The organism is Allobosea sp. Root483D1, from assembly GCF_001429505.1.
Taxonomy (GTDB): Bacteria; Pseudomonadota; Alphaproteobacteria; order Rhizobiales; family Beijerinckiaceae; genus Allobosea.
In genome coordinates this window covers 367,737-424,308 of sequence record NZ_LMJW01000023.1, presented here as the reverse complement: position 1 = coordinate 424,308, position 56,572 = coordinate 367,737, and the positions used below count along the sequence as shown (strand labels likewise).

Below are 56,572 nucleotides of genomic sequence, written 5' to 3'. Positions count from 1 at the left end.
CGCCCAGCGCGGGCTTCAGTCGCGAGCCCTTCAGATCAGCGGCCAAATCGCGGAAGCACGGTGGTTGCGAACTGAAACCGAAGCGGGAGGATTTCCTGGCGCGTTCCTTGCGATTCTTGTGTTCTGGCTTGCTCTGCTCTTCGCGTCCTTCGGACTATTGGCGCCAGGCAATGCAACAGTCGTTGGAACACTGTTCGTTTGTGCGCTCTCGGTTACGGGAGCGTTGGTGCTGATCATCGATATGGACCACCCCCATCTTGGCTTTATCCGAGTTTCAGACACACCACTAAGGCTGGCTCTGGAACGCCTTGGGCAGCGGTGACTACTAGGGAAAAAGCATGACGTTCAGCCCTTGACGCTTGATCCGCAAAGCAATGCCGAGGCTAAAAGAGCTCATCAATGTCGCGTTCGATCTCAGAGGAGAGCGCGCGGTACTCTTCCGCACGCGCCCGAGCTTCTGGCGAACTCGATTTCGCCCAGTAGTCAGCTGCCTCGCAAGCGGTCTCGTACGCTTCGGATAGTTCGAGGAATCGCGTATCCTGGCCGCATCTGGCTCTGAGTTCCGTCCGACGCTGCGGCCAGCGGAGCATGAGTCGGGCTAGTCCGCGCCTCTGCGCCTGGTTCATTTACAATCTCTTGCCGCCGGGGTGGCGCACGAAGTCAAGTGTCGGAAGTCGACATGAACCAGAGCCGAACGATTTGGAGCAGGCGGGTGGCAGCGCTCTAAGGAGGCCTTCGGAATCTCAGCTGTGGGTCGGCTTCGGTCATCCTGCCGCCGCGGTCTCAAGGTCCGCTTTCAGCCAAAGAACCAGAGTCCGGTTGTGGCGTAGCGCGAATATGCAGCCAACCCTCTGGGGTCGAGCGTTTCAAATCGGCGACGAAACGCCTTTTCGGCCAATATTTATTTCGATTCTGTCGGGTTAGGCGCGATGTATATCGCAAATGGTCTCTGCGTATCGGTCGATAACGAATTCACTGCGAAGCAGTACGCGACGCTAGAACTGGACCTTGCCTTTATCCCATTTCTCCCAGGGGCCACTTATCGATATGTCGTATTCTCAAGACATGAGAATGAGAAGGCACTGAAGTATCTGAATATTGTTAGAGATAGCTTCAGGAGAGAATATTTCTGAATTCGCTATGATTGGGGCGTAGATTCACCGAATATCCCACGGACGCAACGCCTTAGACTGCCTCAGCCTCTCCGCAGGAACTTCAGGCCTTTCGGCGTCAGATAGCGATCGGCCTGGGCAGCTCAAAGCGATCCCGATCAGATGTTTCGATGCGGCAGCGTCTTTCCAACCGCAGGAGAAAGGTCGTACGTCGATACGCCCCACTGCTCCGCCGGTCCCGCAAGGCTGATTTCGACATCGCCTGACCGTCCGAGCAGAACCACCTCGTCGCCGACTTCAGCGTCTAGGATGTCCGGCAAGGCGGTCGAAAACCTCGTACGCGCTGCGCCCGAACCGCGGCGCGTCGACATCTGCCCCTTCGCCGCGGCGAGCGGTTACAGCGCCTGCAGTGCCGCGCTCGGTGAGCGGCTGCTGCTTGCGCTCGATGCCGAGTCCCGCTCGGACGATCGCGTTTTGCGCGCGCGGCCTTTGGAGATCCGCAGGCCCGCCCGGGCAATGCGCAGCCGTTGGCACCGAGGTAACGACTCGCGGCCGCTTAGCCAGAGATCGTGAGGGCCAGAGCTGGATGGAGCTCGAATTCCGCCGCGGCGATGCCGTGCTGGCGACAACGGGGCGTAACCGCATTCCGGTCGAGAGGCTGGACTGTGACCCGGCTGTCCGGCCCTTCCTCGAACACGTCGCCGCCACGGCCGGCTCGGACAGGGCGCTCCTCGCCTTGCTGCCAGCGGCCTCGCCCTTCGCGAGGGAAGGCGGCTCGATATCCGCATCGAGGGCAAGGCCGGGACGCGGCTCTCCTGCTGGGTGCTGGCACCGGACGGCACCGCCTCCGTGGTGCTGCCGGTCCGGGGCGAGGAGGGCCGGAGCGTGCTGCGCGCCGGCGGCCAGTCCTATCCTTACGATTTCGGGCTGAACGACATCGTGCTCGACGCTGCCTTCGAGAACCTGTCCGCCTGCTTCGGAACGGATGCCGAGCTGCCGGGGGCGCTGCGTTAGCGCTGGCCCAAGGCTGCTCCGAGCATAGGCAAGGATGCGGCGACGCTGCAGCCGAACGAGGTCCTAGACCTGATGGAGAGGCTGCGGGCCGTGCCGGGCGTGGTCGAAGCCACGGCGCCGCTCGTCGTACGCTAGCAAGGCGAGCGGATGGCCCGCACGGCCGACGGCTTAGTCCGTTTGAGAATGCTCACGGATGGACGATACGCCGAAGCATGAGGCTTCCGAGGGCGACGTGGATCATGGCTTCGGAGACGTCGAGGCGCTGTTCGTAGTCGCGGACGAGGCGCTTCAAGACGGCAACCTTTGCACACAGCAAAGTTCACGCGTTGACCCGCCGTCAAGGTCCGCGGGAGCTGGAGCTGGTCCCGCGCGTAGGGACGACCCCGCTGAATGTCCGGTTCGCGACCACAGGCCGATGTCCGGACGTGGCGCGATGCAGATTCGAACGTTGCTGACTTAGGCTTCCAGTCCGTCCCTGCTCGGCGCCCACAAAATTTGCCGTATCGCGGACTGAGGGTTGGGTTGGCCTTTCCTCTCATCGCGGTTGGCCTCGGATGACCCCGTTTTCTCGCGTCCGGTCTGAGGCTACCCACTGCATGGCGAACTTTGGTTCATCGCGGCTGGCCGCCAGCTAAAATCGGTGACCCGGACCACTTGACAACGAAATCACATGGTGAAACGTTTCCAGAGACAAAGGAAACGTTTCCACAAGGGAGATCGCCATGGCTTCTGCCTCTCTCAATCGTCGTGTTTTTCTCCAGGCTGGAGCAGTCACCATCGGAGGGCTCGGTCATTCGGTCGCGGCGCGAGCGGCCGATGAGCGCTCCCTGGTCGTAGCGATCCCGTCGAACCCCTCAACCTTCGACCCGATCAACCAGGGCAATCACGATGCCATGGTGGTCAATCAGTTGATTTTCGAGAACCTGATCGAGATCGATGGCGAAGGTCACCGTCGGCCCATGCTCGCCAAGGCAATGCCGACGATCTCCGCCGACCGGACCGAATATGTCTTCGAGCTACGCGACGACGTCACCTTCCAGAACGGCCAGCCGTTCTCTGCCGAGGACGTGAAGTACAGCTACGACTATATGCTCGATCCGGCTCATAAAGCGCTGCGGCGCTCGGTCTGGACGAACATCGAATCCGTCGATGTCCTGGATCGTTACAAGGTACGCTTCAAGCTGAAGACGCCTTTCCGGCCCTTCCTTGACTACATGACCAAGTATATGGGGATATTTCCGGCAGGGAGCCGCGAGAAATACGGTAACGAGGTTTTCCAGCAGAAGCCCGAGGGGCTTGGAACGGGGCCCGGCATCTTCGTCTCGGCGCGTTCCAACGATGTCGTCGAGTTCCGCCGTAATCCGAATTACTGGCGCAAGGACAGTATGGCCTGGGACCGGCTGCGCGTGCGGATCGTCTCCGAGGAGGCTGCCCGGATCGCTGCGCTGCTGTCGAAGTCAGTGCACATCATCGGCGCGCCGCCGGTCCGGGATTATGTCCGCCTGCGGCAGGCCAAGGCGCAGGGCATCACCGGGGGCAGCCGCCCGGCGCTCGGCAGCCTGATGCTGATGATCCACAACACCCGCAAGCCGCCGTTCGACGACCCCAATTTCCGCAAGGCGGTCTCGCTGGCGACCGATCGCAAGACCATCGCCGAGAAGATCTTCAACGGCCTGGTCGAGCCTTCGGCGGTGCCGGCACCGGCCTCGGCCTGGTGGTACAACGCCAAGGCGGCCGAAGGGCTGGCTTTCAATCTCGACCAGGCAAAGGCCTATCTCGCCAAATCCCGCTACGCCTCCGGCGCCGAGTTCGAGCTGCTCTATTCCTCGCAAGGCTATCTGCTGGATGTCGGCGATGCGGCCTTGTTCATCCAGGCCTCGCTGGCGCGGCTGGGGATCAAGGTGAAGCTCCAGCCGCTCGAGACCGGTCAGCTCATCGAGCAGGTCTTTGCCGGCAACCAGACCTCGGTGCTCATGGCGGTGATCGGCCCATCCGACCCGACCTTCATCATCCAGGGCATCTACACGCCGAACCAGGTGATGACGCGCAGCTCCGGCTACAGCAGCGAGCGGCTCAACACCCTCCTGGCCGACAGCTTCCGCGTCGACGACGAGCCATCGCTCGGACCGATCCTCGCCGACATGCAGGCGATCCTGGCAGAGGATTCGCCCTCGACCTGGATCGGCGCGATCCACAGCTTCAACCTCTGGCGGACCAATGTGCAGGGGTTCGAGCCCAATACCGGGATCACGCTTCGCCTGACCGACGTCGCCCCGATCGACGCGCGCTGAGGCAAGGACCATGTGGTTTGCAGGTCGGATAGCCAGCAGCCTTGGGGTGCTCATCGTGGTCAGCGCGGTGCTTTTCGCGCTGACGCGGCTGACCCCGTTGTCGCCGGCGCGGATCGTGCTCGGCGCCGATGCCACGGCCGAGCAGATCCAGGCATTCGAGCATGATCGCGGTCTCGATCGCAGCCTGCCGGCGCAGTATTCGGCCTGGGTTGCGCAGCTTCCCCGGTCAGGGTTCGGGCAGTCCTACATCACCGGCCGCTCCATCGATCTCGAGCTCCTGGAGAGCCTGCCCGTGACGGTTGAGCTGGTGGTGGTCACCTTTCTGCTGACGCTCGCCGGCGCGATTCCGCTCGGCCTCATCGCTGCGCTGACCGAAGACCGCTGGCCGGATCATCTGATCCGCATGCTGTCCCTGATGGCCGTGTCGGTTCCGGGATTCTGGCTTGCCCTGATCCTGGTCCGCATCTTCGCCGTCAAGCTGGGCTGGGTGCCACCTATCGGGATCACGCCGCTCGCCGAGGGCTGGCACGCCCATCTCGCCTCCCTGCTGCTGCCCGCCCTGTCGATCGCTCTCTACTATATCGGTGCGCTGAGCCGCCTGATGCGCGCCGCCGTCATCGAAGTCCTGGGGCAGGACTATGTCCGTACCGCGCATTCGCTCGGCTTGAGCCGGGGCCTGGTGGCCCGCTACGTGATCAAGAATGCGCTGCCGCCCTTCGTCAGCGTCGCCGGCATGTCGTTCGGCTACATGTTCGGCTGGGCGATCATCATCGAGCTGGTCTTCAACATACCCGGCCTATCGCGGGCCCTGCTGACGGCGATCACGCAGCGCGACTACCCGATGATCCAGGCCACCGTCCTGGTCGTCACGGCGATGTTCATCGTCTCGAACCTCGTCGCCGATCTCATCCAGAGGCTGATCAACCCGAGGCTGCGACATGCTTGACGTCGTGCGCTCCACGGAAACCGCGCCCGCGGCCAAGGCTCCCGGAGCCAGGCGTGCACGTCCGCTCTCCGGGCTTGCCAGCCTCATGCGCCGCCTTGCCGGAACCCGGATCGGCCTGGTGGGCCTGGTGATCGTCGGCTTGCTCTGCCTGGCGGCGTTGTCGGCGCCCTGGCTCCCGCTGCACGATCCGCTCGACCTGATGATGGAGCATCGGCTGGAGCCTCCGGGCGCGTCGTTCCTCCTGGGCACGGACGAGATGGGGCGCGACATCTTCGCCAGGCTCGTATGGGGCGCGCGAGGCTCCCTGATGATCGGCGTGCTGACCGTCGCCATCGGGCTCTCGGGCGGCCTCCTGGTCGGAACCCTGTCCGGCTATTACAGCGGGACGCTGGTCGAGAGTGTCCTGCTCGGCCTCATGGACATCTTCGCGGCGATTCCGCTGCTGGTCTGGGCGATTGCGATCGTCGGCATCTTCGGCACCGGGCCGGTGCAACTGGGTCCGCTCCTGCTCCCGAATGAAGCCAAGATCGTCCTGCTCGTCGGGCTACTCTTCATTCCCGGACTGGCGCGCGTCGCCCACGGCCTGGCCCTGGTTGAGGCCAAGGCGGACTATGTCGCGGCGCGGCGCCTGCAGGGCGCCGGGGCGTGGTCGATCATGGCCAGCGACATCCTGCCCAACATCCTCTCGCCGATCTTCGTGCAGGCGAGTGTGCTGATCGGCATCGGCATCATCATCGAGGCGTCGCTGAGCTTCATCGGCCTCGGCGTGCAGCCGCCGACACCGAGCTGGGGCGGGATGCTGGCTGATGCGCGCTCGCTCGCCTTCTCGGACGAATGGTGGGTCGCGACCTGGCCGGGCCTGGCCATCTTCCTGGCCGTGATCGGCTTCAATCTGGTCGGCGATGCGCTCCGCACGGTGCTCGATCCTCGGCGGCGCGACGGAGGGCCGGCGCTATGACCGCTCCCGCACTGTCCCTCACCGACCTCTCGATCGCCTTCGGTCCCGAGATCGCGGCCCGGAAGGTCGTCCACGGAGTGACGCTTCATGTCATGGCCGGCGAGAAGCTGGCGATCGTCGGCGAGTCCGGTTCGGGCAAGAGCGTCACGGCGCTCGCCGTCATGCACCAGCTCGGACGCGCCGGTCGCATCGTGGGCGGCGCGATGCGCCTCGACGGCCAGGACATCACCAGCCTGCCCGAAAGCGCCTGCCGCGAGCTGCGCGGCCGCAAGGTGGCGATGATCTTCCAAGACCCGATGACCGCCCTCAATCCCGCCTTCACAGTCGGGCGACAACTCGTGGACGCCATCCGCAGCCATGACGACCCCGGCCGCAAGGCGGCACAACAGCAAGCCGAAGAACTCCTCGCCAAGGTCGGCATAGACGACCCACGCCGGCGCAGCGGCCAATATCCCCACGAACTCAGCGGCGGCATGCGCCAGCGTGTCCTGATCGCGATGGCCATCGCCTGCCGGCCACGACTGCTGATCGCGGACGAGCCCACGACGGCGCTCGACGTCACCGTTCAGGCACAGGTGGTCGCGCTGTTGCGCGATATCTGCGCCAGCTCCGGGATCGCCCTGCTGTTCATCTCGCATAATCTCGATCTCGTCGCGGAGTTCTGCGACCGGATCGCGGTGATGTATCGCGGCCGGATCGTCGAATCCGGCAGCGCCGAGGCGATCTTCGGCGCGCCGCGCCATCCCTATACACGCCTGCTGCTGGACGCCGTGCCGCGACCCGGCCGTCCCTTGCGAGCGGCTGCCCCGGCCCCCCTGGCCGAGAGCCCAGGGGAGGGCGCCTGCGACTACTTCTCCCGCTGTCGTCTGGCGGACGTGGATTGCCATGTGCGGCCTGCCCTGCGGGGCGCGGGGACGCATTTGAGCGCCTGCTGGCGGAGCCTGACATGACGCACGCACAGGGATCCGCAGCAACACTTCTGGCCACCGTGAGCGCCGGCCGACGTTATCCGCTTGCGCATTCGCCGTTGGCGCGCCTGTTCGACCGGCGCACGACGCCTGCCTTGCTGGGAGCGAGCTTGGAGGTCCAGGCTGGCGATGTCCTCGGGATCGTCGGCGAGAGTGGCAGTGGCAAGTCGACGCTCGCGCGGCTCCTTGTGGGTCTAGACCGCCCGAGCAGTGGCCGTGTTCTGTTCGAGGGGCGCGATCTGTCCTCGTTCACGGCCGCGGACTGGCAGCGTTTCCGAAACCGCGTCCAGTTCGTCTTTCAGGGGGCGCACACGGCGCTGAACCCTCGCAAAACCGTGGCGTGCAGCTTGAGCGAAGCCTTTCCGGCGCAGCCTACGCCCGGCGCGCTCAATGCCTTGCTGGCGCAGGTCAGCCTCGGGCCGGAACTGCTCGACCGGCTGCCGCATCAATTGTCAGGCGGACAGAAGCAGCGGATCGGGATCGCCCGCGCCTTGGCCCGGCAGCCTGAGGTGTTGATCGCTGACGAGCCGACATCGGCTCTCGATGTCTCGGTGCAGAGCGAGATCATAGCGCTGCTTCAACAGCTGCATCGCGAACGGCGGCTGACGCTGGTGATCATCAGCCACGATCTCGGTCTCGTCGGGGCTTTCTGCGACCGCGTGCTGGTCATGTATGCCGGACGCATCGTCGAGACTGGGCCTGCCGCGCAGATTCTGGCGGAACCGACGCACCCCTATACCGAGCGCCTGGTGGCAGCCATTCCGCGGGGGCTCGCCGGCCGCAATCGCCCGGCCGATCCGCCGCTCTCCGAGGCCGCCCGTCATGGCGGCTGTCCTTTCGAACCCCGTTGCAGCAACCGGATTCCGATCTGCGCGCAAGATGAACCGCCCGAGATCCTCCTCGGCGACCGGCTCGTCGCCTGCCACCTCGCGCCATCTCGGGCCATCATCGCGGAGACCAACTCATGACAACGCGCTCGTTTCGCGTGGGCGCCGATATCGGCGGCACGTTCACCGACATCACATTCCTGGAAAACGGGGAAACGGTTCACTCCTTCAAGCACCCGTCGACGCCGGACGACTACAGCCGCGGGATCGTCGACGGCATCCTGGCGCTGCTCGAACGCATCGGCGGCAAGGCGAGCGAAATCGAGGAGGTCGTGCACGCCACGACCGTGGCGACCAACGCCATCCTGGAAGGCAAGGGCGCCAAGACTGCGCTGCTGACGACACGCGGGTTCCGGGACGTCCTCGAGCTCGGCCGGCTGCGCATGCCCGAGCTCTACAACCTCAACTACGAGAAACCGACGCCGCTCGTGCCACGCCACAGGCGCTACGAAATCCCCGAGCGCATCGGTGCGCACGGCGAGGTCGTCTTGCCGCTGGACGAGAAGGCGGTGGCCGAGGTGGCGCGCCGCATCGCTGCCGACGACACGCGCGCAGTCGCGGTGAGTTTCCTGCACGCCTATGCCAGTCCGCAGCACGAGCGGCGGACCTGCGAGATCCTGACCGAGATCCTCGGCCCGGATGTCTTCGTCTGCTGCTCCAGCGATGTCCTGCCGGAGATCCGCGAATACGAGCGAACCAGCACGGTGGTGGTCAACGCCTATCTCGGGCCGGTCGTGCGCTCATATCTGCGGGCGTTGACGACCCGGCTGCGCGAGGCCGGCATTCACGCCCCGCTGCAGGTTATGCAGTCGAGCGGCGGCGTGATGAGCGCGCTGGCGGCGAGCGAGAAGCCGGCTTGCATCATCGAGTCCGGTCCCGCGGCCGGGGTCATCGCGGCGGCTCGCATCGGCGCGGCCGGCAGCTCCAGCGACATCATCACCATCGACATGGGCGGCACCACCGCCAAGGCCGCGATCATCGAGCAGGGCCAGCCCGCACGCACCACGGAGTACGAGGTCGGGGCCGGGATCAACATTTCGAGCAAGCTGGTCAAGGGCGGCGGACATGCTGTGAAGCTGCCGTTCATCGACGTCTCCGAGATCGGGGCCGGCGGCGGTAGCATCATCAGGGTCGATGCCGGCGGCCTGATCCAGGTCGGCCCAGACAGCGCCGGCGCCGTTCCGGGCCCGGCCTGCTATGGCACGGGCGGATCTCGGCCTACGCTGACCGACGCGCTCGTCATGCTGGGCTATATCAATCCGGAATACATCGCCGGCGGCGCCGTACGCCTCGACGCTGAGCGCTCCCGGCGAGCGCTCAGCGAGCAGGTCTGTGCGCCGACCGGCCTAGACCTCCAGGCTGCGGCGCATGGCGTCTACGCCATCGCGGCATCGACGATGATGCGCGCCGTCAAGGCCGTTTCGACCTATCGCGGACGCGACCCGCGCGACTTCACTCTATTTGCATTCGGCGGCAACGGTCCGGCCGTGGCGGCCGAGATTGCGCGCCTCCTCGACATGAAGCGCGTCGTCGTCCCGTCCCATCCCGGTGTCTTCAGCGCGCTCGGGCTGCTCTATTCGACGACTGAGCGCGACCTGATGCAAACCTATTTCTGCGCTCTGGACGACGTCGACTCCGACGATCTCGACATTGCCTACCGCAAGCTCGAGACGAGTATGGTCAACGGCCTGGAGATGGACGGGTTCGCGAAGGAAGACGTCGAGATCGATCGGCTCGCAGACCTGCGTTACGCCGGGCAGGCCTATGAGCTGACGATCGGAGTCGCCCGTCATCCGGACGGCACGATGGACATCGAGGCCACGAGCGAGGCATTCCATCGCGAGCACGAGCTGACCTATGGCCATGCCTCGGCGAACGATCCACTCGAAATCGTCAACATCCGCATCACCGGACGCTCTCATAGCGAGAGTGCCACGGCCTACCGGCCATCGGCCCCTCAGGCGCAGACGGCATCGTCCGGTACGCAACCGGCGCGGATCTGCTGGTTCGGCGCGGAATGGGGCCACTTGCCGACACCGGTCATCACGCGCTGGGACCTCGCGGCCGGCGACCGGGAAAGTCCGCTGATCGTCGAGGAATACGACGCTACCTGCGTCGTGCCGCCCGGCTGGACCGCGGGCTTGGACGAATTGGGCAACCTCGTGCTCACAGCCTCCGAAAGGTAACGCCATGCTTGCCACGAATTCTGTTCCCGATCGGACGCGCTCCGATCCGGTGACACTGGAGATCGTCAAGAACGCCCTTGCTTCGATCGCCGACGAGATGGCGCTCGTGATCCTGCGCAGCGCCTATTCGCCGATCGTCCGGGACTCGATGGATTATTCGACGGCGCTTTGCGACCGGGACGGACTCATCATCGCACAGGGCCTCACCAATCCCGTGCATCTCGGCTCGTTTCCCAGCGTGATGGCAAATATTCTCAAGCGCTTCGGCGGGAAGATGCAGCCGGGCGACGGCTATATCACCAATGACCCCTATGGCGCCGGCGGCATGCATCTGCCGGATGTCTACCTGGTCAAACCGGTCTTCCATGACGGCCAGGTCGAGGGCTTCGTCGCCAGCCTCGTCCATCACACCGACCTCGGTGGCATGGCCCCCGGCAGCATGGCGCTCCATGCGACGGAAATCTTCCAGGAAGGTCTGCGGATTCCGCTGATCAAGGCCATGCATGACGACCGGATGGACGAGAACCTGCTTGCCTTTCTGGAGGTAAATTCGCGCATGCCGGAGCAGGTTCTCGGCGATCTCCGGGCTCAGGTCGCCGCTTGCGCCGCGGCGGAGCGTGGCTTCGGCAAGGTGCTCGCGAAATATGGCGCGATGGCGATGCGCGGCATGCTGGCCGAACTGCACGACTATGCGGAGCGGCTCGTCCGCGATGAAATCCGCGCCATGCCAGACGGCGTCTATGAGGCCGAGGATTTCATCGATGGCCTCGGCGAGGTTGGTGGGCCGATCCGCTTCAAGGTCGCGATCACTGTCGCCGGCGACGAGATCGAGATCGACTGGACTGGAACGAGCGGGGAGGTGCCGGGCGCGATCAACGGGCCCGTCGCGATCACCTATTCGGTCGCCTATGCCGCGTTGCGTTGTGCCGTTCAGGCGGCTGTGCCGAACTTCGAGGGCTATGCCCGCCCGGTCCGGGTCGTGGCGCCGCTCGGCACCATCGTCAATCCGCGTCCGCCGGCTGCCTGCGCTGCGCGCGGCGTCATGGCTTATCGGATGCTCGATGTGCTGTTCAACGCATTCGCCCAGATCGTGCCCGACCGGATGCCGGCTGCCGGCGAGGGAGGCCCTTCCGCCATTTCGTTGAGCGGCGTTCATGATGGCAAGGCCTGGCTGATCACGGACGGAATTCTTGGAAGCTGGGGCGGCCGTGCCACCAAGGACGGCGTCGACGGGATCGCCAACCCCGGCGCCAACCTCTCGAACATGCCCGTGGAGCTGATCGAGGCGCGCTATCCGCTACGGATCGAGAGCTACGGCCTGGTTGCCAATTCAGGAGGTGCGGGGCGGCGCCGCGGCGGCATGGCGATCACGCGCTCGTATCGTATCCTTGGGAAAACTGCTGCCCTCACCGTCCGTTCGGACCGCCGCGCGCATCTGCCGCCGGGGCTGTTCGGCGGGTGCCCGGGGTCGCCGTCTCTCAATATTCTCGATCACGACGGCAAGGCCGAGCTTCTGCCGGTAATGCCGATGCGAACGCTTGCGCTTCACGAGGGCGATCTCTTCACGCATGTCGCTCCCGGCGGCGGAGGCAATGGCGATCCGCTGGAGCGCGATCCGATGCAGGTGGCGGCCGATGTACGTGATGGGCGCTTCACCGAGGTGTTTGCGCGCGACGTCTATGGGGTGGTGATCGACGCGGATGGTCACGCGGATCCCACCGCAACGAAGGCCCGCCGCGAGCGCCTGGCGACCGATCCCTCCGGGCTGGCCGCCGCCCAGCTTCGTCTTTTCATGGCGCGCAATCGCGGCTGGGCGCTGAGCGCGGAATGCGAAGGAGAAGCGGCATGACGGCGCACGCAGCGGTTCCTGATCTCACTTCGAGCCTCGCGCGGACTGATTGCCGGCGGCATGATCGCGCTCGCTTGCTGCGTCCAAGCTGGGCGGAGCTCGATTTCGGCGCACTGAGCCGGAATGTCGCAGCAACGCGCAAACGCGTCGGCCCGGATGTCCGCATCTATTTCGTCTGCAAGGGCGATGGTTTCGGCTTCGGAGCGGCTGCGGTCGCGAAGGCCGCGGAACGGGCGGGCGTCAATGGCTTCTGCGCCGGCAGCCCGGATGAGGTCGTTTCGATCCGCAGCACCGGCACGACGCTCCCGGTCCTGCTGTTCGCCTCCACCATCCCGGCCGACCTGCCGGCTGCCGCGCGGCTCGGTGCCACGGTGACGGTGCAGAGCATCGCCGATGCGGAGGCGGTGATCGCCGCGGGCGAGGCGATCGAGGTCTTCGTCGAGGTCGATTGCGGTCTCGGCCGCTATGGCTTGCGTCGTGAGCAATGGCCCGGCGTGCTGCAGCGCCTTCGTGCCGCTGGTCACGTCACGGTTCGGGGCCTGTATTCGCATTTGAGCACGCCGGACGATCCTGCAACGAGTCAGGATCAGGCCGCACTCTTCCGACAAGCGGCAGCCGATGCTGCCGCGGCCGGACATGCCGACCTCACCCTTATACTGGCATCGAGCCGCGTGGTGTTGGCCTATCCCGACATGCTCTTCAACGCGGTCGATCCCGGGCGGCTGATCTATGGCGGAGGGCTCGACGAGAACTGGATGGAGATCGGTGCCCTCTCGCCTTTGCTCAAGGCCGTGAAGTCCCGGATCATCCAGATCCAGGAGCATCCTCCCGGCACCGTGCTGGGAATCGGCTATGGCGCGCCGATCGCCATCGCACACGGCATGCGCACAGCGGTCGCGCCGATCGGCTTCTGGGACGGGCTGAACCACATCCCGCCGCTGGGCGAAGTCCTGATCCGCGGCCGGCGCTGCCCTGTGCTCGGACGCCGGACCTTCCAGCATTCAGTTATCGATGTGACCGCGCTGGGCGATGTCGTGCTGGGCGACGAGGTCGTCGTCCTCGGCTCCCAGGGAAGCGACGAGATCTCGATCCACGATCTCGCCAGGGCGATCGGCATTCCCGTCATCGAGTTGGTTCCCCGGCTCGCACGGTGCCTGCCGCATGTGTATGTCGGCCAGGCGCAGGAAGAGGGCGGTTCGTGTGAGTGAGGAAAGGACGGGGCAAGCGACCAGCGAGGCCAAGGCTGTCACGATCAAGGATGTCGCCAGCCGGGCAGGTGTCGGCCTCGGTACCGTTTCGCGCGTACTCAACGGAAACGAGAATGTCGCGCCGCAGTTGCGCGACCAGGTCTTCAGAGCCGTTCAGGAGCTCGGCTATCATCCCAATTCGGTCGCGCGATCCATGCGGCTCGGCAAGAGCCACGCCGTCGGCTGCCTCGTCACCGATATCAGGCAGCCGATTGCGGCCGAAATGATCGCCGCGGCGGAGACGACGCTCGGCCGGGCCGGCTACACGCTGATCGTCGCGAGCACCCATTTCGACAATCGCCGAGAGGCCGAGCTTCTGTCGTTGATGCAGAACCGCGTCGTCGACGGCATGCTCCTGACGGTCAATCGCGACAACGACCCGGGCGTCACGCAACTGCTCGCCGCGATCAACATCCCCATGGTGCTGTGGGAACGCAGCCCGGGCGGGGCCTTCGACACCGTTCTGACCGAGCATCGGCACGGCGCCCGTAGTGCGGCCGCACATCTGCTGGAACTTGGGCACCGTGAGATAGCGCTCGTTGCCGGTCACCTCGACACCTGGGTCGGCCGGGAGCAGAAGGCGGGCCTTGATGCCGCGTTCGCACACCGCGGGCTGGAGCAGGCGGCAGGTCTCGTCTTCGAGGTTGGCGCGTTCAAGGCGCGCGAGCTGGAGGCGTTATGCCGCCGGGAACGGCCGATCACGGCCATCATCGCCAATATCGACGAAATTCCTGGCATCCTGCGCTTCTGCGCGAAGCGCGGCCTGGTTCTGCCGCGCGACCTGTCGATCGTTTCGATCGGTGACGCCAGCATTCTGGAGGTCATGACACCTTCGATCACGGCCGTGCGCGGTAATGGCACGAAAGTGGCCCAGCTCGCGGCCAATCTTCTGCTGAAGAAAATGTCCGACAAGCAGCCCGAGATCGCGCCGGAGCGCCTAACTGTCGGGATGCAGCTCAAGATCCGGCGTTCCACCGCACCTTTGAACAAGGGTGACGGGCACGGCTTGGGCAGCCGGGACCGTGCCTGAACTTCGATCGCTCATGATGGGAAGGCCATGATGTCCCTCCATGTCAGAACGCCTGCCTATTACTCATCGGCTCTCTCCCGCGCGAGCCGGTGCAAGGTCTGGCTGAAGCTCGAATCTCTCCAGCCGACGGGATCGTTCAAGCTCCGCGGCATCGGCCTTGCGTGCCAGCACTATGCACGGAGCGGCGCCGAGCGTTTCGTCAGCTCATCCGGCGGCAACGCCGGGATCGCCGCCGCCTATGTCGGGCGTGAGCTTGGCATCCCGGTGACGGTGGTCGTCCCCGAGACGACACCGGCAAGGGCGCGTCGCCTTATCTCCGATATGGGTGCCGACATCCTGATCCACGGCGCGTCCTGGCACGAGGCGAACGAGCACGCACTTGCGATGCTGACGGGCAGCGATGCGTTCATCCACCCTTTCGACGATCCAGTGGTCTGGAACGGACATTCGACGATCATCGACGAGGTGGTCGAGGCGGGATTGCAGCCCGACCTCGTCGTCCTGTCCGTCGGCGGAGGGGGGTTGCTCAGCGGCGTCGTCGAAGGCTTGCGGCGTCACAATCTGGCGATACCTGTTCTTGCTGTGGGGACGACGGGTGCCTCCTGCCTTGCGCAATCGGCTGCCCGGAACGAACGCATCGTCCTGCCGGCGATCGACAGCATCGCCACCTCGCTCGGCGCCCGCCAGGTGGCGGAGCATGCTTTCGCTCTGTTGTCGAAGCATCGCATCGGCTGCGCCGTGGTGTCGGATCTTCAGGCAGTCAACGCTTGCCTGCGCTTCCTCGACGATCATCGAATTCTGGTCGAGCCAGCCTGTGGGGCGAGCATCGCCACGATCTACGAGCAGGTGGCGGAACTCGCCGATTTCCAGAACATCCTGCTCATCGTCTGCGGCGGGGCGATAGCGACCGCGGAGCAGCTGACCGCATGGCGTCGCAGTCTCGCGTCAGCGAGCGCTTCCTGAGCCCAGGTCGAAGTTCGCGTACGAACCACAAGGCCTGGTCCTTTCTAACGCGAGGTGATTCCGATGACGGTCGAGTTCGAAGGCAGCTTCGTCGAGAGGGCGGCCCTCGTCGTCATGCACTATCAGGTCGATGTGTTCGACATTCTGTTCGGCGAGCAACCATCGCCGTTGCTGGATCGCTGCAACGCCTTGATCCGGCGTTGGCGCTCCACCGGCCGGCCGGTGCTCTTCCCGAATTTCTCGTTGGGCGAAGGCTATGAGCATGCGCCGCCGGCGAGCAACCGCCAGATCACACCTTATCTCCCGAGCGGGCGATTTCGGACCGGGCTGCCTGTCACAGGGTTGGCCGTGGAGACAGGAGATCTCTTCTACGCATGTCCGCGCGCCAGCGTCTTTCATGGCACGTCACTCGACGCCGATCTCAGGACGCGGGGAGTAAGCACCCTCGTCATGGCCGGGATAAGCACGACCGGCGTCGTTCTTTCGAGTGTCGCCTGGGCCTGCGATGCGGATTACGATGTGCGCCTGGTGGAAGACTGCTGCTACGATCCTGACCAGGACGCGCATGAGGCCCTGTTTCGCTCAAATTTTGGAGGGCGCGTGCAGGTGGTGAGCGGGGTGCGTTGAAAGCTGACTCGGTTGATCTGAACAGTTTCGGGGCTCTTGCTAAGCGGGTTTCGGCCTTGGTTATGCCGCAGCGGCGATTGGCAGCAACGCGTTGAAGTAAGTTGGTCCGGTGTTTCCCGGGCCAAGCCCTGGTGCCGCTTCAGGGGCGGCGCCGTACTGTCAGTGCGTGCCCTGAATGTCTACTTCCGGGCGATCGCCAAGAGTCGGCTATTGGCGCGTTTCTACCAAGTTTCGACTGTAAACAGCCCTAGCCTTAGGATTGGCCTGCCTCTCAATCGACATTTCGGCCGCTCATCACCCTAGCCGGCAAAAACTCCAACTTCCGTCGGTCCAGCACACGGGCTCGGATCAGTGCGGCGATCTAACCCGACGAGAGCGTCATGGTCTTCGCAAGCTCTTCGAAGAGCACGCTATTGCGCGCGGCGAGCATGCGGCTCACCTCGAAATGGTTCTGTCTCGGTGCGAGCAGTAGGGCGCTCGACTTTCCGACCTTCCGCAGTGCTTCGTGGAAGGTGCTGGCGTGGCGCCGATACTCGTCGGTCTCGGCCTCGCCATAAGCGATGAGGACGGGGCAATCGCACCTTGCGGCATGTCGAATGGGACTGAAGGCGTCTATCTCGGTCGCGGTCAGGCTGAGATAAGCCCCTCGCGCGCTGAGCATCGGCCCCTCGAGGTCATATGCGCCGCTCGCGCAGAGGGCGCCCGCCACCATGCCGGCCTCTATCCGATGCGGCGTGTCGGCCGTGAGTGCCGCCGAAACGAGATGGGCGCCCGAGGAGTGGCCGATCACGAACAGGCGGTCGGAATCGAAGCCGAGCTCATCGGCATGGCGGGCGAGCCAGCCGATGCCGCGCTGGACCTGCATCACCATCTCGGGCAGCCGGGCGGCAGGAATGCTGGCGAAATCCAGCACGGCGAAGTTCAGGCTGGCGCCGACGAAGGCTTCCGCCGCGAAGGCGCTGTCCATCCGGTTAAGCATGCGCCATGCGCCACCGTGGACATACACGACGAGGGGAGCCCGGGGGGCGGCCGCCGGAAACAGATCGATCCGCTCGGCCGGGCCCCCGCCATAGGCGAGATGGCGGCAGGCGAGCCTCCGATGCGCCTCCAGGCTGGCGTCGCGGTACCAGGCAATGATCTCCTGGGCATTGGGCGCCCAGGCAGCTTGATTGTAGTTCAGGTCGAGCCGCGTCTGGTCGTAGTCGAGATAGACGGCGTTCTTCGTCATCGCCGGCCTCCATCTTCCAACCGATAGACGACGCGCCCGTCGACGATGGTGAGCTCGGCCTCTATCCGGGCCAGTTCGTCGGGCGCGCAGGACAGCGGATCGGCCGAGAGCACGGCGAGGTCAGCGAGCTTGCCGACGCCGATACTGCCCTTCTTGCCATCCTCGAAGGTCAGCTTCGCTCCGCCGAGCGTGGCGCATTCGAGCGCTTCCTCGCGCGTCAGGGCCTGCTCCGGCGAGATGACCGCGCCCTTGCGGTCGCGCCGGTGGACCGCAAGGGAGAGCGACTGGAACAGGCTGAGCGGCGCGTTGTCGCTGCCGAAGGAGATCGGCACGCCGGCCTCGCGCAGCGAGCGCAGCGGCACGATCTCGCCGGCCCGTTCGCGTCCGAGCTTGTCGACCAGCTCGCTGCCGCGCTTGTAAATATAGGCGGTCAGGTGGGTGGTGACCGCCAGACCGAGATCGGCAACCTGCTTCACCTGATCCGGCGTCAGGCTGACGACATGGCCGAGAACCCAGCGCTGGCCCGCGATCGGGGCGATCTTGTCCACCTCGGCGAAGAGATCGAGCATGTTCGGGAGGATGCCGACCGCGCGGATGCCGTTGCGCGCGGCCTCGACCAGAACGTCCTTCAAAGCCTCGCGCGGCAGCGACGAATTGTAGTGGAAGCCGGCCCAGCCCGTCTGCGGAAAGGCGGTGCTGCGCAAGTCCCGCTCGATGGAATCGTCGATCTCGCCATAGATGCCGGCCATCCCGAGCCAGGCGTCGCCGATGCCTTTGCCCGCGAGCCAATGCCCCCAGGAATTGAGCAGGGCGCGGCAATCCTGCGCCGAGGTCGAGGGCCAGGCCGGGCTGAAGATCATCGAAGCGCGGACGGTCTGGCGACCCTCGGATCGAACCTGCCGATAGGCGTCCAGCACCTCGGCGGCGATGCCGTGGCCTTCGAACACGCTTGTCGTGCCAGCGCGGTTGTAGAGCTGCATCGAGGCGGCGAGCGCGCCGGCCCGCTCGCTAGCGGAGAAATGCGGCGCCCGGCGCATCAGGCTGTGCTCGACCACCGGCATCTTGTTGGTCTCGACGAAGATCCCATTCGGCTCGCCATTGGCGGCGCGGCAGATCTCGATCGAGGGGGCTGGCGGCACCGTCGACGCGTCGATCCCCGCCAGGCGCAGGGCCCGGCTGTTGGCAATCGAGACCAGCGGCAGGCTCGAGCGCCAATAGCCCCAGATCGAGCGGATATAGACCGGGTTGTCGGGGGCGGCGCGATCGAGGTCGTGGCGGTCCGGGAAACGGTGCTCGGCGATGCCGGCGAGCACGTCCTCATAGCTCGGCGGAATGCCGATCGGCATGGTGATGATCCATTCGCCCGGCTTCTTGGTGCGGGCGATCGCGGCGATGCGCGCGACGATGTCGTCGATCGAGCGACAATCGGCGAGCGAGGGCAGCACGCTCTTGAGACCTTCGCGATCGAGATGGGCATGGCCATCGATCAGCCCGGGAATGACAGTCCGGCCGGCGAGATCGACGATCTCGCATCCGGTGGGGGCGCGAGCGGCGATCTCCGCCGATGAGCCGAGGGCGGCGATGTGGTTGCCGGATATCGCCAGCGCCTCGCAGATCCCGTGCTCGCCGAGAACCTTTCCGTTGACCAGCGTGAGCGAGGGACCGGCATCGGAAAAGGCGGAAGGCATGGGAAGTCCTCATCAGCTTGCGGATCGCGGCCGTAGCGAGCGGCCTTCGGAAGTATCGGGGACGAGCGGTAGATCAGGCCGTCCTGCTGGGCGCCCCATCGAGATCGGTGGCGAGGAAGACCTTACGGGTGAACTCGATATGCTCGCCCAGCAGCCTGACGGCGCGGTCGGCATCGCGATCCAGCGCAGCGTTCATCAGGGCGGTATGCGGTTCGAGCGCCAGCGCATCGCGCAGTGCTGCGAAACCTGGGCTGTCCTGCCATCTCGCACCGGAACGCGCATGCGACAGGGCCGGCGCGATCGAGAGCACGCGGTGGTGGCGCCGCAGCTGGTCCTTGATCTGGACATAGAAGCGCATCAGCCAGGGCGAGGTGTTGGCGGCGAGCAGAGCGGTGTGGAAAGCTTCGTGCCGCTCTTCCCAGTCGGTCAGGGCGAGCTCCTCCGGGTTCTCCACCGGTGGCGTGCAGCGCGACAGCCGGTAATGGGCGGCGACGAGCGCCGTCTCCCAGGCTTCGTCCCCCTTTGCGATCGTTTCCGCCAGCATCGGCAATTCGACCAGGCGCCGCGCCCGGGTCAGGTCGCTGAGCTCCTCCAGCGAGACCGGTGCGACGGCATAGCCCTTGTTGGCGCTCAGGATGACAAGCCGCTCGGCTTCGAGGCGGGAGAGCGCCTCGCGTAACGGCGTCCAGCCTATGCCATAGGCCTCCCGCATCGCGCCGAGCTTGAGCGGTGCACCGGGCCGCAGCCGGGTCTCCAGAATGTCCTGGCGCAATGTTCGATAGGCGAACTCGCTCTTCGTGGCGACGTCAGCTTCGTCCATGGGGTCCTCGCGCGGTTCGCTTCATTATATATAATATGATGCTGTAGGCAAAATTATATATATCTATTGACACCTTCGATAATCGTCGAAATGATCCCACCCGACTAGCCGCAGGACGGCCATAAAAATCATGGGTGGAGGCAAGATGAGCTTGGCATCGCTGGGCAGTGCGGGCGGCATGTCGGAAGGGGCGCGCCGCGACGCGGCCGATCCGCTGCGGCATCTGCGGGCGCGCTTCCATCTGCCGGAGAGCACGATCTATCTCGCCGGCAATTCGCTCGGTCCGGCGCCGGTCGCAGCCTTCGGCGACATGGAAACCGCGCTGCGCCGCGAATGGGCGGAAGGGCTGGTGCGGAGCTGGAACGATGCCGGCTGGTTCGCGCTCGTCGGCACCCTCGGCGATCGCCTTGGCCGCCTGATCGGCGCCGGTCCCGACCAGACGGTGGTCTGCGATTCCGTCTCGGTGAACGTCTACAAGGCGCTTCACGCCGCGCTGGGGCTGCGGCCAGGCCGCACTGTGATCGTCGCCGAGGGCGGCAGCTTCCCGACCGATCTCTATGTGGCCGAGGGCGTGGCGGCCGGCCGGCCCGACATCGAGCTGAAACTCGAGGGCGTCGATGCCGCCAGGATCGAGGACCTGATCGACGAGCGCACGGCAGTCGTGCTGGTCAACCATGTCGACTACAAGACCGGCGAATTGCGCGACATGGCAGCGCTCAACCGGCTGATCCACGCCAAGGGCGCGATCGCGGTCTGGGATCTCTGTCACAGCGCGGGCGTCGTGCCGGTCGATCTCGACGGGGCGGGCGCCGATCTCGCGATTGGCTGCACCTACAAATACTTGAACTGCGGCCCGGGCGCGCCGGCTTTCATCTATGCGGCCTCGCGCCACCATGAGGCCTTGTCGCAGCCACTCTCCGGCTGGTGGGGCCATGCCGCGCCTTTCGCCTTCGAGCGCGGCTATCGGCCGGCGGGCGGCATCCAGCGCCTGCTCTGCGGCACACAGCCGATCTTGTCCATGCGCGTCGTCAATGCCGGTCTGGCCGCGATCGAAGATGTCGAGATGAGCGCGCTCAGGGCCAAGAGCCTCGCCCTGACCGATCTGTTCATGGACCTCGTCGAACCGGTCTGCCGGATGCATGGCGCGAGCATCGTCACGCCGCGCGATCATGCTGCGCGTGGCAGCCAGGTCTCGATCACCTTCGAGCACGGCTTTGCCGTGGTCCAGGCCCTGATCGCACGCGGCGTGGTCGGCGATTTCCGGGCGCCGGACATGATGCGCTTCGGCTTCGCGCCCGCCTATCTCGGCTATGCCGACGCCCAGGCCGCGGCGGACGCCTTCAACGATGTGATGACGTCGGGACTCTGGCGCAACGAACGCTTCACGAAGCGCCGCGCCGTCACCTGACGGCGCCTCGGCGGACCGACCACAAGAGCGCGAGCGGCAAAGAGCCCGAGCCCGCGTCGATCGGGAAACACAAGCCCAACGCGTCTTGTGGCGTAGAACGGGTGTTCCAGGGGAGGAGCTCATGAGGATTCCATTCAAGCAGGGATTCGCCGCCGCTGCGCTCGCGGTCGCCGCAAGCTTTTCCGCCCCGGCTGAGGCCGGGCCGACGCTCGACGCCGTCCGCAAGCGCGGCGAGGTCGTCTGCGGCGTCAGCACCGGCATCGGCGGCTTCTCGATCGCCGACAGCTCCGGCCGCTGGACCGGGCTGACCACGGATTTCTGCCGGGCCGTGTCGGCGGCGGTGCTGGGAGAGGCCGCGAAGGAGAAATTCGTCCCGCTCAGCCCGCAGCAGCGTTTCACCGCCCTGCAATCGGGCGAGATCGACATTCTGACCACCGTCGCGACCTGGACGCTGACACGCGACGCCTCCCTTGGCCTGCTGTATGCCGGCGTCTATTTCTATGACGGTCAGGGCTTCCTCGTGCCGAAATCGCTCGGCCTCAAGAGCGCGCTGGAGCTGGACGGCGCCAGCATCTGCACGGCCACCGGCACGACGAGCGAACTCAACCTCGCCGATTACTTCCGCGCCAACGGCAAGGCTTTCAAGCCGGTCGTGTTCGAAGCCCAGAACGAGGCGCGCGCCGCCTTCTTCAGCGGCCGCTGCCAGGCCTTCTCGGCCGACATGTCCTATCTCTCCTCGGTCCGCGCCTCGGACGCACCGAACCCCGACGAATGGCAGATCCTGCCGGAAATGATCTCGAAGGAGCCGCTCGGCCCGGTCGTCGCCCGCAACGACCTCGATTGGTACACCATCGCGAAATGGGTGCTGCTGGCGCTGATCGAGGCCGAGGAGAAGGGCATCACCGCCGCCAACATCGATCAGATGAAGGACAGCGCCAACCCCGAGATCAAGCGGTTGCTCGGCACGGCCGGCGACCTGGGCCAAAGGCTCGGGCTCGATCCGGGCTGGGCCTATCGCGCGATCAAGCGGGTCGGCAATTACGGCGAGATCTTCGAGCGTAATGTCGGCCCCAAGACGCCGCTGCGGATGGAGCGCAACTCCAACGCGTTGTGGACGCGAGGCGGGCTGATGTACGCCATGCCCGTCCGCTGAGATGAGCGCCGCCGCGCTCCTGCCGACCAGATCGGCGAGAGGCTGGTCCGATCCGGGCTTCCGCGCTCTCGCCACGCAGGTGATCGCGCTGGCCGTGCTGGCCGGCACCGTCGCCTTCCTGGCGACGAACCTCGTCGGTAATCTCGAAGCGCGCTCGATCCGCACGGGCTTCGGCTTCCTTTGGCAGGCGGCCGGCTTCGAGATCGGCCAGAGCTTCATCGCCTGGAGCCCGAGCGCGAGCTTCGGCAGGGCGCTATTGGTCGGCCTGCTCAACACGCTCGTGGTCGCCTCGCTCGGCATCGTGCTGTCGACGCTCGCCGGCTTCGTCGTCGGCATCGCCAGCCTGTCGCGCAACCCGCTGGTCAGCCCCCTGGCACGGCTCTATGTCGAGCTCATCCGCAACACGCCGCTGCTGCTGCAGCTCTATCTCTGGTATGCGGTTCTGACCCAGATGCTGCCGGCGGCCTCGGCCGCGCCGCAGCTCCTTCCGGGTGTCTACCTCGCCAAGAGCGGCTTGCATTTCCCGGTGCTGCAGCATGGTGCCGGGCCGCTACTGCTGGCGGCGCTCGTCGGCGTCCTCGCCTTCGCCTGCCATGGCCTCTGGGCCCGCCGCAGGGCCGAGCGGAGCGGCGTGCCGGCGAAGCTCTGGCCCGGTCTGCTGCTGCTCCTGCTGCCAATCGTCGCCGTCGCACTCGAGCGCGCCGTGACGGCGTCCTTCGACGTGCCGCGGCCGACCCGCTTCGGCTTCTCCGGCGGCGGGATGATCACGCCTGAGCTGACGGCGCTTTTGATCGGGCTGTCGCTCTACAACGCCGCCTTCATCGGCGAGATCCTGCGTGCCGGCATCCTCTCGGTCGGCCGCGGCCAGCTGGAGGCCGCCGCCGCGCTCGGCTTGAGCCGGGGCCAAGCCTTGCGCCTCGTGGTGATCCCGCAGGCGATGAAGGTCGCGGTGCCGCCGCTCGCAAGCCAATATCTCAACCTGGCCAAGAACAGCTCGCTCGCCGTCGCGATCGGCTATCCCGACCTGATGTCGATCGGGAACACGATCATCAACCAGACCGGCCAGGCGGTCGAGGTGATCGCGATCCTGATGAGCATCTACCTGACGCTGAGCCTTACGATCTCGGCCTTCATGAACTGGTACAATGCCCGCGTCGCGCTCAAGGGGGCGTCATGACCGCAGCGGCCCTTTCTCTGCGGGCGCGCCTGTTCGGCAGCGTGGGCAATACGCTCCTGACCATCGCGATGCTCGGCCTGTTCGCCGTCTATCTGCCCGCGCTGTTGCGCTGGGCTGTTTTCGACGCGACCTGGTGGGCAGCGTCCCCCGCCGCCTGCCGCGCGGCGGGCGGGGCCTGCTGGGCCTTCATCCACGAGAAGTTCCGACTGGTCCTGTTCGGCCGTTATCCGTTCGAGGAGCAGTGGCGCCCTCTCTTGGCCTTGCTGCTGACCATCGCGCTGGTGCTGGCGGGCTGTTCGCTGCGCTTCGGCTGGCGCGTCGTCGTCGCCGGCGGGCTGGCGGGTATCCTCGCCGTGATCGTGCTGATGCGTGGCGGCGTGCTCGGCCTCGGATATGTGCCGACCGATCTGTGGGGCGGGCTTCCGCTGACGGTCTTCCTCGCCGTTGGCGGCATCATCGGCGCCTTCCCGCTTGCGATCGGGCTGGCACTCGGCCGGCGCTCCGAGCTCGGCGTTATCCGAGGCATCTGCGTCGTCTTCATCGAGATGGTGCGAGGCGTGCCGCTGGTCAGCGTCCTGTTCATGGCTTCGTTCATGATCCCGCTCTTCCTGCCCGGCAAGCTGCAGGTCGATGCGCTGCTGCGCGCGCTCATTGCGATCACTCTGTTCAGCGCGGCCTATCTGGCGGAAGCCATTCGCGGGGGCCTGCAGGCCGTCCCGGCCGGACAGGAGCAGGCGGCCAAGGCGCTCGGGCTCGGCTACTGGCAGACATCGCTGCTGATCGTCGTGCCGCAGGCGTTGCGGCTCGCCATTCCCTCGATCGCCAATCTGTGCATCGGCCTGTTCAAGGACACATCTCTGGTGGGCATCGTCGGCCTGACCGATCTCCTGCTGGCGACCAAGCAGGCGCTCGGCGATCCGCAATGGCGCAGCTTTTCGCTCGAAGGCTACCTCTTTGTCGCCTTGCTCTATGTCGCGTTCTGCTCGTTCATCTCGCATTACAGCCGGACGCTGGAGCGGCGTTTGCGATCCAATGTCTGAGTTCAACGATCTGACCGCGGTTGGATGAGCTCGTGGAAAGGACGAATCCATTTGACGCTTGTCTTGGCTGAATGATGTTTGGCGGTCGAAGGCTGAGCCACCGCTGTCGCTCCACGATCGCTCCCGTGTCCATAACCAGCGTATCCTCCACAGGACCGCCCAGGTGCTTCGGAGCGGCTGCCGTTGGTGCACAGCTGAAGGCACGCGGCCTTTCGTCAATCAGGCAGGACACGCGTTGGCGTCGACCAGGGCTTCTGCACGGCCACACCCACATTCTCTAAAATGGCGTCGTGAGGAGTGCTCTAAGCAATGAGCTAGGCGGGGGCGCATGTCCGTTTCCTGGCAATGAGCCAATGTCCGCTGCTGGCGCTGCGCGACCGTGACCCTTTGCAGCGGGAGTTTTCAGGCCGGCCGTCCGGCGCTCCATTGCGCTTGAGACTATTGGCAAGTCACGTCATCTGCCGGGGCGTCCTTCGCTCTCGGTCCGCTTGGCCGTGACGCCCCTCTCCTGATTGGAGCGGAGGTAGCACAGGCCTCTCTATGACCTGACGGAGCGCAAAGCTTGATTGGATCCGCGCAACGTGCGGCAGTCGGGACAATTGCGTCTTGTGAACATGCTCAAAGTCCTCGACGTCTCGGGCGACGACAGTGAGCAAATAATCGTCCTCTCCCGACATTAAGAAGCACCTCAAAACCGAGGGGCATTTGGCGACGGCCTTTTCGAATGCGGAAAGGGCGTCTTCACTCTGGCTGTTCAGAGCCAGCCTGATGATGACGGTTACCCCTAGACCAAGCACCTTCTGGCTCAATCGCGCGTGATAGCCGACGATCACGCCCTCCTCCTCCAAGGCGCGTTGTCGCCGGGCTACTGCTGTGGCCGACAAGCCGATGCGCTCGGCGAGCTTGATATGGCTTGCACGGCCATCTTCCACGAGTTCGGACAAAAGGATGCGCGACAGATTATCTAGCGCCATGTTGTGTTCCTGCGACCACGGCCCACTTTACGCATGATACCAGCGCCATATCCACAATTATCGCTCGAATCCGATGAAACTGGCGACAACTCCACTGCACTTCGTCGAAATTCGTTCCAGCTCCTGCGCTACTATCGCCGCTCCAAACTCGGGAGGATCAAATGCGCGTAGGCGTTCCCAAGGAAATCAAAGTTCATGAATACCGGGTTGGCCTAACGCCGGAAGCCGCGCGAGAGTATGTGTCTGCCGGGCACGAGGTGCTTGTCGAGACGAATGCCGGTGCTGGAATCTCCGCCTCGGATCAGGCTTACGAAGCTGCCGGCGTACGCATCGTGGCAACCGCGGCCGAGATTTTTGCCAAGGCTGAGATGATCGTAAAGGTCAAAGAGCCTCAGCCCTCGGAATGGACCCAGCTTCGCGAAGGGCAAATTCTCTTCACGTACCTGCACTTGGCTCCGGATCCGGAACAGACGGCCGGTCTGCTGAATTCCGGCGTAACCGCGGTCGCCTATGAAACGGTGACGGATCGTTTTGGCGGCCTCCCTCTGCTCGCTCCCATGAGTGAAGTTGCGGGTCGACTTTCGATCGAAGCAGCGGGATTGTGCCTGCAGCGGCACTCAGGTGGCCGAGGGATGCTGATCGGAGGCGTGCCGGGCGTAGCGCCTGCGCGCGTTGCCATCATTGGCGGTGGGGTGGTTGGGACACAAGCTGCCCGGATGGCGGCTGGGCTTGGAGCTGACATTGTCATTCTCGATCGGTCTCTCGCCCGCCTCAGGCAACTGGACGAGCATTTCAGTGGTCGCGTAAAAACGCGCTTTTCCACCCAACAGGCCATCGAGGAAGAGGTGCTTGCGGCCGACGTGGTGATCGGGGCCGTCCTCATTCCGGGGGCCGCAGCCCCCCGTCTCGTTTCCCGCGAACAACTCTCGAGGATGAAACGCGGAGCGGTGCTCGTCGATGTTGCGATCGATCAAGGAGGCTGTTTCGAAACATCCCGACCGACGACGCATGCTTCACCCACCTTCGAGATTGAAGGGATCATTCATTACTGCGTCGCCAACATGCCCGGAGCTGTCCCGCTCACATCGAGTTATGCCTTGAACAACGCCACGCTGCCGTTCGGTCTGGCATTGGCGGCACGTGGCCTGAAGGCGATTGAAGAAGATCCGCACCTCGCCGCCGGCCTGAATGTGCACCGAGGCCAAATCACAAATCCACAGGTCGCCGAGAGCCTCAACAAGCCATACGAGCCGGTTCAAAAGGCGATTGCCGCCTGATGATCGAGCTCCAGCTTCAAAGGACGACAGGGCCGGAAGCGCACTGTGATCCTGCCCCCTCCCGTGCCCTCACAAGGTCTGAAACGCTCCTTCCAGACCGACTGGAGCATGGGAACACAAGCCGAATGTCCGCACCGGCCCCTATCGGAGAGAAAAGTATGTTCACTCACGTCATGTTAGGCAGCAACGACTTGGAGCGGGCCAGAATTTTCTACGACGCCACGTTCGCTGCGTTAGGAGGCGAGCCGGGCAAGCTGGATGCCAGGGGCAGGTTGATCTATGGCCACAATGACGATCGGCTGATGATCACGAAGCCAATCGACGGCAATCCAGCGACCGCGGCCAACGGTGGGACTATCGGTATCGCCGCTGCGAGCCGTGACCATGTTCTCGCGTGGCATAACGCGGGCACAGCGCATGGTGGGACGGCGATCGAGAGCCCACCCAGCGAGCGCCCGAACGGAGCGTTCGTCGCCTACCTTCGCGATCCGGACGGAAACAAGCTCACCGCGCGCTCTCGGCCGACAAAGTAACACAATCGGCAGCAGCCGCGCCGAAGATCATCCCGAATTTCTGGAAATCCGGCGGCAAGCGGACGGTCCGATCCTACCCGTAGGCGGCTCGATTGGGCCGGGCCGCAACGATCTCTGCGTCGTCATTCCCATAGATCTCGACCGAGTCGCTGGTCTCGTGATCCGAGGGCAGATCAACTACCGCATGCCCCACAGGCGCTGAACGATCTGGCAGGAGCTCCCGGACGTGCGCGTACCGCCATTGCCTCCTTGAGATCGGCGGAGCCGGAATGCGGATCGTGCGTTCCGCCCACAGTTCCTTATTGTACCCCAGAGACCACCTGGCCCGTTGGCACCTGCCGGCGGGGCCTTTTGTGTACTAGGGCCCCAGCGTCGGGGCCTCCAGGATGACGCAGCAGGCCATCACGACAGCGGCGAGCGCGATGAGGTAAAGCCAACCGAAGCCCGGCAGCCTGCTCATGACATCTTTCCAGGCGGCAGTGCGCCTATCGTGCGGGACCGTGCCATTTTCGTCGTTCCACGACCCCGACACACTCGCGCGAGCAAAACGCGCTCTTGAGGCCGCTTGGACCGAAATCGAAACGCGCGGGCTTTGTTCCGGAAATCCTGAACGCGATAGGACTTGGCTCGCCTAGCAGGTCGCCAACCTCCTCCGTCTTCATGATCAAAGCGACATGATCGAAAAGGTTGTGGCGCGGTTCGCCGAAGAGGTGGGGAACCGCGGGTAGCACTTGCGCATTCCTCGCCAGAGGAGAGGCTCTATGCCGAGGTTCCGCGTAACGAGCAACGAGTCGGCGGGCCTCGTGTCTCAGTCAATGTATCCCAGCGAACAAGCCGCGACCGATGGTGCACAGCGCTCATTAGCGGATATGGCCAAGGATAATCTTCCCAATGGCAATCGCGCCAACTTCAAGGTGCGGGTCCAGGATCAGGCCGGTGAGGAGATCTACGAGGCTTCGCTCGACTTCAAAGGCCGCGGCCGGAAACAGTCCGGGTTCCCGGCCGACGAATAGCCAGTTCGTTTGAGCGGCGCCGGTAAGCTGCCCAGGCCTCGCCGGCAAAAGCCTTTCATTCAGCCCCGGCCGGGGGCTTTTCCCTTCCCTACATCGTGTTAGCCTGGTGGCGGCGCGTTCCCAGCACGCCATGCCTCTCGCCGGTCCAGTCGCCCCCCGGCACGCACCGGCGAGAGGCCGTCCGCTCGGATCCTCATGCTCATACTTGCGCCAGCGACGTTTCAGGACAACTTGCGTCCCGAGGAGTACTTGTCTGAATACTCGCCCCGCTTTACGCGCTGATCATCGGCGTCTTCAACAGGCGCCTTCCTGGGTCGCTTCTTCGGCGATGTGCTCCTTTTGGAGCTAGCTTTCGGCGCGTTGGTGCTGCGGCTTGTTTCCTTATTCACGCTGACCTCCCAACTCGGCCTTACTGATCGAACCTCAACTCTCGGTCCGAAGGTGCGTTCCGCGTGTGAGATGCCGGCCACCCCGTTTCCTTTCCCCGGCTTGAGTTCAACACACCGGCGATCACCTGGCTCCGCAAGAGCTGCCCTCCTTGATCCTCCCATAGACTGGCCCGGTCTCGCTTCGGCGGGGCCGGGCTTTTTATCTTTTGATATGGCAGGCGGGCGCAGGCGCCCTAAATTCTCGGTAGGTCGGTTAATGTCCAGGGGATGGGACATGCCATTCTCATCGCTGAACGACCCGGTTGAGCTTGCCCGGGCACGCGCAGCGCTCGACGCAGCGTGGAATGAAATCCGGTTGAACCTGTCGGATCCATACGACGAGCGAGAACGAGTGCGCCTCGCCTACATCGTCGCTCACTTGGTGGTGATTGCGGAGGATGAGGACGATCTGACCCGACGCGCTATCGAGCGGTTCCGACGACGAGCGGCATGACCACGGTCTCCTCAGCGTCACTGAGTCAGAGGCTGCGCTAATGCGGTCGAGGGCAAAGCAATCAGTTTTGATCGTAAAGCAAAAATATCGGAAACTGGGTTTTATATGGCATAATCGATCCTAACATTTGTTAATACTTGCCGCCGAAAAATTGAGAATTAGAAAAGCGTGCGCGTTTACTGGTTTGGGTTAGGTCAGTTGCATGAAAAAGCAGGTTCAGAGGACTGATTTACTTGTAGCGAGGCGGATACGGGCGCAACGCTTGTTAATTGAAATGAGTCAGGAACAACTTGCCGCCCGAGTTGGCGTAAGCTTCCAGCTCATCCAAAAATACGAAGCAGGTAGCGCACGGATCAGTTCAAGCCGGCTGCGCCAGATTGCGGATGCGCTTGGTGTTCGCGTCTGTCTGTTCTTTGAAGAAATTGAAAATGAATTTGGTGCTTACGATGGTCGTGCTGCGACGTTTTATCTTGCGGACACAACCGAAGGTATGAGGCTGTTCCGAGGTTTCTCTCGAATCCGATGCAAAAAGATCAGGCGCAAGCTGCTTTCGCTTATCGAGATTGCTGCAGAGCAGAATGGCAATGTGCCCCATGCCACGGCCAAATCGTCTCCCAGGCAGCTTGCGCAGAGGGACAATGCCAAGTCGAGCATGCGTCGTCCCTGATCCGCAAGGCCAATCAGGGTTGAATCGCGAGTTTGTATAGGAGGTGCCGGTCATGCCTCGTCACTGGTTTCGCCGTCCGGTCTGCATTGAAGCTTCCAAGCCCGAGCAATGCCTGGCCGTCACGTCTGTCGAGCAGGCCGCTAAGCTTCTTGTCGAGTGGCCGGAGCGCAGCAACGAATGGGAAGAGGCCTTTCGAGCGTGCGCCGCCGCTATCCATGGTAAGGGGACGGTAATCGAGGCTCGCAGCGCGTCGGGAAGGCAGCGGCAGCGGCCAATCGTCTGATCTTGGCTAGCGCTGGTTAAGGCGCAAATTCGCTTGAACGCCTTCTTGAGCCCAAGGAGATGGTCGTCGCCGCCGGCGCGCGGATCAGCGGCAAGGGCGTGGTCCGGCCTGAAGCCGAAGCTCGCGGCCGAGGTCGCCTATCGCGGCTGGACACACGACGAGAAGCTGCGCCACGCCTCGTTCAAAGGTCTGCGCGAGAAGGCTGACGAGGCGAAGGTTCATCGGTTAGTCTGCCCAATCGGGCGGCGGTAGCCATGACATAACCTTCGAATGATGGTGCTGCACAGTCTTCCGCTTCGCCATCATCCGCGAAGCGACTGGCCCGCCTTGGCTCTGCCGCCACTCACCACGCTGGTGCGAACCGTTCGGCACAAGCCACCCTATTATTACCAACGAATCCTCAACCCTCCACGGCCGGTGATGCTATGGCTGTCGGCGAAGTGGGCAAGGCTGGTCTGGGCCTCGATCTCGCCATAGAGCGCATAGCGACCCATTTCGTATTTTGCGCCGAGACCGAGCCCACCCCAGAGCTGATCTCCACGGCTGGTCAAAGGCGTTCCCGCGACGGCCGCCGTCGTTCCGTCGAGGAATTCGTAGTGCAGGTTGGCGATGCCGTAGAGCGAGGCATTGACCGACTGCCCGGCGCTGTCGCGCCAGCTCTGCCGGTAATCGACCGACATTCCGAGCCGTCCGCGCAGGCTGTCGCCGTCGCCGAGTGCGACGCGGGCGCCGAACGGGTCCACGAAGCTGTCGGCATCGACTCGCGAATAGGTCAGCTGCGCCTGTGGCGTCAGCGACCAGACATCTGAAAGCGCGATGCGCTGCCCGACTTCGAGCCCCAGCGCAAAGCCGAAGCCGCCCTTTCCCTTGGCGAGCTGACGCCCGGCCGTCGTAGAGGACAGGTCGCTGTCGAACCAGCTGAGCTTGGTCTGCGCGTCGGCATAGAAGCCTGTCGCGCCGTACCACGTCATCGTCCCGTCGAAGCCGCTGCCCGAGGCCTTGATCTTGCCGCGCCCAAAGACCGAGGAGATCTCGGCCAGAGCCTCGCCATGATGCAGCGAGACGCCCCCGACCAGCGTGCCGGCACCGCTCGCGAAAACCTGCCCGTCGGCGCCAGTCTGCAGACGCCAGCTGTCGATCATGTAGCTCGTACCGGTCGTCGAGAAGCCCGGCGTAACGCGGCTATGGGCTCCATCGATGCGGGCCCAGATGGCACGGTCCGCCGCGTTCGACGTGCCGTCCGTCCGGCCGTCGTAGCGCTCGCCGACGCGCTGACGCAGGGTCTGCAGCTCGTTCAGGCTCTGCAGGATCTGGCCGTAGGCTTCATAGATGGGCGCTCCGGGCTGGTAGATCGGGCCGATGACGGTTGGAGGTGATCCGGGAGAAGAGGGCGGCGCCATATAGGCTGAGCGCAGATACCAGTCGCCGTCGTTCGGCGTGCTGATGCCGTTCTTCTGCAAGGTATAGGCATAGGCGCCGGCGACGACGGCCTGCTGCCCCTGGAAGACGGTGTTGCCCAGGAGCGTGAAGACACCGTTCGAGGCTCCGCCGACATCGACGACCTTGATGCCTTCGACGGTCGGGGCCCCGGTTCCGCCCTGATTCAGCACCGTCACGAGCGTCGATCCCGCCGTGCTGCCGGTGATGACGAGGCGGTCGGACGGCGAGGCATCGCCGCCGAGCACGGTTTCGATCTCGAGCCGGCCGCCATTGCCGATGTAATTGCCGTTGATCGTCAGCGTGCCGATCGAATTACCCGGCGCGATCGTTCCGCCCAGCTGGTTGATCGTGGAGCCGACCGCGCCGATGCCCTGCAGGCGACCGCTGATAACGTCCATCGTCCCGCCGAGGATGCCATTCACGGCGAGTGTGCCCGCCAGCACGCTGCCGGCCCCTGTGAAGGTCGCTCCGCTGTCGCCGGTCAGCTCCAGCTTGCCCGCGCCGTCCTTGATCAGCGCGCCCGCGCCCGAGAAAGCGGGGGCGATGGCGATATTGTAGCCATTCGTGTCGATGACAGCGCCATTCGGGCCGATGGCAATGTTGCGCGTGCCGAAATTGCTGAAGAAGGTGGAATTGCTTCGCGTCGCGCGCAGCAGGCCGCCATCGAGTGTGACGCTCGCGGCCCCCGCGCCGCCCCGAATCCCACCGGTTTCCAGAACGCCGCGATTGTTCGTGGGGCCCTGCAGAAGCAGCGTCCCACTGGCCCCTGAGTCAACGCCGAGCAAGACACCGCCTTCAGCGCGAACCAGCCCGCCATTCTCGACGGTGAGCGAGCCGTTTCCGATATTGCCGATGGTGAGGGCGAAGGGCGACATCGACCATCGCGACCCAGTTCCAGTTACGATGACGGTGCCAGTGCTGTTGGATCCGATATAGCCCTGATTGCTGATGACGGTTGCGCCGGCTTCGATGCGCAAGGTGCCCACAGCGAAGCTGCCGACGTTGAACTGTCCGGTATTGGTCCAGGTCGTGCCCGCGCCGGTCAGCACGACATCGCCCTGGCCTTTGCTGCCGACGACGCCCTCGGCGCTCGAAACCGTCGCGCCGCCCTCGACCCGCAAGGTCCCAGCGCTGAACAAGCCGACGGTCAGCTGCCCGCTGTTCTGCCAGGACGAGCCCGGTCCGCTGACCAATGCATTGCCGCCGCCGCTGATGCTGCCGTCGACGTTTGAAACCCGGCCGCCGGCGAGAATATTCAATGTGCCGGTTCCGCCGTTCCCGACAAAAAGATCGCCGGTGTTGGTCCAGGTTGAGGCGGTTCCGTTGCTGTTAACCCCCGAGACCGTGACGGTTCCGGTGCCGGTGCCGCTGGCGCCGATAGAGCCCTGGCTGCTGGTGACGGTTGCGCCATCTTCGATGCGCAAGGTGCCCGTGCTGAGCCTACCTATGGTAAGTCGCCCTGAATTGACCCATGTAGTGCCTCTGCCCGTCACGACGACGTCGCCCTGGGCCGAGCTACCTATAGTTCCTGCGGTGTTCGTTACTGTCGCGCCGTCTTCAATACGCAGGCTTCCGCTACTCAACAGGCCGATGAAAGTCCGCCCGCTGTTCTGCCAGGACGAGCCCTGCCCGCTGACCAGCACCTGGCCGCTTCCCCCAATGTTACCGCCGACCAAACCTTCTGCATCCGAAACGCGGCCTCCGGCAATAATATTGAGGGTGCCGGTTCCACCGAAGCCGACATAAAGATCGCCGTTATTAGTCCAGGTTGACGGGGTGCCGCTGCCATCGACGCCTGAAACAGTGACCGCGCCATTGCTGCCCGCGCCAGAGCCGATCGTGCCGAGATTGTTGGTCACGGTTCCACCGGCCGTGATATCGAGCTGGCCGATACCGGTCTCACCGACCACGAGGTCACTCCCGACAGACCAGTTGGGCGATTGGGCGGGGCCTGGATTCAAATCGCCGCTGCCCGTGACCGATTGCGCGCTTGCCGGCTGCATTCCCGCGGCACAGAGCAGAGCGGCGATAGCCGTCGAGAGCAGCAGCGGTTGGCGGCGGAAGCCGGAGCTGATCTGGCTGCTTTTGGTCCGTCTCAGCACGTTTCAGCTCCGGCGTGATGTCGTTGTGCGTTCGTCGATTTCCCGCATAGGTTGTACCCATGCGGAGAATTTTGCTGCAAGCGAATCGGCGCTGCCAATTCTATACGCTGACGATCAATGGTTAATCATAATGGTAAGGCGCGTCTCTCTGGACGTTTTTTTGGTCCAGATCGCGCCCCGACATTGGCTGAGTAGGCGCCCAACGTTCGCTTACGGGCGGCGCTCCAATGTCCCTTGTGGCGCGATCAGGTCGTTTGCGGCGCCGGTCGCGAAGTTCGGCTATCGGCCATCGAAGACATCGGGGATGTCTGCTTCCGACCCACCCATTTTGACATTTGCTAATGCCCGCTACCGGCAAGGCTAGCTTCGACGCTGGCTGGAGCGGCGGCGGGCGGCGCCACGGGTAAATTATCCGCGCAATGACCAGCGCTGGAGAGGACGAAGACAGCGCGCATATGCCGAGACCGTTTGCAGGGGCGGCTCTGGCGTTTCCGTCCGGGCGGAGGACAGCCAGGCAGCCGAGGTCGAAGCCATCATGGACGGGGCGACCCGATCGACCGCGACGCCCGTCTGGCCGAATATCGCGAGAGCGGCTGGAGCCGCTTAATGAGACGGTCGCGCCATACCGGTACGGCGCGGTTTGAGCTGGCTGTAAATTGGCGCTCCCCAGGCGCCGCGCCTCTCGGCGGTGCAGTCGCCCGAGCGCACATCGGCGGGAGGCAGTTGCGCTAATTCAGAAGCTCTCACTTTGAGGGTAGTGGCTCCAGCGTAGGACAGTGCCTAGAGTTCACTGTCGAAGTTCGCGCCGAGGCTGGCTGACCGCCGGCGAGAAGCGGATGTTGAGGCCGCTCGAGATCAGCGCGGCGTTGCGGTCGGGCCGGGTACTGTCGAAGCTGAGGCCCGAGCCCTGGAAGCCGACGAGGGATGCGCTGCGCGTAATAGCCCTGGCCGAGGTTGTCGAAAGGGGCCGCCGACACTCCGAACAGGGTCGTGATCACTTGTCGTCGTCAGTTCGCGTTACCCGGAACACCACAACGAAGTAGGCCACTAGCATTGAGATGACGGCGGCGACTGTAGCAATGGTGCCCATTCTACAACAGCTCTATCGAAACGAGGCCAGCCCAATGGCGCCCAAGATCGCGGCAATGATGGTGGTCCAAATCAAAATGGCTGGCATTAGGGGCACCGGGTCAGCTCTTTGCCTGTCGACTCAATCTCGAACAGGCAGTCGTCAATGAAGCGTACCGGCGTTTCGTCTTCAAGCTCGTAGTCGGTGATGTTAAAGCCCGGGTGCGTTCGGAAGACGACGACCGAGTAACGGTTTCCATCTTCATCCTGGCAGAGTTCGCGATAGAACGCATGGAGAACTGAGGCAGCAGTCCCTACGTCCTTATCGCCTAGCCCGGACCGTTTCGGCTGGGTACACATCGCAGCCTCCATGCACTCTGCTGGTCTCAACCGCCCTTGGTCGGACGGCCGGGATCGAGAGGGCTGGGGGAGGAAGAGGGCTCTTGTTCGCTGCGTCGATCCGGGCTCGTTGAAGAAGCACCGGGAGCCGGCTTTTCTGTCGGCGTTCCGGATCCGGGCCTTGGCCGGCTATCGGTCGAACGCCGCGGCTGGCCGACCGTCTCGTCTTTTCCGTGCTTTTCGCGGGTCATTGCTTCACCCCGTCACTACATTTCCCAGCCGTTGTCCCAATGCTTCTGGGTGACGAAGGTTCCGTCCTCCGCAAGAACCCTGCGGGCTTTTGAACCCGCTCCCTGGTTTGTGGTTGTTTGGTCACCGATGTGGCGGAGAAAAACGAGCATGATCATCTCAACTAAAGCCGAATACGAAGCGGCGGCCGAACGCGCCAATGCCCTCAGCGACGCACCGGAAGGTTCACCGGCAGCGGCCGAGTTGGCGGCTCTGGTCTGCGCTCTCCGAAAATGGGATGAGGTTCACGCGGGTGAAAACGCCCACGGGCCGGAGGCAAACCCCGAACCGGGGACCAACCGCAGCCCCGACGATCTGCTTGTGTCGGGCCTCCCGGGCAATCTGGGGAAACTTAAAGCCGACTAACCCTCGGAAGGCATGTTGGTATCTCGGCCTCGCTGCCGGGGCCAGTCCACGAAGCGCGGTTTGGAACTCGATCGGGCGCTGGGCATTGCCCTTTGAGGCAGCGCAATGGGGACGTCGGACATGTATTTCTTCGATCTTTTCGACGGCGCGAACGACAAGGTAGATGTCGTTGGAACGAGCTTCGACGATGAGGACGCCGCCAGGCAAGCGGCGCGATCGATGCTGGCCGACAGGGTGCGCTCGGAAGTCTTGCGGGGTGGTGAGTATTTGATGACCGTTCGCCTCAGGCGCAACACCATGCCGATCTTTAGTGTGACCTTCGCCTTGACGGAAGAGCACTACCGCCTGGATTCCTGACCGTTGCCGGACGCTCCGCTTTCGATGAAGCAGCTATGCTGCAGCATCGTTGCCGCCTATTGCGGTACAGTCAGGCTAGCTTGTTGGATATCGGCTTCGAGAAGAAGCGTTTGCAATCGGACGACTGCCAAGGCTGGAAGCTGCAAATCAAGGTCGTTCGGGTCACCTTCCATGGTGAACCGAAGGATTGCGCCCTCGGCAGGGTCATTGCTCACCGTGACACTCCAAATATCGGTGACGCGAAGTAGCAGCGCCGGCTTCCGTGACATGGCCTCCTCCCATGGCCGTGAGTGGAATGAGAACAAGAGCCCGGCTCCAAGGGGCCGGGCAGATGGTTACGCCCGACCTTGCGGACCTTCTCGGTAGCTCGCGGTGAAAGCTGCGTCGTCGGGCGCCACGATGCCGTACTTTTCGGCGAGGGTGGCAAATAGTGCTCGCACAGTTTCCGCTTCCACCTCGCCGCGCAAAGCCGCGAGACAGGATTTGATGGCAAAGCCATGGGCCGGGTCGCGCTTGCTCGGCGGCCAATCGACCAGGAACATATAGGCTTCCATGACTGACGAGATGGCGGCGGGATGTCCCAATCCGACCAGGATGACGACAGGACGTTCGAAGTGATCTGACATCATCGCTCGAAGCCCTCCCTGCGTGAGGTGACGATGTAAATCGTTGCCATAGCCATATCCTCCGAAAAGCAACATGGATCCGGGAATTTGCCCCATTCGAATGAGGGCGGCCACTGATTTTGGTATCCCTCTCTGCATCTGCAAGGCCCTTACAGCTGCCCGCGCGCCTGCTGTCGAAAATCTTTGCTAGGCTCAGGAACGCCGCGCGGCGGTTGGCGTTGAGTCGCCAGCTCTGTTGCGTTCGGTGGTGAGTATGGCGCGGCAGCGGCATAGGGCCCTGAAGGTTATGCATGGTGGCGAGGTCCAGCGCAGTGAGCCAGTCAAAGCGCGACGCGGCGCTGCCAAACTCGATCTCTTCACCGACCCTATGCCGGCACGGATTGAACCATGGCTGGCCCTCCTGCAATCAAACCCGCCCACGGGGCCGAACTAGGCCTTCGAGGTGAAATGGGATGGCTACCGCCTGGCAGTTCATCGCGACGCCACCGGCGTGCGCGTCATCACCCGCGGTGTTCATGACTGGACCCACCGCTTTCCCTCGATAGTCGCCGAAGCGGCGGATCTAGATGCCGACAGCTTCATTCTCGACGGTGAGGCCCTGGTGCTCGATGGGAGCCGGTCGGGCCGATTTCGGTCTGCTGCAGCAGGCGCTGGGGGGTCGCGGCGGCAAGGCCAAGGCCGAGCGTGCCATGCTCTTCGCTTTCGACCTGCTTTACCTCGATGGACACGATCTGACGCGCATGGCGCTGAGCGAGCGGCGCGCCATCTCGTTTGTGGCGGTTTGCGCGGGAAAGAGCGCACCGACTGCATCCGGTTCCCCGCCAGGATCAAGTCTTCGCTCATGCTTCAATACAGTAACCTTGGACCTGGGTCGGGCAATTCTGTGAGCGGTGGCTCGGGCTCTATCGGCGCCAATATCGGGGGCGACATCGGCAGTGAAAGCGGCGTCGGCTCCGGCAATGGTCCATCGGAGCGGCGGAAATGGCGGCAGCACTCCCAGCGCTGGCGGTGGTTCGACCGAGGTGGCACTGGGTCCGGCGGTATTGGGGTCGGTGTTGTTGCAGGCGTCGGCACCAGAGGCATCGGAGCCGGGCTAGGCGCGAGCGCCAACGCCGGTCGAGGCGGTATTAGCGCCGGCGCCGGTGCGGGGGCTAACATCGGCGGCAATTCAGTCAATAGGGACGTGGGCGCGGGCGTGAGCAATGCAGGCATCGGAGGTGGGCTTGGCGCTGCGACCACCCTCGGCGGTGGTATCAGCGCGGCGTAGGTATCGGCGGCGACCGCGGCGGCTTAGGTAGTCGGGATCGGAGCCAATGTGGGAGGCCTCGGGGTCGGCATTGGCGGCGGTGCCAGCAGCTCCGGCGCCAGTTCTTCGGCCGGCAGCTCCGGTTCAGCTCCTCGGCCGGCGGTACTGGGTCAAACTCATCTGGCGGCAGTTCCGCCGGCTCGGCAGGATCGGGGCGGTAAAGCTCTTTGATCGAGCTAAGTAATACGACGACGCTCGGCCTGCGCGCCGAGGCGCAGATCGGANNCGGCCTGATCGGCTGGCGTCACGGTTTCGGCGAGCTCACCCCGCAGGCCCGCACCGCCTTCGTTGCCGGCATCACGCCCGCCCGCGTCTTCGCCGCCCCGATCGGCCGCGAGGCGCTCGTCGCTGAGGCCGGCCTCGACTGGCGCATCTCTTCTTCCACCGCGGTCGGCCTGACCTACTCCACCGCCATCGGCGAACGCTCGCGCGATCACGCCCCCAAGGGACGGGTCGAAATGCGCTTCTGAGGCGGAGCTGCCCAAGTCGCCTTTCGATCGGCGACATCGGCTCCGCGCAGGCCGATCGGCGCCGGGGACCGCGGGTTCCGGCGGTGTTCCGTTAGAATCCGATGGGAGCAGATAGGGCGTAAATGGTCAACGCTGTTCCGAAGGCGACAACTAGGCAAACAAGTTGCATCCATGGGAACGGGTCGGGGCAATGGCGCGCGATGACTTGCAGTGAATTTGCCGGCAGTTGTTGGAGCGAATGTTGAAGCCTGATTATTTCGCTTAGGTTGCATCAAGGGCGCCCAATCCATCTGGTTGGATCTGATAGCCCGTAGCCTCCAGACCTTGTCTCAGCAGTGCACGCACTGCAGCGGATCTGCTTGGCATCCGATGCGAAAAGCGAAAATCATCCACCGCAGCCAGCTCGTTATCGTCCAGCATGACTTGGAGACGTTCACCGCGAGCTAGCGGGTTACCCTTTTTCGAAACTTCCGTCATAGGCCCCTCATCTCACTCATTTGCGTCATTCCCAACAAACCCCTCCACACTCTCATTTGTTCCGAATGACCCTCTGCAGCACACTGAGCCAAATGCCATCTGCGAGTGAGTTGGGCTGGTCCCTCAGTCCGATTTCTCTGGGGTTTCAAGGCAAATCAACCTACGTTTAGGCAGCTTTCGGCCTCCGGAAGTCCGTATGCACGATACTGCATCGGGAACAGGGTCGGCATTTTGGCAGCCCCTGTTCATTGGCTCTGATACTAACTGCCGGCCCCCGCGCATTGGGCAAAGGATGCGCCGTGAAGGTCAAGTTTATGACCGGTCTCGGGACAATCGAGTTCCCTTGTGGAACCCGTCACACGCTTCCATACGCCTTGAACGCCCGCTATTCCGATGGTGCAATCCACGGCATGCTGCTGGCTGACTTGATGGCGCTTCACCCTGAACCCATCGCTCACCAACTCCAGCTCACGTGCGAGGATGGCGAGACATTGCGGCTGCTGATCACACACCGAACCACCAAGGGGGCGACATTTGTTGCTGCAATGGTTTGATCACGCTGCGGTATCCCGGCCGCCGAGGAGGCCGGTATCGTTTTTGCTCTACAGCAAGGCGAAATGCCCGCAACAGTCCCATAGAGCCCGCTTCATCCTCTCGCGGATGCGGTATTGGGCACTCAGCTAGAACCGCCGAGCTGCGTACGGCTTCGATAATCTGCACGATAAATACCTAAACTAGGCCGTTTGGCGCGATTCATCTCGACGAAGTGCAACTATCTGATGGTGCCCGCGTTCTGGCTCACTCTGACGTGAGTAGAGTCATGACCCTAGTGGTGCTGGTTGTTGAAGATGATGCGATTGTCCCGCATGGATGCCGCATCGATAATTGAGAAGGCGGGCTTCGAAGCTGTCGAGGCGAAAAACGCCGATGAAGCGATTATCGTGTTGGAAACTCGCTCCGATATCAATGTCATCTTCACCGATATCGAGATGCCAGGAGATATGAACGGACTGAAGCTTGCTTTTGCAGTGCGCAACCGCTGGCCGCCTGTACTGATTATCATCGCGTCTGGGCGCATCAGGCCTCAGCCAAATGAAATGCCCACTAATGTCACGGTTTTGCGCAAGCCCTACAGCGAATTAGATGTTCTGGCGGCTATCAGGCAAGCTGCCTAGGCAGCTAGCTTCGACGACTTCATCTTCAGGGTGACGACGACACCGTCGGCAGACCAGTCGTAATCGATCGATCCACCGAGTTGTCCCGTAATACTCCTTACGATCAGGCGGCTGCCGTAGCCGCCTGCACCGTCAGGGGCTTCAGCGGCAGGCCCTCCGCGCTCGATCCAGACGACTTTAACGTCCTCATCGTCAAGACAGCCTGAGACATCGAGCGTACCTGTCTCGGCAGACAGAGCGCCATATTTCAGTGAGTTAGTTGCAAGCTCATGGATGATCAGAGCGAGTGTCGTCGCAGCCACTTCCCCCACCCCCATTCGGGGGACAGCGACACGAATACGCCCGCTGAACGCGCCCATGTCTTCATATGGGGAGAGGAGGATCGAGATCAGGTCGCCGAGAAGAGCTGCGCGACCCTGATGACCAGGCAAAGGCCGCACTAAGTCGTGCGCTCGTCCCAGCGCAGCTAGGCGGCCAGTGAGTTCGACCGCCATCTCCTTAGCCGTTGTGGTGGAACGAGATGAGATCTGGGTTAGTCCAGAGGCGATAGAGAGCAGGTTCTTGACGCGATGGCTCATTTCGCCCGCAAGCAGCTCGTGGCCTTCCTCAGCCTGTTTGCGCCCGGTGACATCAAGAAAAATGCCGTAAGCCAAACTTTCGTGAAGTGCAGAATCGTCGCCGATGCCTCGGGCGGAAATCCAGCGAACCTCCTCCCCGATGATGATCCGGAAGTCGATTTCATATGAGCCCACAACGGCTCGAGTTGCCGTGAAGGCCGCCCTGACTCTATCCCTGTCTGCGGGATGAATGCGGGCCGACAAGTCCTCAAATTTAACATCATCACTCTGGGACACCGCCCATAGCTCAAAGCCTCGCTCATCCATCGCGAAGGCGTCGGTTGCAACATTCCACGACCACAGAGCAACACCCGCCGCGCTGATGGCGCGGCGCAGGCTCGTCGCATCCCAAGCGTTCGGGTTCGATGCGGGCATTGGCGAAACTCGGATTGAATGGCGTCACTATAGGGCTAAGCCATCACTCATGTCTGTGTATGATTGCGGGGCAGACTTAGTACAGGCAGGGAATCCTGTCTCTGTGCTGCCGAATGTCGGCTTCCGAGGGATTTTGTTGAAGAAGTCGGCGTTGCTGAGAGCTTGAAGTCCTGATTCAGTCGTCCTCGGATGGAGGACGGTGCGATGATGGGCAGCGGACGGTGGCGCGGGAGGCACTGTTCTACGAGTTCAGCCTAGAACGGCATGTGACGGCCTGCCACCTGCTGCGCGATCGACCGCTTCGTCGATCTGTCAGGCATCGGCGCGCATCTGCGGCCGTTCTACAGCGACACCGGCCGGCCCTCGATCGATTCCGAGTTGATGGTCAGGATGCTGATCTTCGGGTACTGCTTCGGCATCCGCTCCGAGCGCCGGCTCTGCGACGAGGTCCATCTGAACCTGGCCTATCGCAGGTTTCTTTAGGCGGGCATGTGTCAACTCCGTTTTCGATGATGCGCGGATCGGGAGCGCCCGGACGAGTTCAGGCTTCTTTGCGTGCTCGACGCTGGCTGCGTCGGCGGACAGGATGGGTTGGAAGGATCGAACGGCCTAGCTCTGCCTCGCGATCGGAACGGCGAATGGCGTGCCATCGCAACGATGCGGACTCGTCCGACCCTCGCCCCCTCCCGGGCGCTCTTCTCCGCCGCGACGACGGAACTATGAAGGTCGATCGCTACATGAATCGCACTACTACGCGGCGGTCGATCCGGGCGTCGCTGACCAACGGAACTCGGTGCCGTCGGTCCACATGCGGTGCATGATGACGGCAAGCCGGCGTGCGAGAGCAACCTTCGCGACCTTCACGCTGCCTCGCTTCGCCAGCCGCATACGATGACGATGTAGCGGTTGCCGTCCTCGTCCTGGCAAATCTCCCGATGAAACTGACGCGGCGGCGGAATGCGTCGCCGCACGTCGTTGTCGGTCCCCTTCGAGTTCCTTTTTGAGGTACCCATTCAACCTCTAACGCGACTGTGCAAGCTTATCCGAATGCCAGGATGGCTTCCCGTCCTGGTCGGGACGCCAATCAGTGACCGCGCGCGCTGTCGGAATCTTGGTTCGCCGCCTCTCGCCCTCGCAACAGCTGGTCAATCGAGTCGCGCAGGCTTTTTAGCCCTTCTACCGGCATAATAAGACGAGCCCGAACTACGGCTTGGAGGCTCAATTCCGCGCTCGGCCCTGCCAACAGTTTGTCGGCGACGGGCCGTTCGTGCGTGAACGTCAAGGTCGCAAAGTGCCCCGTAACAGTACAGCTGAACGGACCTACTACGAGGGTCTCAGGCACGTTGTCGGGATCGATGGTGTGAACGTGGCTCATGAGTGCGGCCGCGTCAAAGGGAGTTAAAATCGAGGAACAGCAGAGCCACTATGGCAAACGCAGCCGATCCGACATTTGCCAACGTTAAATGCCACGTCGGCAAGCACGCCGATTCTGCCCAAAAGGAATCGTGGTAATCGAACATTGCGCCCCAAGTCTTTACTATCTCCACGGTAGTGAGACTATGAGGGTACGCAATAGGGCGCCTGGCGGCATTCTAGTGAAGCCGGAACGTCTATCGGCAATCGGCGTTGAGTCGCCAGTTCTGTTGCGTTCGGTGGTGTTGAGTATGGCGAGGCAGCCGGGGCGTGTCCTGAAGGCTATGCCTAGCGGCGACGCACTGCAGAGCGCGCCAGTCAAAGCGCGGCGCTGCCAAGTCAGATCTTTTCCAAGATCCGATGCCGGCGCGGATTGAGCCGTGCCTCGCCCTTCTGCAGGCGAAGGCGCCGACGGGGCCGAACTGGGCGTTCGAAGTGAAGTGGGACGGTTACCGCCTGGCGGTCCATCGCGATGCCAACGGCGTGCGCATCATCACCCGCGGCGGCCATGACTGGACGCATCGCTTTCCCTCGATTGCAGACGATGCCGCGGAGCTCGACGCCGACAGCTTCATCCTCGACGGCGAAGCTGTGGTGCTCGACGAAGCCGGCCGATCTGACTTCGGTCTGCTGCAGCAAGCGCTCGGAGAAGATGACGTCGCCTATGCTCGGAACCATACCGCCGTAGCGTGCGAGGCCATGGATGACGGGAGGTGTGATCGTGCCGTCATCGAGGAGCCATGATACGCGGATGTCGAAAACTCGTAGATCATCGCTTGCCCTGCAGCTTCATGGAACCAACACCGCTGGCGCCAACCTGCTTCTCGTCCCACGCTTTCGCCGCCGCCACCAGCATATCCAGGCGCGCCTTCTCCAGAGTGCCATCTTCCGCGCCGTTTAGCCGATCGATTAGGCGCTGGACGGTGTTGCGTTCTTCCGGCGTGCGTATCTCCATGTTGACGGTCATTTCAACGCCGCGCCTGGACCAGTTGCTGTGTCATCCCTGAAAACCTACGCATCATCGGTTTTCTTGCTCCGCGCCTTCCTTACCACCTCAGGCTCGTCAGTCAGACGCTGGCGGCGGTCCGCCTTTTGCGCGCTTGTGGCGTCCATGCCAACCATAGCTCGATCTGCGGCGCTCGCGGCCTGCGATCTAGCTTCAACCCCGCCCGCGTCGATCGACGCCTGCGAGAGGGGCGTGGTAGCGTCCTGCGGGACGTTCTCAAGGAGCCGCACCCCTGGCCCACCAGTGCCCGTGTAAAGGCCGTCGTCGACGAACTGGACCCCGGCCTGCTCTAGCGCGTGCCGGACAGCGGCGAGGTTGTTGGGGCCAGGGATCCGCCTGTTCTTCTCAAAGTCACGAATGGTGCTCTCGCTCAAATTTGCACGGGAAGCCAACTCGGTCTGAGACCAATCGAGGAGGCCGCGGGCCGCACGGCATTGCACGATCGAAATCCGTTTCATGATTTTCGTGTACCACAAACGAATTCCATTTACGCTCGTTGATTTCTTTATTTTACGTTTATTATTAACGAAAATCGTTAAACAGGAGCAACGCCATGGCCAGCGGCGCCTGCATCGACAATCCGGACGCCGAACCGAGCGCCGGCTATACGCCACTCCCGGCCGGTGAGTACACGTTGGAGCTCGTGGAATCTGATTATGTCTCGACGAGCAATGGGCACGGCATGGTTTTCAAGTGCAAGGCTCAGATTGTCGGCGGTGACTATGACCAGCTGCCTTATTACCTGAATTACAACCTCGAGAACGAGACCCCTGAGACCGGGGCGATCACTCAAGAAATCGCCCAAACGCGACTTCGCGGCCCTCCGGCGCGCCACGGGTGTTTTACCCGACCGAAACCGAGGAGCTGCACTTCAAGCCGTTCCGCGTGGCGTGCAGGAAAAGAAGATCAAGGTCAACGGCGTCAAGAGGGGCACGGGCGAGCTTGAGAACGTAATCAAGGAGTACCTGTTTGACGAAGAGGCGACGACAGAGCGCAAACCCCGACGGCCGGCGCCAGCCGTCCCGAAGCAACAGCCGTGGTGCAAAGGTCCTTGAGAACCGCGCCGTCGCCGCGACGCAACGGAACATTGCAGATCATTCAACGTTACAACCTATAGTAACAACGAAAGATCTCCATGACCGTAGTTTTGATCGTCACTTTAGGAATGTGCTGTGCGGTAGTGGCGGGTTGGCTCGTTCGAGCAGGTTGGGAATGATGCCGTAGCAGCCACGCCGCGACCCGTCTCAAAAAGGGCCATAGCAATCGAAGCCCACACCGAACCGTGGGCGGCTCAGGCGCCGGGCCGTTGAAGGGGCTGAGGGTTGCTCATTGGCCCGGCGCCGCCGCCGCATCGACAGCGGTCTAAAGATTCAAACTGGACGCGGCGGAAATATGGCGACCGGGGGAAGCTTTAGAACGTGAGGCGGAACTCAATTAGCGTCTCAAGCTCAGATGCTAGGTCGCGATACTCCGACTCGCGCTCAGTGGCCCACACCTCGGCCGCGCGTGCCCAGTGGTCAGCGGCTTCGCATGCGCGGTCGTACTCCTCGCAGAGCTCGCCGAAGAACACATCTCTTTGTGCCGCCACATCGAGCTTGTGCCGCCATCTCGGCCAACGAAGCTTCAATCGCGCCAAACCCCGCTTGCGCGCAAGCAGCGTCGTCTCAGCGTTCTCGGATGGAGCAACCGCCATGGGGCGATTTTAGCTCATCTCAGGCACAGGAATAGGCCTGCCAGGTTGCATAGACCCGGCTTCACAATGCAGACGAACTTCTCAAACGCTCAGAGTGGGCTCGGCGCCCACGGCATGGGACCGGCGGCTAGATGCCTGTTCAGTTGATGATTTGAACGATGCGCCGAGTGCCAGGCTCCACCAGAACGGTACGTCCGTTCACAACCGTATAGCGGTAGCCCTGCGCGCCGTATTCCGTCGGCACCTCGCGATAGACGATACCACCCTCGGCCGGGAGGATGCCGCCGACCACCATCGGCTCAGCATAGGTGTAGGACGGGACGCGCTGCTCGACCACATACGCTCGGAAGCGCGGCGAATCGTCGATCATTACACCGCCGGCCGGATCCCGCTTCAGGGGAACCTCCAAGGTGCCGACGCCGAGCGCCGGATCGCGCGTCGAACCGCCAGCTGGATCACGGACGACCACCCCGGAGTTCTGTGCGAATGCCGCGGCCGGCAAAGCCACCAACGCTAGCGCGATTGCGAGTTTCTTCATGACCATCTCCGGACTGCATCTTCTATGCAGCAACCAAGATGCGGCGATGAAGTTCCTGCGCGATAGGTCATCCTGACCGCGCTGGCCGCCGTCCTGGCCTTCATCCCCCTCGCGCATTCGGTGCTCTGGGGATCGATGGCCTATACCCTGATCGGCGGCACGGCCGTCGGCACCGTGTTGATCCTGCTGTTTCTTCCCGCGCTCTATGTGGCCTAGTTCCGGATCAAGCCGATTGCGGCTCTGAAACATGATCGCTGAGTGAACCAGCACTGCGACCGGCAGTGGCTGCCCAGTAAGAATCCGATTTGGAAAAAAGCCGTTCAGGGTTCTGTGCCGCCATAGTGTTGCCGAACGTCAGGGTCCGCTTTCTGGACGGCATCAAATGTCCCGCAGGTGGCGCACCCTGATCCGTGACCTTGCCGAAGCTGGAGCCGACGAGTGGGGAGCATGTCTTGCCCACAATGGGAATGAAGAGGATGCTTTCGGCGGCGCGCAAGGTAGGGCTTCAGCGGCGCTGACAGGAAAAAGCTGGGATGACGTCCAAATCGATCGATTTCTGGTACTACACCAGCTCCACCTACACATATCTTTCGGCCATGCGAATCGGGGATATCGCCGAGCAAGCTGGCCTGGTGGTTCGCTGGCGCCCTTTCCATCTTAACACGTTGTTGCAGGAAAACGGCGTCAAGCCGTTCCCGCCAGGTCGCGCGAAGACCACCTATATGTGGCGGGACTTGGAACGCCGTGCGCAGATGCACGGCATCGGTTTCCCTAAGGAACCGCCTCCCTACCCGTGCGATCCGGACATTCTCAATTTCCGTGTGGCGCTCGTCGCCCATGAGGAAGGCTGGGCGAAAGAACACGCTCTTGCCAGCTATGACTGGTGGTTTCGACGTCACCGACCGCCAGGCCTCGATGACAACAGGGTTCCTTTTCTTGTGTCGCTTGGGAAGGATCCAGATCGAACTATCGCGAGGGCTCACTCGCCGGACATCGATGCCCAAGTCAGGGCAAGCGCCGACGAGGCGCGCACGCTCGGCTTGTTTGGCTCCCCCCATTTCGTCGTTGATGGTGAGGTCTTCTGGGGAGATGACCGCCTCGAGGATGCGGTCTCCTGGGCAAAGCTTGGTAGGGTCGAGCGCACCAACTGACAGAAAATGGACCGGCACGCGCAGGGCAAGACGGGTCTTGCAGGCTCAGGGACTGCCGTCACCATTTGAGCGGAATGTCCACTTCTCGCTTAGGGAGCCAACGCCTGGCGCAAGTGCGGCTCCTTGTGGCGCAGACTATCGGTGATTTGGAGCCGGGAGGATGGCGAATAGCGGTAAACTCGCAATATTTCGAGTTTCCCTGGCTTCCTACCTCCGGCCTCAAAGCTCTGGCTTGCCTGTCGCGAACCAACTCTGAATGGTGTTCGGCACCTTCTCCCCTCGCAGCGGCTTGGCATAAAAATAGCCCTGAGCAGAATCGCACCCTGCTTCTCGCAGACGTGCGGCCTGTTGGGAGCTTTCGACCCCTTCCGCGGTCGTATGCATTCCCATAGCGTGACCAAGGCTTACGATGGCGGCGACAATTGCAGCGTCACTGTCGTCGCTGATCAGGTTCCGCACGAAACTCTGGTCGATCTTGATGTGGTCGACAGGAAACTGCTTCAGATGGAGAAGCGACGCAAAGCCCGTACCGAAATCATCCAATGCGATGGAGACGCCGGCCTCGTGCAATTTGTTCAGGATGGAGGACGCCGTCGCGGTTCTGCGCCCGAGGAAAGCTGTTTCCGTTACTTCGACTTCAAAATGCGCCGAGGAGACACGTGTATCCTCCAGTATGCGGATAATCCTGTCGGCGAGTCTCGGGTCGGAGATCTCGGCGGAAGACAGATTGACGGCCACGCGACCGCATTCGAGACCCTGATTCAGCCATGATCGAACATCGACCGCGACCTGGCGGATCATCTGCTCGCCCAGAGCAATCGAAATGGCCTGCTCGGCGAACATCGAGCCAAAATAGTCAGGCGTGAGGAGCCCTTTGGTCGGGTGGTTCCAACGCGCGAGGGCCTCGAAGCCGACGATCCGGCCTGTCACCAACGACACTTTCGGTTGGTAATAGGGAACGAACTGCTGGGCTACGAGCCCTTCGCGGACGTCGTGTGCGATGGTGACGCGACGCTCCATCGTCTCGCGAGCGGCACTGGTATAAGCAACCGCTTGGCTGCGCCCCTGCTCCTTCGCGCGATAGAGCGCGATGTCAGCGTCCTTCATCAGCTCGACTGGATCGCGATGATGCTCAGGGAAGGTTGCCAGCCCGATGCTGACCGTTGTGGAAAGAGCTCGTCCTTCGTGCTGGAAAGGAGCACAGAGAGCATCTACGATTTCCGTAGCAACGGCAGTTGCTTCACTTCCCGCTGAAATACTGGCGAGTATGATCGCAAACTCGTCGCCTCCCAGGCGTGCCACGGTATCGCCTTCTCCGACAAAGCTTTCGAGCCGAAGGGCCGCCTCCTGGAGGAGGAGGTCTCCAACCGCATGGCCGAGCGTGTCATTGACATCCTTGAAGTCGTCGAGATCCAGCAGTAACAACCCCACGCCGGCCCCAGAGAATCCGGCATCTATTAGCGCCTCGTTGAGGCGTGCCTGGAAGAGCGCCCGGTTCGCCAGGCCCGTTAGAGGGTCGTGATTGGCGGTTCGCCAAATGGCTTCTTCGGCCGCTTTCCGATCTGCGATGTCGAAGGTCAGTCCGATGAGTCGATTATCGTCCTTTCGCTCGGCCCTGAGAGCGAGCCACGTTTGCGAGCCGTCAGGAGAAAGGTAACGCACTTCGGCCACGCCACTGCCAGTCGACCTGACAGTGCTCCAGAAGGCGGTCACTATTTCTCGGTCGTCGGGATGGACCCTGTTGATGAAATCACCTGCAGGTCCCGAGGAAATGCCGAGCAGCACCATGGAATTTTCGGAGCGATCGACCCACTGCGTCTCGAGATCCAGCTCCCAGGCAGCCATCCTGCTCGCCTGCAAAGCCAGCCGCAGGCGCTCCTCGCTCACCCGGATCGCGTTCTCGGCCGCTTTTCGTACAGTTATGTCAGTAAAGGTGCGCACCATTCCGCCATTGGGGAGGCGGTTTGTTCGAACTTCCAGCACCGTGCCGTCTGGTCTCTGCCTATCGTAGTCCAGGATTTCTACGTGTATCCCTTCATATTTGATGGCCCGAAGGAGTTCTTCTGTGACAGTACCAAATTCACCTTGTTCCATCTGCCATCTCTTCACCGTCTCGAAGGATGGATTGGAACGCATCAGGTCGGGTGGCAGTCCAAGCAGATTGATCGCGCGCTGATTGCAGACGGCCACATAGCCGTTTGCATCGACCATTAGAATTCCTTGTTCCACATGCTCCAGAACAGCGTTCAATAGAGCACTATCCACGGGGAAAGATCGAGTGATGCACTGAGTGGTCAAGCGTCGGCCTCTCGCCCAGCTAACGGTCGATCAGGGTATGGCGGCACGCTTTCGAAATGTTGAAAGATCGAGATCGATTTGCCCAATATCCTGCGTTCAATGATGGCTTGGACAACCTTCCTTTTACCAGCTGCCCGAAACCGCCGTTTAGCCTCCCACCAAGTTCTGCTAACTCTTCCGGCTAGGTTCTTAAGACACGTTCGAGATAGATCGTTTCCGATCGGGCCACGACCGCGTTCAAGAGGTCTGCTTTTGGGCAGAGAGCTGGAGTCCGCTACTGGCGCAAACTGGAAGTTCATCCAGGCACCACGGACCATCGATTTTTACAACAGCAAAGTGCTGGTTATCTGCGCGCAGCGACTGAGGGGCGGCGTAATCGATACTAAGCGTCATGAGGCGAGGCCCGCGCTATCGTGGAGCAGACTTTGCCCCGGCTCTATGCCGCGTCAGGCATTCGTTCCAGCAGTTTATCCAGCGTGATCGGGTAATCCCGCACACGAATGCCCGTCGCATTGTAGATCGCATTGGCGACCGCGGAGCCGACGCCGCAAATGCCGAGTTCGCCGACGCCTTTGGCCTTCATCGGCGAAGACATCGGATCCGTCTCGTCGAGAAAGATAACCTCCTGGTGCGGGATGTCGGCATGTACTGGCACCTCGTAACTGGCGAGGTCGTGATTGACGAAGAAGCCGCGCCGGGAGTCGACCGCCAGCTCTTCCATCAAGGCTGCGCCCGCGCCCATCGTCATCGCTCCGATGACCTGGCTGCGCGCGGTCTTGGGATTGAGGATCCGCCCCGCTGAACAGACAGCCAACATGCGCCTGATGCGCGTCTCGGCGGTGGCGACATCGACCCCGACTTCAACGAAATGCGCACCGAAGGTCGACTGTTGGTGGGTCTTATCGAGATTGCCGTACTCGAGGATATCCTCGCCCACCAATGGGCCTGACGCGGCAGCCTGCGCGAGAGGCATATTTCGGTTGCCGGCGCGAACCTCGCCGTCGGCGAACTCGGCCTCGGTGGAGTTGATGCCCAGCTTCTGCGCCACGGCCTCGCGCAGTTTGATGCAGGCCGCGTAAACGCCTGCCGTCGAGCTGTTGCCGCCCCATTGCCCGCCAGAGCCGGCGGACACCGGAAAGGTCGAGTCGCCGAGCCGCACGACGACTTTGTCCAGGCCAACGCCGAGCATCTCAGCCGCCGTCTGAGCGATGATCGTGTAGCTACCGGTGCCAATGTCCGTCATGTCGGTCTCGACCGTGACGATGCCATTCGCGTCGAGACGCACCCACGCCGCCGATTTCATGACGAGATTGTTGCGGAAGGCAGCCGCAGCGCCGATCCCGACAAGCCACCGCCCGTCGCGCGATTGGGCCGGCCGCGCGCTGCGACGGCTCCAGCCGAAGCGGTCGGCGCCAACCTTGAAGCATTCGTCGAGCCGGCGCATCGAGAACGGCCGCTTTGGTTTCTCTGGATCGACCTGGGTATCGTTGAGGGCGCGGAAAGCAATCGGATCGATTCCGAGCTTCTCCGCCATCTCGTCCATGGCGATTTCCAACGCCATCAGGCCCGGCGCCTCGCCTGGAGCGCGCATCGCATTGCCTTCCGGCAGGTCCAGCACGGCAAGCCGCATCGCCGTCATCCGGTTTGCCCCGGCATAGAGCAAGCGGGTCTGCTGGACCGCGACTTCGGGACCGCCATCCGGCAAGTCGCCAGACCAGCTTTCATGACCGATGGCCGTGATCTTGCCGTCCTTCGTCGCGCCGACCCGGATGCGTTGGATGGTAGCGGGTCGATGCGTCGTATTGTTGATCATCAACGGGCGCTGCAGAGCGACTTTCACGGGGCGCTTTGCGGCGCGCGCGCCCAAAGCCGCCAGCAGCACATCCGCCCGCAGGAACAGCTTGCCGCCGAAACCGCCACCGATGAAGGGCGAGACAAGGCGGACGTTCGATTTCGGAATGCCAAGCGTCTGCGCAAGATCGGTCACGCCCCAGTCGACCATCTGGTTCGAGGTCCAGACCGTCAGCTTCTCGCCCTCCCATGCCGCCAGCGAGGCGTGCGGCTCCATCATCGCGTGACTCTGGTCGGGCGTCGTGTAGGTCTGATCGAGGGTGACTGGGGCCTTCGCAAACGCGCCCGAGAAATCGCCAACCGATGTGTCGGTGGGGCTGGAATCCTCGTCTGGCGGCTTGGTGGCGCGGTCTTTGGCGGCCTCGAGGTCGAAGCTGCCTCTGCCCGTGGCATAGTCGACACGAATGAGGCTTGCAGCAGCGCGAGCCTGCTCGAACGTCTCCGCCACGACCAGCGCAATGGCCTGATGATAATGGTCGATCTCGGGGCCGCCGAGAAGCTTCGCGGTGTTCCGCTTGCCCTTACCGAGCTTGCCGGCTTCCTTCGCTGTCACGACAGCGAGCACGCCAGCCGCAGCCTTGGCCGACTTCAGATCGATGGATGAAACCCGCCCTTTGGCGATGGCTGCTCCGAGCACATAGCCATAGGCCTGGTTCGGCACGACATCGTGCTGCTCATAGGCATAGCGGGCGGTGCCACTGACCTTGAGCGGGCCGTCAACCCGGTCGCGCGGCTGTCCGACAACGGTTTGCCGATCGATCGGATTTTGAGTGGCGGGAGTGTCGAATTTCATGATCAAGCCCTCGCTTCGGACAGGACCGCGCCAAGCGTGCGTTCGGCCAGCATCAGCTTGAACGCGTTCTCGCGGGTTGGCCTGGCGCCATTGAGCAACGCGGCCGCCGCTGCCTTTCCGCCACGCGGGAGTTCCGCTTCGGCGGCCTCGACCCGCCATGGCTTGGGAGCGATGCCGCCGAGCGCGACCTGGCCGCTTCCGTCGCGCTGGATGATGGCGGCGACGGAAACCAGGGCGAAGGCATAGGACGCGCGGTCGCGTACCTTTCGATAGATCTGTGTGCCGCCGGCAGGTCTCGGCAAGGTCACGGCCGTGATCAGTTCGCCTGGCGCTAACGTCGTCTCCAGATGGGGGGTCGATCCAGGCGCGCGATGGAGTTCGGCGATCGGCATGGTGCGCGTCGATGCGTCGGGCTTGACCGTTTCGATCGTCGCGTCGAGAGCGCGCATGGCCACGGCCATGTCGGATGGGTGTGTGGCGATACAGGCGTCGCTCGTGCCGATGATGCCCAGTTGCCTGCTGAAGCCGCCCAGTGCCGAGCAGCCGCTGCCGGGCTCTCGCTTGTTGCAAGGTTGGGCCGTGTCATAAAAGTATGGGCAACGGGTACGCTGCAGCAGATTGCCGGCTGTGGTCGCACGGTTGCGCAATTGGCCCGATGCGCCGGCCAGCAGGGCGCGAGAGAGAACGCCATAATCGCGCCTGACGCGCTCATCAGCCGCTAGTGCGGTGTTGCGCACCAGCGCGCCGATCCGCAAACCGCCCTCCGGGGCCGCCTCGATAGTGTCGAGCTTCAACCCGTTCACATCGATGACGTGCGAGGGCGTCTCGATCTGGAGCTTCATGAGGTCCAGCAGGTTCGTGCCGCCTGCGATGAACTTCGCCCCGCGGGTCCCAGCTGCTGCCTTTGCCGCTGCCGCTGGAGAGGTTGCGCGCTCGTAGGTGAAAGCCCTCATCCCTGCCTCCCCGCAACTTCGGTCATTGCCTCGACGATGTTGGAATAGGCACCGCACCTGCAGATATTACCGCTCATGCGCTCACGGATCTCGGCCTCGCTCACGGCCGCCGCTGTGGTGAGATCGGCAGTCACATGGCTCGGAATGCCAGCCTTGATCTCGTCGAGCATGGCGACGCCGGAGCAGATCTGACCGGGCGTGCAGTAACCGCATTGGAAGCCGTCATGCTTGACGAAGGCGGCCTGCATCGGATGCAGATTGTCCGCCGTTCCTAGCCCCTCGATCGTGGTGACGCTCGCGCTCTGATGCATGATGGCGAGGGTCAGACAGGAATTGATCCTCTGCCCATCGACGATCACCGTGCAAGCGCCACACTGGCCATGATCGCACCCCTTCTTGGTGCCGGTCAGGTGGAGATGTTCGCGCAGCGCATCGAGCAACGTGGTTCGGGTGTCGATCGCAAGCGCGTGCTGCTGGCCGTTCACGGAGAACGACACGTCCGCGAGCACGGGGGTGCCGACTGGCGCTGGTTGCGACCGGGCGTTGGCGCCCATCGCAGGCAAGGCCGCGCAGGCGCCAGCGGCTACCATCAGAGCGCGCCTGTTCAATTCGATCTCGCCGGGATCTGGCATATCCGCCTCCGTGTCTTGGCGTATGTTCTCTCTGATCGCCAGCCCTGCTCTCAGGCACGACGCAACTGCGAGGACAACCGCGAAAGCGCCTCCCAGTTCATTGCGATTCTAAAATGGGCCGGTGTGACTGGGTCACTAGGTCGTGAGCTGCATTCGCTCGGAGGAGCCGGGGAAGCTCGGGAGCGAAGGAGGTATCGCAACCGGGCAGCGGCTGCTCGGCACATCCGATTAGCCGATCGGAGCGAACCATGATCGGCTAGGCAACGCGAATAGATGCCGCGGGCTCGTCGCTGAACCCGGCTCGGTTCGCGACGGAAGCGGGTCGATCGCGACTCCGCCGATGCTGTCGCTGCGTGCTGCTCAACCGAATGGAAGCAACGAGTGAGCGCCGATCCGATGCCACGGCACCAGATAATGCGGGCTGTCGAGATAGATCCAGGGGATCGCGTCATCCGCGATGCGATGGCGGCGACGAAGATGGTAGGATCTCGCGCGTGTGCTTTACCGACGCGAGCGGGCAGTGATGCTGGAGCCTCGTCGACAATGGCATCGTGATGGGGACGCTGCGCTATGGCGACGAGGTCCGCGACGAGAAGAGCTATTTCGCCGCGATCGATAAGGACAAGCCGGAGCCGGAGTCGCTCGAGGTGGCGCAGAAATTCATCAAAGCGAAGACGAAGGATTGGTCGCCGGAGATGGTGAAGGACCCGGTCCAAGAGCACCTACTCAAGTTGATCGCGTCGAAGAGGCGTAAGGGCGTTCGTAAGCCGGCGGGCGACGCCGACAAGGGGCGACCCGGCAATGTCGTCAATCTATTCGAGGCGCTAAAGAAAAGCCTGCAGGACAAATCGCTGCGGAGCTGACGGGATCGAACGAATCTGGATAAGGCTCGGATCCCGGCGGCTTGCAGTTTCGTCGATTCCGTACTGAAGCAGATCGTCAATAAGATTACGCCCGAAACGTAAGGACCCCGCCGGCCGGAGCCGACGGGGTCTTTGGGCCTCCAGCCCTCTGCTCAACCGCGGCGGGCGAGCACTACCGTGAATTCTGCGACCTCAACGCCAAGCGCAGTGCCGAGTTCCACACTCGTGCCGTCGCCGCCAAACGGGGGCCTGCGCAATCTCAGCCGCGACGCCGACTTGCGAGAAAGCCTGAGATCGACCGGCGAACGAGGTCGTGATCATTTGCAGCCAGAAGGATGTGGCTCGCCACGATATCGCACAATGCTTCTCGCTCGACGTCCGATGGGCAGAACCGTGCCGCTGCGAGGCTCTGCCACGCGGTCTCCACGGCAGCATGGGCTCGGGCAATGTCGATAGGGTCTGCCAGGGTAGAGAACGTTATCAGTCTTCGGGTATCGCGGCGCTCAGCCAAAGTCGGACTCCAGAGCAAGGATGGTGAGCAAGGCGGAGCAGGCGAGGATGGCCCATAGAGCTTCGCCCGCCCAGCCATCAGGAGGATAGGGTGCCGCGGCAACAGTCGACATCCCTCCAATAAACACCGCTGCCGAAATCACTGTGAGAGTTCGCATCTGACGCCACCAATGCGAAGTGTGCGCTCGCCTAAACGCGTAACCCACAGCATGGTTCCGGCAGGACTGGGGTCAAAAAAGCCCCGCCGGCGGGCGCTCGCGGGACCGTAAAAAAATGAATGGGCGGACCGGGACGCAACACCCAGTTTGCGAGTGGACGCTGAGACGTCAGCATTCCGTTCTCTCGGCTTGGCGCGAACGCCACCGCATCGGAAATTTAGAGCGCGCAACTTGAGCGCGCCTAGTCCGACGGAGCAAGGACGCCGAGATTATCAACAGGGACGTCGTTCGGCCGACATGCCCAGCCCCGCTTGAGCGAGACCGGACTGCTTTAATAACGCGACAATCCCGCTGGTCTTTACCGATCAACGTGTTCAGGCATCTCCTTGAGCTGGTCCTTGGTCCAGCTTGTCACTGCATGCACATCGCCGTCATCGTCACGCATGAATTCGAGCTGAGCGAGAGGTACCGAGACGGGCTTTGCGCCAATTCCGAGAAAGCCGCCTACATCCACAACGATCTCGGTCGCCGCCCCAGCGCCATGGATGTGAGAAACCGAGCCGATCTTTTCATCGCCTGGTCCATAGATGGTCGCGCCCTCAAGGACGCCGGCGGTGAGTTCGGCGACGGTGAGACGCGCGTGCTTGGAATGGTCCATGGTTTCCTCCTCGTTCCGGGTGCCGAAGGAACGAGTGGCAATAAGGGGTGTTCCCTTCCGCGAAAAAGGCCTCGCCGGCGGAGGCTGTTGCGGTCCGCGCCCGCAGCATTTCGCGTCATCAACGACCTTGCTTCAGCAAAGCCTTATAGAACATAATCGGAACAAACTTGCTGACGCGGCAAGCGAGCCCGCCATTCGACATTGCTCCTCCAGCTGTCCTGAGCTGCGCCTCAACTCCTATAGGTCGAAGCAGGCATGAACGCGCACGTTTACCTCGACAGCCTCAACCCAGCGCAGCGGCGGGCCGTCTCGCATGGCGGCGGCGCGGACCCTGCGCCGCCGCTTCTGATCATCGCGGGAGCCGGCTCCGGCAAGACCAATACGTTGGCACACCGCGTTGCCCATCTCCTCGTCGGTGGTGCCGATCCGCGACGGATCCTGCTGATGACCTTCTCGCGCCGAGCCGCCTCCGAGATGATCCGCCGCGTCGAGCGCATCGCCCGCAAGGTGATGGGCGACGGCGCTGCTGTCGTCGTTGATGCACTGAACTGGGCCGGCACCTTCCACGGTGTCGGCGCGCGGCTCCTGCGCGACCTTGCCGAGCAGATCGGGCTCGATCCCGCCTTCACCATCCATGATCGCGAGGACGCCGCCGATCTGATGAACCTGGTCCGGCATGAACTCGGCTTCTCGAAGACCGAAGCCCGCTTTCCAACCAAGGGAACCTGCCTCTCGATCTATTCGCGCTGCGTGAACGCCGAGCAGCCGATCGAAGATGTGCTGAGAATGTCCTATCCCTGGTGCATCGCCTGGGCCGCCGAGCTGAAC

The 56,572-nt window shown here is 63.1% G+C and carries 51 protein-coding genes and 7 pseudogenes (1 of these 58 running past the window's edge); 39 read left to right on the top strand and 19 right to left on the bottom strand.

The annotated features are described in order from the left end of the window. Positions 1 to 322, top strand: the end of a protein-coding gene (locus ASE66_RS31065) for a hypothetical protein (protein WP_057193817.1). Its footprint begins 431 nt before the window's first position; 322 of the gene's 753 nt are visible here — the last part of the coding sequence; its start codon lies off the left edge, out of view; it ends in the stop codon at positions 320 to 322. Positions 323 to 1,270: 948 nt separating this feature from the next. On the opposite strand, the gene ASE66_RS32425 is transcribed toward ASE66_RS31065, so the two are convergent. Beyond that, on the bottom strand, positions 1,271 to 1,483 hold the full coding sequence (locus ASE66_RS32425; RefSeq protein WP_156412431.1) for a hypothetical protein: 213 nt from the start codon (positions 1,481 to 1,483) through the stop codon (positions 1,271 to 1,273). A gap of 451 nt (positions 1,484 to 1,934) precedes the next feature. On the opposite strand from ASE66_RS32425, the gene ASE66_RS31055 reads away from it, so the two are divergent. Beyond that, positions 1,935 to 2,126: a hypothetical protein gene (locus ASE66_RS31055; protein ID WP_057193815.1), complete on the top strand. Its 192-nt coding sequence runs from the start codon at positions 1,935 to 1,937 to the stop codon at positions 2,124 to 2,126. Between the two features lie 187 nt (positions 2,127 to 2,313). On the opposite strand, the pseudogene ASE66_RS32420 reads toward ASE66_RS31055, so the two are convergent. Next, positions 2,314 to 2,415, bottom strand: a pseudogene (locus ASE66_RS32420) (IS5/IS1182 family transposase); the annotation flags it as partial. 433 nt (positions 2,416 to 2,848) lie between these two features. Between ASE66_RS32420 and ASE66_RS31045 the strand changes: the two are divergent. The 11 genes from ASE66_RS31045 (at position 2,849) to ASE66_RS30995 (ending at position 16,078) form a co-directional block, all read left to right on the top strand. Continuing rightward, entirely contained in the window at positions 2,849 to 4,417 is a 1,569-nt protein-coding gene (locus tag ASE66_RS31045; protein ID WP_057193813.1) for an ABC transporter substrate-binding protein, read from the top strand. A 10-nt stretch (positions 4,418 to 4,427) separates the two neighbouring features. Further along, a complete protein-coding gene (locus ASE66_RS31040) occupies positions 4,428 to 5,363 on the top strand; it encodes an ABC transporter permease (RefSeq protein ID WP_057193812.1) in 936 nt (311 codons plus the stop codon). Continuing rightward, positions 5,356 to 6,321 carry an ABC transporter permease gene (locus ASE66_RS31035; protein ID WP_057193811.1) on the top strand — a complete coding sequence of 322 codons (966 nt, stop codon included), beginning with the start codon at positions 5,356 to 5,358 and terminating at the stop codon, positions 6,319 to 6,321. Before ASE66_RS31040 ends, ASE66_RS31035 begins: the two co-directional genes overlap by 8 nt. Further along, entirely contained in the window at positions 6,318 to 7,271 is a 954-nt protein-coding gene (locus tag ASE66_RS31030; RefSeq protein WP_274532982.1) for an ABC transporter ATP-binding protein, read from the top strand. Before ASE66_RS31035 ends, ASE66_RS31030 begins: the two co-directional genes overlap by 4 nt. After that, on the top strand, positions 7,268 to 8,257 hold the full coding sequence (locus tag ASE66_RS31025; RefSeq protein ID WP_082613894.1) for an ABC transporter ATP-binding protein: 990 nt from the start codon (positions 7,268 to 7,270) through the stop codon (positions 8,255 to 8,257). The genes ASE66_RS31030 and ASE66_RS31025 overlap by 4 nt, the downstream gene beginning before the upstream one ends. Next, positions 8,254 to 10,362 carry a hydantoinase/oxoprolinase family protein gene (locus tag ASE66_RS31020; protein ID WP_057193809.1) on the top strand — a complete coding sequence of 703 codons (2,109 nt, stop codon included), beginning with the start codon at positions 8,254 to 8,256 and terminating at the stop codon, positions 10,360 to 10,362. Before ASE66_RS31025 ends, ASE66_RS31020 begins: the two co-directional genes overlap by 4 nt. A 4-nt stretch (positions 10,363 to 10,366) precedes the next feature. Beyond that, positions 10,367 to 12,211, top strand: a complete 1,845-nt coding sequence (locus tag ASE66_RS31015) for a hydantoinase B/oxoprolinase family protein (RefSeq protein ID WP_057193808.1) — start codon at positions 10,367 to 10,369, stop codon at positions 12,209 to 12,211. Beyond that, entirely contained in the window at positions 12,208 to 13,419 is a 1,212-nt protein-coding gene (gene alr, locus ASE66_RS31010) for an alanine racemase (RefSeq protein ID WP_082613893.1), read from the top strand. The genes ASE66_RS31015 and alr overlap by 4 nt, the downstream gene beginning before the upstream one ends. Then, positions 13,412 to 14,488: a LacI family DNA-binding transcriptional regulator gene (locus ASE66_RS31005; protein ID WP_057193806.1), complete on the top strand. Its 1,077-nt coding sequence runs from the start codon at positions 13,412 to 13,414 to the stop codon at positions 14,486 to 14,488. Before alr ends, ASE66_RS31005 begins: the two co-directional genes overlap by 8 nt. Before the next feature lie 30 nt (positions 14,489 to 14,518). Then, the gene (locus ASE66_RS31000; protein ID WP_057193884.1) at positions 14,519 to 15,451 is read left to right on the top strand and encodes a pyridoxal-phosphate dependent enzyme; all 933 of its coding nucleotides are present in this window, start codon (positions 14,519 to 14,521) and stop codon (positions 15,449 to 15,451) included. A 63-nt stretch (positions 15,452 to 15,514) separates the two neighbouring features. Next, positions 15,515 to 16,078, top strand: coding sequence for an isochorismatase family cysteine hydrolase (locus ASE66_RS30995; protein ID WP_244495136.1), 564 nt, complete (start codon positions 15,515 to 15,517; stop codon positions 16,076 to 16,078). A 361-nt stretch (positions 16,079 to 16,439) separates the two neighbouring features. On the opposite strand, the gene ASE66_RS30990 is transcribed toward ASE66_RS30995, so the two are convergent. From ASE66_RS30990 to ASE66_RS30980, 3 genes are all read right to left on the bottom strand, one after another. Further along, a complete protein-coding gene (locus ASE66_RS30990) occupies positions 16,440 to 17,306 on the bottom strand; it encodes an alpha/beta hydrolase (RefSeq protein WP_057193805.1) in 867 nt (288 codons plus the stop codon). Further along, entirely contained in the window at positions 17,303 to 18,994 is a 1,692-nt protein-coding gene (locus ASE66_RS30985; RefSeq protein WP_057193804.1) for an amidohydrolase, read from the bottom strand. Before ASE66_RS30985 ends, ASE66_RS30990 begins: the two co-directional genes overlap by 4 nt. A 73-nt stretch (positions 18,995 to 19,067) precedes the next feature. Next, a complete protein-coding gene (locus ASE66_RS30980; protein ID WP_057193803.1) occupies positions 19,068 to 19,814 on the bottom strand; it encodes a GntR family transcriptional regulator in 747 nt (248 codons plus the stop codon). Positions 19,815 to 19,959: 145 nt separating this feature from the next. Between ASE66_RS30980 and kynU the strand changes: the two genes are divergently transcribed. The 4 genes from kynU (at position 19,960) to ASE66_RS30960 (ending at position 24,592) form a co-directional block, all read left to right on the top strand. Continuing rightward, entirely contained in the window at positions 19,960 to 21,222 is a 1,263-nt protein-coding gene (gene kynU / locus ASE66_RS30975) for a kynureninase (protein ID WP_082613891.1), read from the top strand. Positions 21,223 to 21,343: 121 nt separating this feature from the next. Continuing rightward, positions 21,344 to 22,375, top strand: a complete 1,032-nt coding sequence (locus ASE66_RS30970) for an amino acid ABC transporter substrate-binding protein (RefSeq protein ID WP_057193802.1) — start codon at positions 21,344 to 21,346, stop codon at positions 22,373 to 22,375. Position 22,376: 1 nt separating this feature from the next. After that, entirely contained in the window at positions 22,377 to 23,552 is a 1,176-nt protein-coding gene (locus ASE66_RS30965) for an amino acid ABC transporter permease (protein WP_057193801.1), read from the top strand. Next, a complete protein-coding gene (locus ASE66_RS30960) occupies positions 23,549 to 24,592 on the top strand; it encodes an amino acid ABC transporter permease (RefSeq protein ID WP_057193800.1) in 1,044 nt (347 codons plus the stop codon). The genes ASE66_RS30965 and ASE66_RS30960 overlap by 4 nt, the downstream gene beginning before the upstream one ends. Before the next feature lie 449 nt (positions 24,593 to 25,041). Here ASE66_RS30960 and ASE66_RS30955 read toward each other — a convergent pair whose 3' ends face one another. Next, on the bottom strand, positions 25,042 to 25,566 hold the full coding sequence (locus tag ASE66_RS30955; RefSeq protein WP_057193799.1) for an Lrp/AsnC family transcriptional regulator: 525 nt from the start codon (positions 25,564 to 25,566) through the stop codon (positions 25,042 to 25,044). A gap of 161 nt (positions 25,567 to 25,727) precedes the next feature. On the opposite strand from ASE66_RS30955, the gene ald reads away from it, so the two are divergent. From ald to ASE66_RS31865, 7 genes are all read left to right on the top strand, one after another. Then, positions 25,728 to 26,843: an alanine dehydrogenase gene (gene ald, locus ASE66_RS30950; protein ID WP_057193798.1), complete on the top strand. Its 1,116-nt coding sequence runs from the start codon at positions 25,728 to 25,730 to the stop codon at positions 26,841 to 26,843. A gap of 158 nt (positions 26,844 to 27,001) precedes the next feature. After that, on the top strand, positions 27,002 to 27,376 hold the full coding sequence (locus ASE66_RS30945) for a VOC family protein (protein ID WP_057193797.1): 375 nt from the start codon (positions 27,002 to 27,004) through the stop codon (positions 27,374 to 27,376). Between the two features lie 761 nt (positions 27,377 to 28,137). Further along, positions 28,138 to 28,389 (top strand): DUF6894 family protein, encoded by a 252-nt coding sequence (locus tag ASE66_RS32415; protein ID WP_156412430.1) that lies wholly within the window; start codon positions 28,138 to 28,140, stop codon positions 28,387 to 28,389. A gap of 663 nt (positions 28,390 to 29,052) precedes the next feature. Next, complete coding sequence (locus tag ASE66_RS30940; RefSeq protein ID WP_057193796.1) at positions 29,053 to 29,271, top strand: hypothetical protein; 219 nt, start codon at positions 29,053 to 29,055, stop codon at positions 29,269 to 29,271. A 202-nt stretch (positions 29,272 to 29,473) separates the two neighbouring features. Beyond that, a complete protein-coding gene (locus ASE66_RS31875) occupies positions 29,474 to 29,938 on the top strand; it encodes a helix-turn-helix domain-containing protein (protein WP_082613890.1) in 465 nt (154 codons plus the stop codon). A gap of 52 nt (positions 29,939 to 29,990) precedes the next feature. Next, on the top strand, positions 29,991 to 30,221 hold the full coding sequence (locus tag ASE66_RS31870; RefSeq protein ID WP_082613889.1) for a DUF982 domain-containing protein: 231 nt from the start codon (positions 29,991 to 29,993) through the stop codon (positions 30,219 to 30,221). Positions 30,222 to 30,254: 33 nt separating this feature from the next. Beyond that, complete coding sequence (locus ASE66_RS31865) at positions 30,255 to 30,473, top strand: hypothetical protein (RefSeq protein WP_320409802.1); 219 nt, start codon at positions 30,255 to 30,257, stop codon at positions 30,471 to 30,473. A gap of 134 nt (positions 30,474 to 30,607) precedes the next feature. Here ASE66_RS31865 and ASE66_RS30930 read toward each other — a convergent pair whose 3' ends face one another. After that, positions 30,608 to 33,664, bottom strand: a complete 3,057-nt coding sequence (locus ASE66_RS30930) for an autotransporter outer membrane beta-barrel domain-containing protein (protein ID WP_162262562.1) — start codon at positions 33,662 to 33,664, stop codon at positions 30,608 to 30,610. A 1,905-nt stretch (positions 33,665 to 35,569) separates the two neighbouring features. Between ASE66_RS30930 and ASE66_RS30920 the strand changes: the two genes are divergently transcribed. Then, positions 35,570 to 35,824, top strand: a complete 255-nt coding sequence (locus tag ASE66_RS30920; RefSeq protein ID WP_057193792.1) for a hypothetical protein — start codon at positions 35,570 to 35,572, stop codon at positions 35,822 to 35,824. A gap of 120 nt (positions 35,825 to 35,944) precedes the next feature. Further along, complete coding sequence (locus tag ASE66_RS30915) at positions 35,945 to 36,181, top strand: DUF6894 family protein (RefSeq protein ID WP_156412428.1); 237 nt, start codon at positions 35,945 to 35,947, stop codon at positions 36,179 to 36,181. A gap of 56 nt (positions 36,182 to 36,237) precedes the next feature. Here the strand turns inward: ASE66_RS30915 and ASE66_RS32410 are convergent, their stop codons facing one another. Beyond that, positions 36,238 to 36,450, bottom strand: a complete 213-nt coding sequence (locus tag ASE66_RS32410) for a hypothetical protein (protein ID WP_156412427.1) — start codon at positions 36,448 to 36,450, stop codon at positions 36,238 to 36,240. A gap of 66 nt (positions 36,451 to 36,516) precedes the next feature. After that, a complete protein-coding gene (locus tag ASE66_RS30905; RefSeq protein WP_320409801.1) occupies positions 36,517 to 36,921 on the bottom strand; it encodes a DUF982 domain-containing protein in 405 nt (134 codons plus the stop codon). A 328-nt stretch (positions 36,922 to 37,249) separates the two neighbouring features. Between ASE66_RS30905 and ASE66_RS33880 the strand changes: the two are divergent. From ASE66_RS33880 to ASE66_RS30885, 6 genes and pseudogenes are all read left to right on the top strand, one after another. After that, positions 37,250 to 37,366, top strand: a pseudogene (locus tag ASE66_RS33880) (ATP-dependent DNA ligase); the annotation flags it as partial. A gap of 7 nt (positions 37,367 to 37,373) precedes the next feature. Further along, complete coding sequence (locus ASE66_RS33875) at positions 37,374 to 37,694, top strand: hypothetical protein (protein ID WP_320409807.1); 321 nt, start codon at positions 37,374 to 37,376, stop codon at positions 37,692 to 37,694. A gap of 586 nt (positions 37,695 to 38,280) precedes the next feature. After that, positions 38,281 to 38,337, top strand: a pseudogene (locus tag ASE66_RS34140) (hypothetical protein); the annotation flags it as partial. A gap of 2 nt (positions 38,338 to 38,339) precedes the next feature. Then, on the top strand, positions 38,340 to 38,583 hold a 244-nt coding region (locus ASE66_RS34135), incomplete at its 5' end, for an autotransporter domain-containing protein (RefSeq protein WP_413814306.1). A 776-nt stretch (positions 38,584 to 39,359) separates the two neighbouring features. Continuing rightward, positions 39,360 to 39,614: a hypothetical protein gene (locus ASE66_RS30890; RefSeq protein WP_057193786.1), complete on the top strand. Its 255-nt coding sequence runs from the start codon at positions 39,360 to 39,362 to the stop codon at positions 39,612 to 39,614. Positions 39,615 to 39,926: 312 nt separating this feature from the next. Beyond that, entirely contained in the window at positions 39,927 to 40,235 is a 309-nt protein-coding gene (locus ASE66_RS30885; protein WP_244495134.1) for a response regulator, read from the top strand. Here ASE66_RS30885 and ASE66_RS30880 read toward each other — a convergent pair. Then, a complete protein-coding gene (locus ASE66_RS30880) occupies positions 40,232 to 41,227 on the bottom strand; it encodes a sensor histidine kinase (RefSeq protein WP_057193785.1) in 996 nt (331 codons plus the stop codon). The two genes, ASE66_RS30885 and ASE66_RS30880, sit on opposite strands and share 4 nt — an antisense overlap. 221 nt (positions 41,228 to 41,448) lie before the next feature. On the opposite strand from ASE66_RS30880, the pseudogene ASE66_RS31850 reads away from it, so the two are divergent. After that, positions 41,449 to 41,704: pseudogene (locus ASE66_RS31850) on the top strand (transposase); the annotation flags it as partial. A gap of 273 nt (positions 41,705 to 41,977) precedes the next feature. Here the strand turns inward: ASE66_RS31850 and ASE66_RS33600 are convergent. Continuing rightward, a pseudogene (locus ASE66_RS33600) lies at positions 41,978 to 42,109 on the bottom strand (IS110 family transposase); the annotation flags it as partial. 837 nt (positions 42,110 to 42,946) lie between these two features. On the opposite strand from ASE66_RS33600, the pseudogene ASE66_RS30865 reads away from it, so the two are divergent. Then, positions 42,947 to 43,288, top strand: a pseudogene (locus ASE66_RS30865) (ATP-dependent DNA ligase); the annotation flags it as partial. Between the two features lie 121 nt (positions 43,289 to 43,409). On the opposite strand, the gene ASE66_RS30860 reads toward ASE66_RS30865, so the two are convergent. Beyond that, positions 43,410 to 43,607, bottom strand: a complete 198-nt coding sequence (locus tag ASE66_RS30860) for a hypothetical protein (RefSeq protein WP_057193781.1) — start codon at positions 43,605 to 43,607, stop codon at positions 43,410 to 43,412. Positions 43,608 to 43,651: 44 nt separating this feature from the next. After that, positions 43,652 to 44,104: a helix-turn-helix domain-containing protein gene (locus tag ASE66_RS33870; RefSeq protein ID WP_082613885.1), complete on the bottom strand. Its 453-nt coding sequence runs from the start codon at positions 44,102 to 44,104 to the stop codon at positions 43,652 to 43,654. A gap of 95 nt (positions 44,105 to 44,199) precedes the next feature. On the opposite strand from ASE66_RS33870, the gene ASE66_RS32405 reads away from it, so the two are divergent. Next, on the top strand, positions 44,200 to 44,592 hold the full coding sequence (locus ASE66_RS32405) for a hypothetical protein (RefSeq protein WP_156412426.1): 393 nt from the start codon (positions 44,200 to 44,202) through the stop codon (positions 44,590 to 44,592). Between the two features lie 886 nt (positions 44,593 to 45,478). Here the strand turns inward: ASE66_RS32405 and ASE66_RS30840 are convergent. After that, on the bottom strand, positions 45,479 to 45,877 hold the full coding sequence (locus tag ASE66_RS30840) for a DUF1236 domain-containing protein (protein WP_057193778.1): 399 nt from the start codon (positions 45,875 to 45,877) through the stop codon (positions 45,479 to 45,481). A 66-nt stretch (positions 45,878 to 45,943) separates the two neighbouring features. Here ASE66_RS30840 and ASE66_RS33800 point away from each other — a divergent pair. Beyond that, a pseudogene (locus tag ASE66_RS33800) lies at positions 45,944 to 46,173 on the top strand (hypothetical protein); the annotation flags it as partial. A 237-nt stretch (positions 46,174 to 46,410) separates the two neighbouring features. Next, positions 46,411 to 47,028 carry a 2-hydroxychromene-2-carboxylate isomerase gene (locus ASE66_RS30835; protein WP_057193777.1) on the top strand — a complete coding sequence of 206 codons (618 nt, stop codon included), beginning with the start codon at positions 46,411 to 46,413 and terminating at the stop codon, positions 47,026 to 47,028. Between the two features lie 219 nt (positions 47,029 to 47,247). On the opposite strand, the gene ASE66_RS30830 is transcribed toward ASE66_RS30835, so the two are convergent. The 4 genes from ASE66_RS30830 to paoA form a co-directional block, all read right to left on the bottom strand. Continuing rightward, positions 47,248 to 49,278 carry a putative bifunctional diguanylate cyclase/phosphodiesterase gene (locus ASE66_RS30830; protein WP_156412425.1) on the bottom strand — a complete coding sequence of 677 codons (2,031 nt, stop codon included), beginning with the start codon at positions 49,276 to 49,278 and terminating at the stop codon, positions 47,248 to 47,250. 484 nt (positions 49,279 to 49,762) lie between these two features. Continuing rightward, positions 49,763 to 51,970, bottom strand: coding sequence for an aldehyde oxidoreductase molybdenum-binding subunit PaoC (gene paoC, locus ASE66_RS30825; protein ID WP_057193775.1), 2,208 nt, complete (start codon positions 51,968 to 51,970; stop codon positions 49,763 to 49,765). 2 nt (positions 51,971 to 51,972) lie between these two features. After that, positions 51,973 to 52,923 (bottom strand): FAD binding domain-containing protein, encoded by a 951-nt coding sequence (locus ASE66_RS30820; RefSeq protein WP_057193774.1) that lies wholly within the window; start codon positions 52,921 to 52,923, stop codon positions 51,973 to 51,975. Beyond that, positions 52,920 to 53,555 carry an aldehyde dehydrogenase iron-sulfur subunit PaoA gene (gene paoA, locus ASE66_RS30815; protein WP_057193773.1) on the bottom strand — a complete coding sequence of 212 codons (636 nt, stop codon included), beginning with the start codon at positions 53,553 to 53,555 and terminating at the stop codon, positions 52,920 to 52,922. Before paoA ends, ASE66_RS30820 begins: the two co-directional genes overlap by 4 nt. A 554-nt stretch (positions 53,556 to 54,109) precedes the next feature. Here paoA and ASE66_RS30810 point away from each other — a divergent pair. Then, a complete protein-coding gene (locus ASE66_RS30810; protein ID WP_057193772.1) occupies positions 54,110 to 54,418 on the top strand; it encodes a hypothetical protein in 309 nt (102 codons plus the stop codon). Between the two features lie 1,026 nt (positions 54,419 to 55,444). Here ASE66_RS30810 and ASE66_RS30805 read toward each other — a convergent pair. After that, the gene (locus tag ASE66_RS30805; RefSeq protein WP_057193771.1) at positions 55,445 to 55,744 is read right to left on the bottom strand and encodes a PRC-barrel domain-containing protein; all 300 of its coding nucleotides are present in this window, start codon (positions 55,742 to 55,744) and stop codon (positions 55,445 to 55,447) included. Positions 55,745 to 55,999: 255 nt separating this feature from the next. Here ASE66_RS30805 and ASE66_RS30800 point away from each other — a divergent pair. Next, positions 56,000 to 56,572 (top strand): UvrD-helicase domain-containing protein (locus ASE66_RS30800; protein WP_156412442.1); only part of this gene is annotated, 573 nt, incomplete at its 3' end.

Bases quoted from the DNA above. Each gene is read 5' to 3' on its own strand.
- ASE66_RS32425 (WP_156412431.1), bottom strand. From the start codon at position 1,483: ATGTCGACGCGCCGCGGTTCGGGCGCAGCGCGTACGAGGTTTTCGACC.
- ASE66_RS31045 (WP_057193813.1), top strand. From the start codon at position 2,849: ATGGCTTCTGCCTCTCTCAATCGTCGTGTTTTTCTCCAGGCTGGAGCA.
- ASE66_RS31040 (WP_057193812.1), top strand. From the start codon at position 4,428: ATGTGGTTTGCAGGTCGGATAGCCAGCAGCCTTGGGGTGCTCATCGTG.
- ASE66_RS31035 (WP_057193811.1), top strand. From the start codon at position 5,356: ATGCTTGACGTCGTGCGCTCCACGGAAACCGCGCCCGCGGCCAAGGCT.
- ASE66_RS31030 (WP_274532982.1), top strand. From the start codon at position 6,318: ATGACCGCTCCCGCACTGTCCCTCACCGACCTCTCGATCGCCTTCGGT.
- ASE66_RS31025 (WP_082613894.1), top strand. From the start codon at position 7,268: ATGACGCACGCACAGGGATCCGCAGCAACACTTCTGGCCACCGTGAGC.
- ASE66_RS31020 (WP_057193809.1), top strand. From the start codon at position 8,254: ATGACAACGCGCTCGTTTCGCGTGGGCGCCGATATCGGCGGCACGTTC.
- ASE66_RS31015 (WP_057193808.1), top strand. From the start codon at position 10,367: ATGCTTGCCACGAATTCTGTTCCCGATCGGACGCGCTCCGATCCGGTG.
- alr (WP_082613893.1), top strand. From the start codon at position 12,208: ATGACGGCGCACGCAGCGGTTCCTGATCTCACTTCGAGCCTCGCGCGG.
- ASE66_RS31000 (WP_057193884.1), top strand. From the start codon at position 14,519: ATGTCCCTCCATGTCAGAACGCCTGCCTATTACTCATCGGCTCTCTCC.
- ASE66_RS30995 (WP_244495136.1), top strand. From the start codon at position 15,515: ATGACGGTCGAGTTCGAAGGCAGCTTCGTCGAGAGGGCGGCCCTCGTC.
- ASE66_RS30990 (WP_057193805.1), bottom strand. From the start codon at position 17,306: ATGACGAAGAACGCCGTCTATCTCGACTACGACCAGACGCGGCTCGAC.
- ASE66_RS30985 (WP_057193804.1), bottom strand. From the start codon at position 18,994: ATGCCTTCCGCCTTTTCCGATGCCGGTCCCTCGCTCACGCTGGTCAAC.
- ASE66_RS30980 (WP_057193803.1), bottom strand. From the start codon at position 19,814: ATGGACGAAGCTGACGTCGCCACGAAGAGCGAGTTCGCCTATCGAACA.
- kynU (WP_082613891.1), top strand. From the start codon at position 19,960: ATGAGCTTGGCATCGCTGGGCAGTGCGGGCGGCATGTCGGAAGGGGCG.
- ASE66_RS30970 (WP_057193802.1), top strand. From the start codon at position 21,344: ATGAGGATTCCATTCAAGCAGGGATTCGCCGCCGCTGCGCTCGCGGTC.
- ASE66_RS30965 (WP_057193801.1), top strand. From the start codon at position 22,377: ATGAGCGCCGCCGCGCTCCTGCCGACCAGATCGGCGAGAGGCTGGTCC.
- ASE66_RS30960 (WP_057193800.1), top strand. From the start codon at position 23,549: ATGACCGCAGCGGCCCTTTCTCTGCGGGCGCGCCTGTTCGGCAGCGTG.
- ASE66_RS30955 (WP_057193799.1), bottom strand. From the start codon at position 25,566: ATGGCGCTAGATAATCTGTCGCGCATCCTTTTGTCCGAACTCGTGGAA.
- ald (WP_057193798.1), top strand. From the start codon at position 25,728: ATGCGCGTAGGCGTTCCCAAGGAAATCAAAGTTCATGAATACCGGGTT.
- ASE66_RS30945 (WP_057193797.1), top strand. From the start codon at position 27,002: ATGTTCACTCACGTCATGTTAGGCAGCAACGACTTGGAGCGGGCCAGA.
- ASE66_RS32415 (WP_156412430.1), top strand. From the start codon at position 28,138: ATGCCGAGGTTCCGCGTAACGAGCAACGAGTCGGCGGGCCTCGTGTCT.
- ASE66_RS30940 (WP_057193796.1), top strand. From the start codon at position 29,053: ATGCCATTCTCATCGCTGAACGACCCGGTTGAGCTTGCCCGGGCACGC.
- ASE66_RS31875 (WP_082613890.1), top strand. From the start codon at position 29,474: ATGAAAAAGCAGGTTCAGAGGACTGATTTACTTGTAGCGAGGCGGATA.
- ASE66_RS31870 (WP_082613889.1), top strand. From the start codon at position 29,991: ATGCCTCGTCACTGGTTTCGCCGTCCGGTCTGCATTGAAGCTTCCAAG.
- ASE66_RS30930 (WP_162262562.1), bottom strand. From the start codon at position 33,664: ATGCAGCCGGCAAGCGCGCAATCGGTCACGGGCAGCGGCGATTTGAAT.
- ASE66_RS30920 (WP_057193792.1), top strand. From the start codon at position 35,570: ATGATCATCTCAACTAAAGCCGAATACGAAGCGGCGGCCGAACGCGCC.
- ASE66_RS30915 (WP_156412428.1), top strand. From the start codon at position 35,945: ATGTATTTCTTCGATCTTTTCGACGGCGCGAACGACAAGGTAGATGTC.
- ASE66_RS32410 (WP_156412427.1), bottom strand. From the start codon at position 36,450: ATGTCACGGAAGCCGGCGCTGCTACTTCGCGTCACCGATATTTGGAGT.
- ASE66_RS33875 (WP_320409807.1), top strand. From the start codon at position 37,374: ATGCCGACAGCTTCATTCTCGACGGTGAGGCCCTGGTGCTCGATGGGA.
- ASE66_RS30885 (WP_244495134.1), top strand. From the start codon at position 39,927: ATGGATGCCGCATCGATAATTGAGAAGGCGGGCTTCGAAGCTGTCGAG.
- ASE66_RS30880 (WP_057193785.1), bottom strand. From the start codon at position 41,227: ATGCCCGCATCGAACCCGAACGCTTGGGATGCGACGAGCCTGCGCCGC.
- ASE66_RS30860 (WP_057193781.1), bottom strand. From the start codon at position 43,607: ATGACCGTCAACATGGAGATACGCACGCCGGAAGAACGCAACACCGTC.
- ASE66_RS33870 (WP_082613885.1), bottom strand. From the start codon at position 44,104: ATGAAACGGATTTCGATCGTGCAATGCCGTGCGGCCCGCGGCCTCCTC.
- ASE66_RS32405 (WP_156412426.1), top strand. From the start codon at position 44,200: ATGGCCAGCGGCGCCTGCATCGACAATCCGGACGCCGAACCGAGCGCC.
- ASE66_RS30840 (WP_057193778.1), bottom strand. From the start codon at position 45,877: ATGAAGAAACTCGCAATCGCGCTAGCGTTGGTGGCTTTGCCGGCCGCG.
- ASE66_RS30835 (WP_057193777.1), top strand. From the start codon at position 46,411: ATGACGTCCAAATCGATCGATTTCTGGTACTACACCAGCTCCACCTAC.
- paoC (WP_057193775.1), bottom strand. From the start codon at position 51,970: ATGAAATTCGACACTCCCGCCACTCAAAATCCGATCGATCGGCAAACC.
- ASE66_RS30820 (WP_057193774.1), bottom strand. From the start codon at position 52,923: ATGAGGGCTTTCACCTACGAGCGCGCAACCTCTCCAGCGGCAGCGGCA.
- paoA (WP_057193773.1), bottom strand. From the start codon at position 53,555: ATGCCAGATCCCGGCGAGATCGAATTGAACAGGCGCGCTCTGATGGTA.
- ASE66_RS30810 (WP_057193772.1), top strand. From the start codon at position 54,110: ATGGGGACGCTGCGCTATGGCGACGAGGTCCGCGACGAGAAGAGCTAT.
- ASE66_RS30805 (WP_057193771.1), bottom strand. From the start codon at position 55,744: ATGGACCATTCCAAGCACGCGCGTCTCACCGTCGCCGAACTCACCGCC.